The 56016-nt window shown below is 68.3% G+C and carries 49 protein-coding genes, 1 tRNA gene and 2 pseudogenes (1 of these 52 cut by a window edge); 19 read left to right on the forward strand and 33 right to left on the reverse strand.

The genetic code is table 11. From position 1 onward, the window contains the following. The 5 genes from ACK8CO_RS02505 to purC all read right to left on the reverse strand — a co-directional run. Positions 1–751, reverse strand: the 5' portion of a protein-coding gene (locus ACK8CO_RS02505; RefSeq protein WP_080615950.1) for a sensor histidine kinase. Its footprint begins 1013 nt before the window's first position; only the first 751 of its 1764 coding nucleotides appear in the window; its start codon is at positions 749–751; its stop codon lies beyond the left edge, outside the window. Between the two features lie 46 nt (positions 752–797). Continuing rightward, positions 798–1466, reverse strand: coding sequence for a phosphoribosylformylglycinamidine synthase subunit PurQ (purQ, locus tag ACK8CO_RS02510; RefSeq protein WP_414898058.1), 669 nt, complete (start codon positions 1464–1466; stop codon positions 798–800). A 25-nt stretch (positions 1467–1491) separates the two neighbouring features. Further along, positions 1492–2535: a zinc-dependent alcohol dehydrogenase family protein gene (locus ACK8CO_RS02515; RefSeq protein WP_080615948.1), complete on the reverse strand. Its 1044-nt coding sequence runs from the start codon at positions 2533–2535 to the stop codon at positions 1492–1494. 3 nt (positions 2536–2538) lie between these two features. After that, positions 2539–2778 (reverse strand): phosphoribosylformylglycinamidine synthase subunit PurS, encoded by a 240-nt coding sequence (gene purS / locus ACK8CO_RS02520; RefSeq protein WP_080615947.1) that lies wholly within the window; start codon positions 2776–2778, stop codon positions 2539–2541. Positions 2779–2967: 189 nt separating this feature from the next. After that, positions 2968–3729 carry a phosphoribosylaminoimidazolesuccinocarboxamide synthase gene (gene purC, locus ACK8CO_RS02525; protein WP_080615946.1) on the reverse strand — a complete coding sequence of 254 codons (762 nt, stop codon included), beginning with the start codon at positions 3727–3729 and terminating at the stop codon, positions 2968–2970. A 266-nt stretch (positions 3730–3995) separates the two neighbouring features. On the opposite strand from purC, the gene ACK8CO_RS02530 reads away from it, so the two are divergent. Then, a complete protein-coding gene (locus ACK8CO_RS02530; RefSeq protein ID WP_080615945.1) occupies positions 3996–4310 on the forward strand; it encodes a DUF1476 domain-containing protein in 315 nt (104 codons plus the stop codon). 120 nt (positions 4311–4430) lie between these two features. Further along, positions 4431–5444 carry a betaine--homocysteine S-methyltransferase gene (gene bmt, locus ACK8CO_RS02535; RefSeq protein ID WP_414898059.1) on the forward strand — a complete coding sequence of 338 codons (1014 nt, stop codon included), beginning with the start codon at positions 4431–4433 and terminating at the stop codon, positions 5442–5444. Positions 5445–5507: 63 nt separating this feature from the next. On the opposite strand, the gene ACK8CO_RS02540 is transcribed toward bmt, so the two are convergent. Continuing rightward, entirely contained in the window at positions 5508–6605 is a 1098-nt protein-coding gene (locus ACK8CO_RS02540; protein ID WP_414898060.1) for a PA0069 family radical SAM protein, read from the reverse strand. 209 nt (positions 6606–6814) lie between these two features. Between ACK8CO_RS02540 and ACK8CO_RS02545 the strand changes: the two genes are divergently transcribed. The 3 genes from ACK8CO_RS02545 (at position 6815) to ACK8CO_RS02555 (ending at position 9054) form a co-directional block, all read left to right on the forward strand. Continuing rightward, entirely contained in the window at positions 6815–7519 is a 705-nt protein-coding gene (locus ACK8CO_RS02545) for a corrinoid protein (RefSeq protein WP_414898061.1), read from the forward strand. A gap of 726 nt (positions 7520–8245) precedes the next feature. After that, positions 8246–8407, forward strand: coding sequence for a hypothetical protein (locus tag ACK8CO_RS02550; protein ID WP_414898062.1), 162 nt, complete (start codon positions 8246–8248; stop codon positions 8405–8407). Next, complete coding sequence (locus ACK8CO_RS02555; protein WP_414898063.1) at positions 8404–9054, forward strand: DUF1638 domain-containing protein; 651 nt, start codon at positions 8404–8406, stop codon at positions 9052–9054. Before ACK8CO_RS02550 ends, ACK8CO_RS02555 begins: the two co-directional genes overlap by 4 nt. A gap of 6 nt (positions 9055–9060) precedes the next feature. Here ACK8CO_RS02555 and ACK8CO_RS02560 read toward each other — a convergent pair whose 3' ends face one another. After that, positions 9061–9480, reverse strand: coding sequence for a PaaI family thioesterase (locus ACK8CO_RS02560; protein ID WP_080615940.1), 420 nt, complete (start codon positions 9478–9480; stop codon positions 9061–9063). Positions 9481–9548: 68 nt separating this feature from the next. Between ACK8CO_RS02560 and ACK8CO_RS02565 the strand changes: the two genes are divergently transcribed. Continuing rightward, positions 9549–10337, forward strand: a complete 789-nt coding sequence (locus ACK8CO_RS02565; RefSeq protein ID WP_414898064.1) for an enoyl-CoA hydratase — start codon at positions 9549–9551, stop codon at positions 10335–10337. 146 nt (positions 10338–10483) lie between these two features. Here the strand turns inward: ACK8CO_RS02565 and ACK8CO_RS02570 are convergent, their stop codons facing one another. From ACK8CO_RS02570 to ACK8CO_RS02590, 5 genes are all read right to left on the reverse strand, one after another. After that, positions 10484–10660, reverse strand: a complete 177-nt coding sequence (locus tag ACK8CO_RS02570; protein ID WP_196774368.1) for a hypothetical protein — start codon at positions 10658–10660, stop codon at positions 10484–10486. Positions 10661–10882: 222 nt separating this feature from the next. Continuing rightward, a complete protein-coding gene (locus ACK8CO_RS02575; RefSeq protein WP_414898065.1) occupies positions 10883–11140 on the reverse strand; it encodes a hypothetical protein in 258 nt (85 codons plus the stop codon). 75 nt (positions 11141–11215) lie between these two features. Beyond that, entirely contained in the window at positions 11216–12694 is a 1479-nt protein-coding gene (locus ACK8CO_RS02580) for a carboxypeptidase M32 (RefSeq protein ID WP_414898066.1), read from the reverse strand. Between the two features lie 6 nt (positions 12695–12700). Then, entirely contained in the window at positions 12701–13846 is a 1146-nt protein-coding gene (locus tag ACK8CO_RS02585) for a COX15/CtaA family protein (RefSeq protein WP_414898067.1), read from the reverse strand. Between the two features lie 55 nt (positions 13847–13901). Further along, positions 13902–14642 carry an RNA methyltransferase gene (locus tag ACK8CO_RS02590; protein ID WP_080615935.1) on the reverse strand — a complete coding sequence of 247 codons (741 nt, stop codon included), beginning with the start codon at positions 14640–14642 and terminating at the stop codon, positions 13902–13904. A gap of 429 nt (positions 14643–15071) precedes the next feature. Here ACK8CO_RS02590 and ACK8CO_RS02595 point away from each other — a divergent pair, with 429 nt between their 5' ends. Next, positions 15072–15692 (forward strand): thiamine phosphate synthase, encoded by a 621-nt coding sequence (locus tag ACK8CO_RS02595; protein WP_414898068.1) that lies wholly within the window; start codon positions 15072–15074, stop codon positions 15690–15692. 62 nt (positions 15693–15754) lie between these two features. Here ACK8CO_RS02595 and ACK8CO_RS02600 read toward each other — a convergent pair whose 3' ends face one another. From ACK8CO_RS02600 to ACK8CO_RS02610, 3 genes are all read right to left on the reverse strand, one after another. Further along, positions 15755–16573: a lysophospholipid acyltransferase family protein gene (locus ACK8CO_RS02600; RefSeq protein ID WP_414898069.1), complete on the reverse strand. Its 819-nt coding sequence runs from the start codon at positions 16571–16573 to the stop codon at positions 15755–15757. Further along, positions 16570–17346, reverse strand: coding sequence for a GNAT family N-acetyltransferase (locus ACK8CO_RS02605; RefSeq protein ID WP_414898070.1), 777 nt, complete (start codon positions 17344–17346; stop codon positions 16570–16572). Before ACK8CO_RS02605 ends, ACK8CO_RS02600 begins: the two co-directional genes overlap by 4 nt. A 172-nt stretch (positions 17347–17518) precedes the next feature. Continuing rightward, positions 17519–17701 (reverse strand): DUF3553 domain-containing protein, encoded by a 183-nt coding sequence (locus ACK8CO_RS02610; protein WP_042461154.1) that lies wholly within the window; start codon positions 17699–17701, stop codon positions 17519–17521. Positions 17702–17736: 35 nt separating this feature from the next. Here ACK8CO_RS02610 and ACK8CO_RS02615 point away from each other — a divergent pair, with 35 nt between their 5' ends. Next, positions 17737–18342, forward strand: a complete 606-nt coding sequence (locus ACK8CO_RS02615; RefSeq protein WP_080615931.1) for a histidine phosphotransferase family protein — start codon at positions 17737–17739, stop codon at positions 18340–18342. 116 nt (positions 18343–18458) lie between these two features. Here ACK8CO_RS02615 and ACK8CO_RS02620 read toward each other — a convergent pair whose 3' ends face one another. The 8 genes from ACK8CO_RS02620 to ACK8CO_RS02655 all read right to left on the reverse strand — a co-directional run bounded on the left by ACK8CO_RS02620 (position 18459) and on the right by ACK8CO_RS02655 (position 25268). After that, positions 18459–19724, reverse strand: a complete 1266-nt coding sequence (locus ACK8CO_RS02620; RefSeq protein WP_414898071.1) for a glutamate-5-semialdehyde dehydrogenase — start codon at positions 19722–19724, stop codon at positions 18459–18461. Further along, positions 19721–20827, reverse strand: coding sequence for a glutamate 5-kinase (proB, locus tag ACK8CO_RS02625; protein ID WP_414898072.1), 1107 nt, complete (start codon positions 20825–20827; stop codon positions 19721–19723). The genes ACK8CO_RS02620 and proB overlap by 4 nt, the downstream gene beginning before the upstream one ends. Next, entirely contained in the window at positions 20815–21855 is a 1041-nt protein-coding gene (gene obgE / locus ACK8CO_RS02630) for a GTPase ObgE (protein WP_080615928.1), read from the reverse strand. The genes proB and obgE overlap by 13 nt, the downstream gene beginning before the upstream one ends. Beyond that, positions 21842–22408, reverse strand: coding sequence for a GNAT family N-acetyltransferase (locus ACK8CO_RS02635; protein ID WP_414898073.1), 567 nt, complete (start codon positions 22406–22408; stop codon positions 21842–21844). The genes obgE and ACK8CO_RS02635 overlap by 14 nt, the downstream gene beginning before the upstream one ends. A 3-nt stretch (positions 22409–22411) precedes the next feature. Next, positions 22412–22951, reverse strand: a complete 540-nt coding sequence (locus tag ACK8CO_RS02640; protein WP_414898074.1) for a GNAT family N-acetyltransferase — start codon at positions 22949–22951, stop codon at positions 22412–22414. A 324-nt stretch (positions 22952–23275) separates the two neighbouring features. Further along, the gene (gene rpmA, locus ACK8CO_RS02645) at positions 23276–23545 is read right to left on the reverse strand and encodes a 50S ribosomal protein L27 (protein WP_080615925.1); all 270 of its coding nucleotides are present in this window, start codon (positions 23543–23545) and stop codon (positions 23276–23278) included. Between the two features lie 18 nt (positions 23546–23563). After that, a complete protein-coding gene (locus ACK8CO_RS02650) occupies positions 23564–24193 on the reverse strand; it encodes a 50S ribosomal protein L21 (protein WP_080615924.1) in 630 nt (209 codons plus the stop codon). A 238-nt stretch (positions 24194–24431) separates the two neighbouring features. Then, on the reverse strand, positions 24432–25268 hold the full coding sequence (locus ACK8CO_RS02655; RefSeq protein WP_414898075.1) for a DUF2059 domain-containing protein: 837 nt from the start codon (positions 25266–25268) through the stop codon (positions 24432–24434). 160 nt (positions 25269–25428) lie between these two features. Between ACK8CO_RS02655 and ACK8CO_RS02660 the strand changes: the two genes are divergently transcribed. Next, positions 25429–25518, forward strand: a tRNA-Ser gene (locus ACK8CO_RS02660). 255 nt (positions 25519–25773) lie between these two features. Here ACK8CO_RS02660 and ACK8CO_RS02665 read toward each other — a convergent pair. Then, a pseudogene (locus ACK8CO_RS02665) lies at positions 25774–25974 on the reverse strand (IS3 family transposase); the annotation flags it as partial. 330 nt (positions 25975–26304) lie between these two features. On the opposite strand from ACK8CO_RS02665, the pseudogene ACK8CO_RS02670 reads away from it, so the two are divergent. Then, positions 26305–26433: pseudogene (locus ACK8CO_RS02670) on the forward strand (LysR family transcriptional regulator); the annotation flags it as partial. 1302 nt (positions 26434–27735) lie between these two features. Here ACK8CO_RS02670 and ACK8CO_RS02675 read toward each other — a convergent pair. From ACK8CO_RS02675 to ACK8CO_RS02690, 4 genes are all read right to left on the reverse strand, one after another. Beyond that, on the reverse strand, positions 27736–28359 hold the full coding sequence (locus ACK8CO_RS02675) for a LuxR C-terminal-related transcriptional regulator (RefSeq protein ID WP_369822820.1): 624 nt from the start codon (positions 28357–28359) through the stop codon (positions 27736–27738). Further along, on the reverse strand, positions 28356–31598 hold the full coding sequence (locus ACK8CO_RS02680) for a PAS domain-containing protein (RefSeq protein ID WP_414898076.1): 3243 nt from the start codon (positions 31596–31598) through the stop codon (positions 28356–28358). Before ACK8CO_RS02680 ends, ACK8CO_RS02675 begins: the two co-directional genes overlap by 4 nt. A 1571-nt stretch (positions 31599–33169) precedes the next feature. Continuing rightward, positions 33170–33532 (reverse strand): hypothetical protein, encoded by a 363-nt coding sequence (locus tag ACK8CO_RS02685; protein ID WP_414898077.1) that lies wholly within the window; start codon positions 33530–33532, stop codon positions 33170–33172. 653 nt (positions 33533–34185) lie between these two features. After that, a complete protein-coding gene (locus tag ACK8CO_RS02690) occupies positions 34186–35421 on the reverse strand; it encodes an ATP-binding protein (protein WP_414898078.1) in 1236 nt (411 codons plus the stop codon). A gap of 1075 nt (positions 35422–36496) precedes the next feature. Between ACK8CO_RS02690 and ACK8CO_RS02695 the strand changes: the two genes are divergently transcribed. Further along, complete coding sequence (locus tag ACK8CO_RS02695) at positions 36497–40222, forward strand: PAS domain-containing protein (protein ID WP_414898079.1); 3726 nt, start codon at positions 36497–36499, stop codon at positions 40220–40222. Between the two features lie 757 nt (positions 40223–40979). Here the strand turns inward: ACK8CO_RS02695 and ACK8CO_RS02700 are convergent. The 3 genes from ACK8CO_RS02700 to uxuA all read right to left on the reverse strand — a co-directional run bounded on the left by ACK8CO_RS02700 (position 40980) and on the right by uxuA (position 43159). Next, positions 40980–41123: a hypothetical protein gene (locus ACK8CO_RS02700; protein ID WP_414898080.1), complete on the reverse strand. Its 144-nt coding sequence runs from the start codon at positions 41121–41123 to the stop codon at positions 40980–40982. Between the two features lie 265 nt (positions 41124–41388). Continuing rightward, complete coding sequence (locus ACK8CO_RS02705; protein ID WP_414898081.1) at positions 41389–41544, reverse strand: hypothetical protein; 156 nt, start codon at positions 41542–41544, stop codon at positions 41389–41391. 409 nt (positions 41545–41953) lie between these two features. After that, entirely contained in the window at positions 41954–43159 is a 1206-nt protein-coding gene (uxuA, locus tag ACK8CO_RS02710) for a mannonate dehydratase (protein WP_414898082.1), read from the reverse strand. A gap of 102 nt (positions 43160–43261) precedes the next feature. Here uxuA and ACK8CO_RS02715 point away from each other — a divergent pair, with 102 nt between their 5' ends. The 7 genes from ACK8CO_RS02715 (at position 43262) to ACK8CO_RS02745 (ending at position 50105) form a co-directional block, all read left to right on the forward strand. After that, positions 43262–44017, forward strand: coding sequence for a GntR family transcriptional regulator (locus tag ACK8CO_RS02715; protein WP_080615915.1), 756 nt, complete (start codon positions 43262–43264; stop codon positions 44015–44017). Further along, positions 44014–44991, forward strand: a complete 978-nt coding sequence (locus ACK8CO_RS02720; RefSeq protein WP_080615914.1) for a TRAP transporter substrate-binding protein — start codon at positions 44014–44016, stop codon at positions 44989–44991. Before ACK8CO_RS02715 ends, ACK8CO_RS02720 begins: the two co-directional genes overlap by 4 nt. A 131-nt stretch (positions 44992–45122) precedes the next feature. Further along, entirely contained in the window at positions 45123–45626 is a 504-nt protein-coding gene (locus tag ACK8CO_RS02725) for a TRAP transporter small permease (protein WP_080615913.1), read from the forward strand. Next, complete coding sequence (locus ACK8CO_RS02730; protein WP_080615912.1) at positions 45626–46903, forward strand: TRAP transporter large permease; 1278 nt, start codon at positions 45626–45628, stop codon at positions 46901–46903. The genes ACK8CO_RS02725 and ACK8CO_RS02730 overlap by 1 nt, the downstream gene beginning before the upstream one ends. 9 nt (positions 46904–46912) lie before the next feature. Next, positions 46913–47959 (forward strand): L-idonate 5-dehydrogenase, encoded by a 1047-nt coding sequence (locus ACK8CO_RS02735; protein WP_414898083.1) that lies wholly within the window; start codon positions 46913–46915, stop codon positions 47957–47959. 163 nt (positions 47960–48122) lie between these two features. Continuing rightward, complete coding sequence (locus tag ACK8CO_RS02740) at positions 48123–49187, forward strand: aldose epimerase family protein (protein ID WP_414898084.1); 1065 nt, start codon at positions 48123–48125, stop codon at positions 49185–49187. 6 nt (positions 49188–49193) lie between these two features. After that, positions 49194–50105: a 2-dehydro-3-deoxygalactonokinase gene (locus ACK8CO_RS02745; protein WP_414898085.1), complete on the forward strand. Its 912-nt coding sequence runs from the start codon at positions 49194–49196 to the stop codon at positions 50103–50105. Positions 50106–51176: 1071 nt separating this feature from the next. Here the strand turns inward: ACK8CO_RS02745 and ACK8CO_RS02750 are convergent. Beyond that, complete coding sequence (locus ACK8CO_RS02750) at positions 51177–52958, reverse strand: IlvD/Edd family dehydratase (protein WP_414898086.1); 1782 nt, start codon at positions 52956–52958, stop codon at positions 51177–51179. Positions 52959–54040: 1082 nt separating this feature from the next. Here ACK8CO_RS02750 and ACK8CO_RS02755 point away from each other — a divergent pair. Continuing rightward, positions 54041–54988 carry a 2-hydroxyacid dehydrogenase gene (locus ACK8CO_RS02755; RefSeq protein WP_414898087.1) on the forward strand — a complete coding sequence of 316 codons (948 nt, stop codon included), beginning with the start codon at positions 54041–54043 and terminating at the stop codon, positions 54986–54988. A gap of 41 nt (positions 54989–55029) precedes the next feature. Here the strand turns inward: ACK8CO_RS02755 and ACK8CO_RS02760 are convergent, their stop codons facing one another. Continuing rightward, positions 55030–55953, reverse strand: coding sequence for a sugar kinase (locus ACK8CO_RS02760; protein ID WP_414898088.1), 924 nt, complete (start codon positions 55951–55953; stop codon positions 55030–55032). Positions 55954–56016: the final 63 nt, after the last annotated feature.

Raw genomic sequence — 56016 nt, forward strand, 5'->3', positions numbered from 1 at the left:
GCGGCAGCGCACCCCAATCGGCGGTGGCCTGGATCGCACGCGCCACGGCCGAGGGCGCCGAGCGCGCCTCGAGCGCCTCGTCGACCAGCCGGCCACGCCAGCGCGGCTCGGTCGCGAGGATGATCTGGCCCTCGCTGTCGGTCACGATCACGGCATCGGAAATCCCGGCCCAGCTCTGCTCGAACTTGGCCAGATCGACCCCGACCACGATCACCCCCGCCTTGCGCCGGTCGACCATGATCGCGCGGGAATAGGTGAAGGTGAAATTGCCCGCCTCGGCGCGCGAGGTGATGAAGACGGTATCGTTCGAGCGCAACGCCTCGACGAAGAAGGGCGCGCTGCGCAGGTTGGTGCCGATCTTCGAGCGGTCGGTGGCCGCGACCACCCGCCCGCTATCGTCCAGAAGCTGCAGCGAGGCGGCGCCGATCTCGTCGACATAGGAAATCAGAAGCTGCGAGCTTTGCGAGAAATCGACATTCTCCAGCGCGCGAATCAGCGTCGGATCGCGCGACAGCAGCAGCGGCACCACCGAGGCACGCTGCAACTCGCTGACCACGTTGCCCGAATAAAGCGCCATCCGCACCTGGGCGCGGCTGCGGGTGCTTTCGGTGAACCGGTCGGTGAGCCAGGCATTGGTGGTCCAGACCGTCGCGACCGCGATCGCGATCAGGACGAAGAGCGCAAGACGCACGATCCAGGCCCCCCGCAGAGGGAATGCGGACCGATAAGGGCTGCGCCGGGCACTTGACATGGCCGCAACCTACGCGCGCGGGTCGGAACGCTCAAGCGGCGCGGGGTCACGCCGGCACGAGCGCCCCCAGCAGCGAGCGGAAAAGCGCCGCCCCGTCGGTCCCGCCATGGGCGGGTTCGGCGGCCCGTTCGGGATGCGGCATCAGGCCCAGAACCCGGCGGTTCTCGGACAGGATACCGGCGATGTCGGCAGTGGCGCCATTGACCGGCTCGGCATAGGTGAAGGCGATGCGGTCCTCGTCCCTCAGCCGCGCCACCAGATCGGCATCGGCGACATAGTTCCCGTCGTGATGCGCGACCGGTATCGTGATCTTCTGGCCCCGGGCATAGCCCGAGGTAAAGGCGCTGTCGGCGGTCCCGACCGTCAGCGGCACCGGACGGCAGACGAATTTCAGACCGGCATTGCGCATCAGCGCGCCGGGCAGCACGCCGGTTTCGGTCAGCACCTGAAAGCCGTTGCAGATCCCCAGCGCGTACCCGCCGCGCGCGGCATGCTCGATCACCGCGCGGGTGATCGGCGAGCGCGCCGCGATGGCGCCGCAGCGCAGATAGTCGCCGAAGGAGAAGCCGCCCGGAATGCCCACCACATCGACACCCTCGGGCAGGCTGCTTTCCTTGTGCCAGACCATGGTGACATCGGCACCCGCATTGCGGAAGGCCACGGCGAGGTCGCGGTCGCAGTTCGACCCGGGGAAGACGAGAACGGCGGCTTTCATGGGGCAGGTTCCTCTCTGGCGAGCCTCAGGCGAGAAAATTGGTGATGACCGCGACCCCGGGCGGCGCCGGCGCGTCGAAGGCGGCCAGCTCGGCGCTGGCCTCGGTCAGCTTGACATGGCGGCCGATCAGCGGCGTCAGGTCGACATGGCCGCCATCGATCAGCGACAGCAGCGAGGGATAGCGCCAGGTCGCCATGCCACGGGTGCCGAAAACGGCAAGCTGGCGCGAATAGACCGTATCCATCGGCAAAGCCATGGTGGTGTTCTTGCCGGTCGGCATGCCCACCTGCACCATCCGGCCGAGCTTGCGCAGCGAGGTCATCGCGCCGATGGTGGTTTCGGGAATGCCCAGCGCCTCGAGCGCGACATGGGCGCCGCCGCCGGTGATCTCGCGGATTTCCTCGGCCGCATTGCCCTCGCGCGCGTCGATGGTGGCATCGGCGCCAAGCGCGCGGGCAAAGTCGAGCTTGTCGGGCACGACATCGACTACCGCGACCCGCGCCCCGAGCGCGCGGCCGAGCAGCAGCGCCGAGACCCCGACCCCGCCGCCGCCGAAGACCGCAAGCCATTCCCCGGGCCGGAGCGCGGCGCGCCCGGTCAGGGCCTGCCAGGCCGAGGTCACCCGACAGCCGAGCGCGGCGGCAAGCGCGGGCTCCATGGTTCCGGGCAGCGATGTCAGGTTGGCATCGGCGAAGGGCACCGCGATCAGCTCGGCGAAGGCCCCGGCCAGGGTGAACCCCGGCAGAAGCTGATGGGCGCAGATGGTCTGATGGCCGGAGGCGCAGTCGGCGCAATGGCCGCAGGCCAGGATGAAGGGCGCGATCACCCGGTCCCCGACCTTCCAGCGCGTGACGGCGGGGCCGACTTCCTCGACCACGCCGCAATATTCATGACCCGGGATCAGCGGCAGCGACACATCCGGGTCGGCCCCGGTCCAGGAATGCCAGTCCGAGCGGCAGATGCCGCAGGCCAGCACCTTCAGCACCACCCCGTCCCGCGGGCAGTCGGGGTCGTCGACCTTGGACACTTCCAGCGGCTTGCGCCACCCGGTGAGGACCGCCGCCCGCATCGCTCAGGCGATCTCGATGTCGTAGCGCTCGATCACCGTATTCGCGAGCAGCTTCTCGCACATCTCGCGCACCTGCGCCTCGGCCTCGGCCCTGTCGGTCGCCTCGAGATCGAGGTCGATCACCTTGCCCTGCCGGACGCCGCCGACCCCCTCGAAACCGAGCGCTCCCAGCGCGTGGCGCACGGCCTCGCCCTGCGGGTCGAGCACGCCGTCTTTCAGCATGACATGAACGCGGGCCTTCATCGGGTCGTCCTTCCTTGGCTTTTACTGGTCCTGTCCGCCCCGCCCGACTCTGCCTCCGGACGCGGCGGTCTCTACTGCGCCGGCCGCAGCCCGCGCTCAGTCGCGCCGGGGACGTCCGCCCCGCACGCTTCGTCTGGGGTCGTGTTCGGTCGAACCCTGTGATGACACAAGCCGAACACGCTTACCCTTTCAATTGATCAGGGTCGGCTTGCTCGGATGCGTGACATTGGTCGGCAGCACGCCCAGACGCCTGGCTACCTCGGTATAGGCATCGGTCAGCGAGCCCAGATCGCGGCGGAACACGTCCTTGTCGAGATGCTGGCCGGTCTTGACGTCCCAGAGCCGGCAGCTGTCGGGACTGATCTCGTCGGCGACGACAAGGCGCATGAAGTCGCCTTCCCAGATCCGGCCGATCTCGATCTTGAAATCGACCAGCTTGATGCCGACCGCGACCATGATCCCCGACAGGAAGTCGTTGACCCGGAGCGCCAGCGCCACCATGTCGTCGAGGTCCTGCTGGCTGGCCCAGCCGAAGGCGATGATATGCTCTTCGGTGACCAGCGGATCGCCCAACCCGTCATCCTTGTAGTAGAACTCGATGATCGGGCGCGGCAGCTGAGTGCCCTCCTCGATCCCGAGCCGCTTGGACATCGAGCCTGCGGCGGTGTTGCGCACGACCACTTCCAGCGGGATGATCTCGACCTGACGGATCAGCTGCTCACGCATGTTGATGCGCTTGATGAAATGGGTCGGCACCCCGATCGCGTTCAGCCCCGTCATGAAGAACTCGGACAGGCGGTTGTTCAGCACGCCCTTGCCCTCGATCACGTCATGCTTCTCGGCATTGAATGCGGTGGCGTCATCCTTGAAATACTGCACCAGCGTCCCGGGCTCGGGGCCTTCGTAGAGAACCTTTGCCTTGCCCTCGTAGATCTTCTTCCGACGTGCCATGGAAACTCCGAATGCGCCAGGCGCGGGAGGCCTGTGCCTGCCCGCGCGGTTTGACGCGCTTGTAGTGCAAGGCGCGCGCTGCCGCAAGGCGGCTGCGCCCCGCCACCGCCTTATCTTCCGCACCATCTTTTGCATCCTTCACCGGAGTCCGCGCCAAGCGCGGCCTTGCCGTTCGTCGCGCCCCCTGCCAACCTGTCACTAGGCAGGCCGGGGAAGTTCACCTAAATGGCACGCAACACCGGAATTCCACGATGGGGGGTACTCCTATGACCACGTTCGACGACCGCGAACTCGCTTTCGAAAACAAGTTCGCCCATGATTCGGAGCTTCAGTTCAGGGCCGAGGCGCGGCGCAACAAGCTTCTCGGCCTCTGGGCCGCCGAGCTCATGGGTCTGAGCGAAGAGGCCTCTCTCGATTATGCCAAGCAGGTGGTGAAGGCCGATTTCGAGGAAGCCGGCGACGAGGACGTGTTCCGCAAGGTTTCGGCCGATCTGGGCGAGAGGACCGACGAGCTGACGCTGCGCGCCAAGATGGCCGAGCTGATGGCCCTCGCCAAGGAACAGATCATGAGCGAATCCTGATCCCAAATCCTGACCCCTGCGGTGCCCGCCCGGGCGGGCAGCGCAGGGGGTCGGACCTTCGGCCGGGCCCGGCGCGCGACGGCGCCACCGGCCCGGCCTCAGTGCGAGAGGACTGCCCAGATGACCGATGCCCTTTCCCGCCTGCTCGCCGAGCGCGACTGGCTGATGGCCGACGGCGCGACCGGGACCACCCTGTTCAACATGGGGCTCGGCTCCGGCGAGGCCCCCGAATTCTGGAATGCCGAGCACCCCGACAGGATCCGTGCGCTGTATCGCGGCGCGGTCGAGGCCGGGTCCGACATCTTTCTGACCAACAGCTTCGGCGGCAATGCCGCGCGGCTGCGCCTGCATCACGCCCAGGACCGGGTCGGCGAGCTGAACCGGCTGGCGGCGGAGCTCGGCCGCGAGATCGCCGATGCCGCCGGTCGCCCGGTTGTGGTGGCGGGCTCGGTCGGACCGACCGGCGACATCATGGAGCCGATGGGGCCGCTGTCCTATGCCCGCGCGGTCGAGATCTTCCACGAACAGGCCGAAGCCCTGAAGGCGGGCGGCGCCGACATCCTCTGGGTCGAGACGATCAGCGCGACCGAGGAATTCCGCGCCGCGGCCGAGGCCGCGCGTCTGGCCGGCATGCCCTGGTGCGGCACCATGAGCTTCGACACCGCCGGACGCACGATGATGGGCGTGACCTCGGCCGGGCTGGCCGATCTGGTCGAGAAGCTGCCCTGCCCGCCGCAGGCCTTCGGCGCCAATTGCGGGGTCGGCGCCTCGGACCTGTTGCGCACCGTTCTGGGCTTTGCCGCCTCGGGCAGCGAGCGGCCGATCATCGCCAAGGGCAATGCCGGCATTCCGCGCTATGTCGACGGCCATATCCATTACGATGGCACGCCCGAGCTGATGGCCGATTATGCGGTGCTCGCCCGCGATTGCGGCGCCACCATCATCGGCGGCTGCTGCGGCACCACGCCCGAGCACCTGAAGGCCATGCGCGCAGCCCTCGAGACCCGGTCCACAGGCCCCCGCCCCAGCCTCGACGAAATCACCGAGCGGCTTGGCGGCTTCTCTTCGGCCTCGGATGGCACCGGCGAGGGCGAGAGCCCGGTTCGCGCGACACGCCGGCGCCGCCGGAGCTAGAGCGCCCTCCCCCGCCAGGCCCCCGTCGCCGTCTCAAGGCGCTGGGGGCGTGCGCCCCGGGGCTCAGAACAGCGAAAGCTGGTCGCCCGCCCGGGGCGGCACGCGGAAAAGCTCGGCCGAGAGGTCGGGCTGCGCCACGGCCAGCCCAAGCCGGGCCGTGGCCAGCCGGAACCGCTGCGCGATCATGTCGGCATAGGGTCCCTCGCCGCGCATCCGGCGGTTCCAGCCCGAGCGATAGGCCGCGCCGCCATGCATCTCGCAGAGCCGGGCCATCACCCGCCCCGCGCGGTCGGGATAATGCTCGGCCAGCCAGTCGCGAAAGAGAGGCTCCACCTCAAGCGGCAGGCGCAGCATGATCCAGCTTGCCGCCTGGGCCCCGGCCTCGCGCGCCCGGGCCAGGATCGCCTCGAGCTCGGGATCGGTCAGCCCCGGGATCACCGGCGCCACCATCACCCGCACCGGGACCCCCGCCGCCGCCAGCCGCTCGATGGTCTGCAGCCGCCGCGCGGGCGCGGGCGCGCGCGGCTCCATCCGGCGCGAGAGGTCGCGGTCGAGCGTCGTCATCGAAATGCCGACCCGCACCAGCTCGAGCTCGGCCAGTTCCGCCAGCAGGTCGAGATCGCGCTCGATCAGCGCGCCCTTGGTCACCACCGCCACCGGATGACGGAAATCGCGCAGCACCTCCAGCAGCCCGCGCATCACCCGATGGGTCCGCTCGATCGGCTGATAGGGGTCGGTATTGGTGCCGATCGCCAGGGTCGCGGGCCGGTAGCCCCGGCGCGACAGCTCCTCGGCCAGCAGCCGCGGCGCCTCGGGCCGGGCGATCAGCCGCGATTCGAAATCGAGCCCCGGCGACAGGCCCAGCCAGGCGTGGCTCGGCCGCGCAAAGCAGTAGATGCAGCCATGCTCGCAGCCGCGATAGGGGTTCACCGAGCGGTCGAAGGGCAGATCGGGCGAGCTGTTGCGGGTGATGGCGGCGCGCGGCCGCTCGATCCGGGTTTCGGTCCGGAGCGGCGGCGCCTCGCCCGGGTCCCAGCCGTCCTCCTCGGGCGCGACGGTCAGCCGGTCGTAGCGGTTGGCGGGATTGCCGCCGGCCGCGCGCCCCGGCGTCGGGGCCGCAGAGGCGACAGCGGCACTCGGAGAGGCGGGAGGACGGATCATGTCGCACAAATGGAACATTTAGCGAACATTTGCAAGGCAGCCTATCTGCCGAAGGAATGCTGCCGCGCGGTCACGGCCGCGACGCAATTTCGCGGCGAGGTCGTTTCGGACGGGCCGCTGGTCGCAATTCGGTAAGCTTTCCCGGTGCAGAATTCCGATCAAGGAAGCAGAGGCTCCGGCAAAGCGCCGTGCCCCAATGGGAGCGTGAAATGGCCGACGAAGACGACGACATCGTTCTGGCAGAGCTGCCGGACGAAGAGCTGGTTCCGCAAATGCAGGACGATCTTTACGACGGGCTCAGGGAGGAGGTCGTCGAAGGGGTCGAGATCCTGTTGTCGCGCGGCTGGGCACCTTACCGGGTGCTGACCGAGGCGCTGGTCTCGGGCATGACCGTCGTCGGTCGCGACTTCCGCGACGGGATCCTCTTCGTGCCCGAGGTGCTGCTGGCGGCCAATGCCATGAAGGGCGGCATGGGCATCCTCAAGCCGCTGCTGGCCGAAACCGGCGCGCCGCGCATGGGCAAGATGGTGATCGGCACCGTCAAGGGCGACATCCACGACATCGGCAAGAACCTCGTCGCGATGATGATGGAGGGCGCCGGGTTCGAGGTCGTCGATATCGGCATCAACACCGATGTGGACGGCTATCTCGCCGCGCTGGAAACCGAACAGCCGGACATCCTGGGCATGTCGGCGCTGCTGACCACCACCATGCCCTACATGAAGACGGTGATCGACACGCTGGCCGCCAAGGGCATCCGCGAGGATTACATCGTGCTGGTGGGCGGGGCGCCCCTGAACGAGGAATTCGGCCGCGCCATCGGTGCCGACGCCTATTGTCGCGACGCCGCCGTCGCGGTCGAGACGGCCAAGACCTTCGTCGCGCGCAAGCACAACCGCGCCGTGGCGAGCTGACCCCGACAGCGCGCAAACGGCAAGACCAGCCGCTGCCCGACTGCCTGGCCGCTGCGGCCGGGCCCGTCCGGCCCTGTCCGATATGGAAAAGCTGTCGCGGCCCGGAACGACCGGCATCGGAGGCAGGAAAGCCCCTGGCTGCCCTGTCCGGCGCCCCGGCGGGACCGCCACGGGGCACGCTCGGGCCGCTATCTGGCGGGCGACTATCCGGCTGGCGAAGCGCGATGCTCCCCCCCGCCCCGGAGGGACCCGCCTCAGCGCCGGCCAAGCACAAATTGGCGACCGCTCCTTGCGGTTGCTCCCCGGTACGCACCGACGCATCATCTACCGGGCGATACGCGCGGCAAGGAGCGTTCCGCAACGCCGCCCTGTCCAAGGTACATCCCGGCCGTCGGGCGGCGCCATTTCTTACATGGTTGCAAGGCATCGACGAACGGAGCGGCGACACCGTCTGGATGCCAAGCTGTCATCCCCCCCGTCCGCTCGGCCGCGGCGCCTCTCGCGGGCAGAGGTTGCCCCGCTCTGGCAAGGACGGCGGAGGACAGGCCGGATCTCCGACTTGCCAAGCGTTCGAAGGATACCCCATCGGCGGCGGCGGCGTGGCGGCGCCCTCCCCCTCATCATGCCGCTTTCCCGAGCCGTTCCAGATCCTTGACGCATGGCCTCCACGCGCCCCTTGCCCGATGCCCGCCCCCGGCCCACATGTCCGATGAAAAGGAGTTCTCCATGCCCGGACGCGTCCTCGCCCTTCTTCTTGTCATCGTGCTGATCGCAGCCGGCCTGACCGTCTGGCTCGCCAGCCTGCTGCCAGCCAGCGGCGTTGCCATACTCGTGCCGCTGGCGCTGCTGGCCGCGCTGGGGCTGCGCCTGCTCCGGAAACGGCTGTGACGGCACCCGACGACCGCGGCCTGACCGAGACCGGGCTGGCGCCGGAAGGATCGGGCCGGATCCTGGTGATCGCCTGCGGCGCGCTGGCGCATGAGATCCTTGCGCTCAAGCGGCTGAACGGCTGGGACCATCTCGACCTGACCTGCCTGCCCGCGATCTGGCACAATCACCCCGAACGGATCGCGCCGGGGCTGCGGGCGCTGGTCGAGCGTCACCGCGCCGCCTATCCCACGATCCTCGTGGCCTATGCCGATTGCGGCACCGGCGGCCAGCTTGAACGAACCTGTGCCGAGCTCGGGGTCGAGATGATGGAAGGCCCGCATTGCTATGCCTTCTTCGAGGGCGCCGCGGCCATTGCCGCCCGCACCGAAGCCGGGGCCGACGCCGAGATCGACGCCTTCTACCTGACCGATTTCCTGACCCGGCAATTCGACGCCTTCGTCTGGCGCCCGCTCGGGCTCGACCGCCATCCCGAGCTTGTCACCGCCTATTTCGGCAATTACCGGCGCCTCGTCTATCTGGCCCAGACCGAGGATGCCGCGCTGGACCGGCAGGCCGAGGCCTGCGCCACCCGCCTGGGTCTTGCCTATGAGCGGCGCCCGACAGGCTATGGCGATCTGGCCGGCTTCCTGTCGGGACGCGGCTGAGCGCGGCTATTTCGGCGGGATCGAATAGGTCAGGCTGGCCCGGGCAACGACGCCCTCCATCCCCTCGGAGCGGATCATCGCATCGCCCACCGCCAGCACCCGGCCCAGCTTCAAAAGCCGCGCCTCGCAGATCAGGTCGCGCCCGGCGGCAGGCTTGCGCATGAAATCGATCGAACAGTTGGTCGTGACCGCCAGCGCCTGCGGCCCGATCATCGCCAGCACCGCCAGATAGATGCCGACATCGGCCAGCGCGAACATCGACGGGCCCGACACGGTGCCGCCCGGCCGCAGATGCCGCTCGGTCACCGCGAGCCGCACCCGCACCTGCATCGGCGCGACCTCTTCGACCACGAATTCTGTGCCGATCTGCGGAAAGCTGCTGCGCAGGAAGCCGTTCAGCGCCGGGACATCCATCATCGGCTTCATGGATTGCATGGACTTTTCCCCTCTCCCGTTCCGCCCTAGTCTTCGCCACCAGAGGGAGGAAACACAAGATGACCGAAATCCTGTTACGCAACGACACCCGGGGCGTGGCCATCCTGACAATGAACGCGCCCGAGCGGCTGAACGCGCTCTCCGACGCGATGCTGGCCGCGCTGCAGGCCCAGATCGACGCGCTGGCCGGGGATCGCGATACCCGCGCGGTGATCCTGAAGGGCAGCGGCAAGGCCTTCTGCGCCGGGCATGACCTGAAGGAGATGCAGGCCGGTCGGCAGGCGCTCGATGGCGGCCGGGCCTATTTCGCCGATCTCTTCGAGCGCTGCGCACGGGTGATGACGGGGCTGATGCGCCTGCCCCAGCCGGTGATCGCGGCCCCTCATGGCATCGCCACCGCGGCGGGCTGCCAGCTGGTGGCCTCCTGCGATCTGGCAATCGCGGCCGAGGGCACGCGGTTCGGGGTGAACGGGGTGAATATCGGACTGTTCTGCTCGACGCCCATGGTCGCACTCAGCCGGAACATCCCGCGCAAGCAAGCCTTCGAGATGCTGACCACGGGCCAGTTCATCGACGCCACAAGGGCCGAGGCCCTGGGGCTCATCAACCGAGCGGTGCCCGCCGAGATGCTGGAGGATGCCGCCTGGCGGCTGGCCGAGACGCTGGCGGGCAAGCTTTCGCCCGCGATCAGGGTCGGCAAGGGGTTGTTCTACGACCAGCTCGACTGCGGAATAGACGAAGCCTATGCCCGCGCGGGCACGGCGATGGTCGAGAACATGATGCTGGAGGAGACACAGGAAGGCATCGGGGCCTTCCTCGAGAAGCGCCCCCCCGCATGGCAGGTCTGAATGGCAGGTCTGAAGCGAGAGACAAAAGGCGGCGTTACGAAAAGGCGGCGTTACGAAAAGACTGGGCTACGAAAAGACGGGGGCGGCAGAAGACCTGACGACGGTCGGGGCCGGACGGCATCCGCCCGGCCCCGATCCGGAACCTGTCATTCGGCCGGAACGGCACGGCCGACGCGGGCAGCGTCACGTTTCTCGCGTTTCTCGCGACGCTCGCGCGAGGCCTTGAGCTGTTCCTCGGTCTGGCGCAGGTTGATATAGGCGAAGGCAAGCACGAAGCCGAGGGTGCCAAGACCCAGAACGGCGTTGATCGCATCGATATCCATTGGTCGCGTCCTCTCTGTGCAGGTTGCAATGTACAAGGAGATACGCGCGCGCTTCGGAACCGGATCACCGACAGAACGGAAAAAACTTCATTTTCAACGGCATGCCTGAGAAATCGAGACGCAAACCATTGAAAGAAGACAGGAAAAAGGCGTCATTTCGTCGCAATCAAACACCTGTGAACGTCGCATCCGAAGCGATCCGCGCCGAAATCCGGGGCCTGCTCAGCGGATCAGCAGGATCACCAGAAGCAGGAAGCTCAGAACGCCCGGAATGCCGGCATGGGCGAAAAGCAGGCTGGTCAGGAAAAGCCCTGCCAGCACCGCCGCCACGATCAGGGCCTGTTCGCTGAGGGGCCGCGCCGCAAGCCGCGCCGCGATCTCTTCGGGCGGGCGGCGCCACCAGAGACGGGCGACAATGGCGAAGGCCACCCGGCGCGCGGGGGTCCAGATCCTCTGCCAAAGCGGGTCATGCCAGCTCATGGCCGCCTTTCTGGCAGCGCTGCCGCCACCGGACCAGCCTCGGTTCCAGGCTCCGGACCGGGCCCGACGCCCGGCTCAAAGCCCGTAAATCGCGCCGAACTTGGCATCGAGATAGTCGAGAAGCGGCGCCTCGGACGGGGCAAAGCCGCAGGCCCGTCGGATCGTCTCGGCCGGTTCGTAAAGCCCGCCGTGACGCTGGACCTCGGCCTTCAGCCAGGCGGTCGCGGGCTCGGCATGGCCGCGCGCCAGATCGGCGTCAAGCGAGGGCACCGCCGCGCGCAGTGCCTGATAGAGACAACCGGCATAGACATTGCCCAGCGTATAGGTCGGGAAATAGCCGAACAGCCCGACCGACCAGTGCACATCCTGCAAGAGCCCCTGGCTCGGCCGCTCGACCGCGACCCCGAAATCGGCTTCGAAGCGGGTATTCCAGGCCTCTTCCAGATCCTCGACCTCGAGCCGCCCGGCGATCAGCTCGCGCTCCAGATCGAAGCGCAGCATGATGTGCAGATTGTAATGCACCTCGTCGGATTCGGTCCGGATATGACCCGAATGGACGCGGTTCACCGCCGCATAGAACGCCTCGGCATCGGCCGCCCCGGCAGAGCCGAACACCTCGGTCATCCGTCCGTGAAGCCAGCCGCAGAAGGCGCGGCTGCGCCCGAGCTGGTTCTCGAAGATCCGGCTCTGGCTTTCATGCACCCCCATCGAGACGCCCGCGCCCAGCGGCGTCAGCCCATAGGCCGGATCGATCCCCTGTTCATAGACCCCATGCCCGGTCTCGTGCAGCGTCGAGTAAAGCGCGCCCAGCGGCTCGGCCTCGTCGACCCGGGTGGTGATCCGGACATCGGTGCCAGAGCCCGAGGTGAAGGGATGGACCGAGAAATCGAGCCGCCCATGCCGCCAGTCATAGCCGAAATGCGTGGCAACCTCGCGCGAGAGCGCCATCTGCCCGGCCTCGGGGAAATGGCCCGCAAGCGGCGCGGGCGTCCGCCCCGAGCCCATGATCCGTTCGCGCAGGCCGACCAGACGCGGGCGCATCCGGTCGAACATCGCCGCCAGCCCGGCCGCGGTCGCGCCGGGCTCGTAATCGTCGAGAAGCGCGTCGTAAAGATCGCCCCCCATCGCCAGCGCCGCCGCCTCCTCGCGCTTGAGCCGCACCACCTCGCGCAGGGTGGGCAGGAAATGCGTCGCATCATCGGCGGCGCGGGCCTCGGCCCAGATCCCCTGGGCGCGGCTCGTGACCCGGGCGATCTCGGCCGACAGCGTCTCGGGCAGGCGCGTCGCACGGGCATGGCTGCGACGGATATGGCGCATCTGCGCCCGGCCGGTCTCGTCGAGCAGATCGTCGTCGATCGCCCCCAGCCAGTCGCCCAGACGCGGATCGCTGCGGCGGCGGTGCAGGACCGTCTCGAGCGCGCCCATTTCCTCGGCGCGCTGCTGCGCGGCGCCGCGCGGCATCACCGTCTCCTGGTCCCAGCCCAGCCGCATCGCGACCTGACCGAGCGCCTCGGTCTCGCGCTGGAAGCTCATCAGCTCGTCAAAGGCGGTCATCGCACATCACCCCCGGATGGATTGCTGAACCGGATATTGCGCCATGAACCGGGCGCGCAGCACCAGAATCCACAGAAGAACCGCGCCCACCAGATGGGTCAGTGCCATATGCCACTGGCCTGCGTAAAGCACGGACCCGACACCCAGCACCGCCTGGCCGAAGATCATCACCCCAAGCCAGTCGAAGGCGCGGCGGGTGCGGGCATGGGGGCTTTTGCGCCCCCGCAGCCAGGCCGCGAGCCCCAGCAGCACGACCAGATAGCCAAGCCCGCGATGGAGAAACTGCACGAGGCCGGGATTGTCCCAGATATTGCGCCAGACCGGTTCCAGCGCCAGCGGCTCGGGCGGCAGGATCGCGCCCGCCATCAGCGGCCAGTCGGGAAAGCTGCGACCCTGATCGAGCGCGCCCAGCATCGCCCCGAAGAGGATCTGCAGGAAGGCCAGATGCATGACCCCGGTCGCCATGCCGAAGGCGCGCCCGTCTCGGGCGCGGCGGGCCTGCATCAGCTGCGCCTCGGTGCGGCGCAGCTGCATCGCCCCCCAGGCGGCGAGCCCCATCCCGGCGAAACCGAAGCCCGTCATCGCCGCCAGCCGCAGCGAGGCGGCGTCGAAGGGCGCGGGCAAGAGCCCCGTCGGCCCCATCGCCCAATCGGCCGCGCCGATCCCGAGGATGGTGCCGCCAAGCGGCAGAAGCCGGACCGCCCAGCCCTTGGGCAGCTTGCCGAAGGCGAGAAACCCGAGACTGCCCAGCGCCCAGACCAGCGCCGCAAGCGTGCCCGCCTGCCGGATGCCCCAGTCCCACCAGTAAAGCGTCCGGAAGCCCGCGAGATCGGCCGTGCCTCCGGCCGCGGTGAAGCGCTCGAAGGCGGCAGACCAGCCCGAAGCGTCGAGCGGAGGCAACTTGCCGTAAAGCGGACCGAAGCCCGGCAGGCTCGCCGGATGGCCGGTCAGCCGCGCCACGCCGCCCGCGATCAGCATCGCGGCGATCAGCACGAAGACCGAGATCAGCCACCAGGCGACGGCCCCGCGCGCGCCGCGCCGGGCGGCGCGGTCGATGGCACCGGGCTGGACCACCGGCCGTTCGGGCGGCGCCTCGGTGCCGACCTCCTCGAAAATGCTGCGGGTCTTCGGCTTGCTGCGGGTCTTGCTCATCGGCCCCTCTCCGTCTTGCGCGGCGAGACTAGGCGGGCGGGCGCGGCACCGCAAGTCACTCGCCGCGGCCCCGCGCCCGTGTCAATTGCCGCAGCATTCCATGCAGGATCTGCACATCGGGCCGGGTCAGCGGCATCCGGCTCCACATGTTGCGCAGCGCGATCTTCATCCCCGGCGCCTTGGTCTCGGGAAAGAAGAACCCGGCCTCGGACAGCCGCTCCTCGTAATGCTCGGCCAGTTTCTCGACATCCTGCAGGCTGGCCGGATCGGCCCCCGCCAGTTCCAGACGTTCGGGCAGGATCCCGGCGGTCTGGCGCCGCCATTCATAGGCGCTGAGCAGGACGCATTGGCCCAGATTGAGCGAGGCGAAATCCGGATTCACCGGCACGTTCACGATGGCATTGGCGCGCGCGATGTCGTCGTTTTCAAGCCCGGCGCGCTCCGGCCCGAACAGCACCGCCACCCGGCGCCCGGCGGCCAGCAGGGCGCGGGTCTCGGTCATCGCCTGTTCGGGCGTGACGACGGGCTTGGTCAGGCCGCGCGGCCGTGCCGTGGTGGCAAAGACATAGTCGCAATCGGCAATCGCCTCGGCCGTTGTGGAATGGATCCCGGCATGGTCGAGAAGCCGCCCGGCACCGCTGGCCAGCGCCACCGCGCGCGGATTGGGCCAGCCGTCGCGCGGCGCGACCAGACGCATCCGGTCGAGCCCGAAATTCCACATCGCACGCGCCGCCGCCCCAATGTTTTCGCCCATCTGAGGGCGGACGAGGACAAAGACGGGCTGGTTGGCGGTCATGGGGCTTGCTTCCTTGAAAAACGGCGGGGTGATACGCGTTGCCCGCCGAAAGGGCAAGCCGGACGGGCCCATGGCCTCGACCGGGAGCCAACCGACAAGCCTCCGGCCGAACCCGAGGGGGCCGGCCCTTTCAGCGAAGCACGGATGGTCGGCGGCGACATCATGAGCCGCAGCTTTGGCAGGGCGCGGGCGCCGCGTCGATCCCGTTCGCGCGGGCGCTGCCCGGCGCGCGGTCCTGCGGGGCGGCGGATGCCAGGCTTTGTCCCGGTCGATACCGATCCGGGGAGCGGCGCCCCGCGACCAGGGACGGACGCAAGATACTCTCGCAGGCGCGCGCCCTCCTCCATCGCATTGCGCGCGGGCAGGCCAACCGTAGCCAACCGGAAAAAACCCCGCTATAGCGGCGCCACGGATAAGAGGAGCCCGAAAATGGCCGAACCCGAGCGCCCGCAGATCTACCTGATCACCCCGCCTGCCTTCGATCCCGACAGCTTCGCGCCGCGCCTTGCCGCGGTGCTCGACGCCCATGAGGTCGCCTGTCTGCGCCTGTCCATGGCCAGCCATGACGAGGATCTCGTGGCCCGCGCCGCCGATGCGCTGCGCGAGACCGCCCATGCCCGCGACATCCCGCTGGTGATCGACGCCCATGTCGGGCTGGTTGAGCGGCTGGGGCTGGACGGTGTGCATCTGACCGACGGCGCGCGCAGCGTCCGCAAGGTGCGCAAGCTGCTTGGCGCCGATGCGATCGTCGGCGCCTTCTGCGGCGCCTCGCGCCATGACGGGATCGGCGCGGGCGAGGCCGGGGCCGATTACATCGCCTTCGGACCGGCGGGCGAAAGCGGGCTGGGCGATGGCAGCCGGGCCGAGGCCGATCTGTTCGGCTGGTGGTCGGAAATGATCGAGATCCCGGTCGTGGCCGAGGGCGCACTTGATGCGGCCACCGTCGCGACCCTGAGCCCGGTCACCGATTTCTTCGCCCTGGGCGAGGAGATCTGGCGCGAGGACGATGCCGCGGCAGCCCTTGGTGCGCTGATCGCCCATATGGGCTGAGCCCGACGGCCCCCATCCACTGCCCCGGCCGAGGCCCGTTTCGGGATTGGCCGGGCTCTGCCTCAGGCCGTCGGCGCCGCGCGACGCACCGCCGCTTCGCAGGCCCGCGCCAGCGCCTTGCGGTCGGCGAATTCCGACACTTTCAGCGGCGGGTGGTAGACCAGCTCCACCCCCCCCGGCCGGGGCGAGGCCAGAAGCTTCAGCGCATGCGGCCCGAAGCCCATATCGCCCCACCAACCGTAAAAGGCGGGGTCCTCGCCTTCGGGCGCGGTATAGATCACCGTCACCGGCTGCACCGAGAGGATCCCGCGCAGCTCGGCCCCGAGGAAGGCCGCGAACAGCGTCGACTTGAAAGGCAGAACCCGCCGGCCATCGGTCGACGTGCCCTCGGGAAAGAAGACCAGCCGGTGACCGGCCCTCAGCCGCGCCTCGAAGAGATCGGCCTGCGCCTTCGCCTCGCGCCGGTCGCGCGCGATGAAGACCGTCCCCGTCGCGCGGGCCAGCCAGCCGATGCCGGGCCAGTCCGCGACCTCGGCCTTCGACACGAAATAGACCCGCCCGCCCGCGTTCAGCGAAAAGATGTCAAGCCAGGAGGCATGGTTCGCGACCAGCGCACCGCGCGCCTGCATCGGCCTTCCGCGCCTCCGGTAGCGCAATCCGAGGATCGCCAGCGCGGCGCGGCTGACAGCTTGCGTGATCCAGGGCGTGACCGGGCGCCTCAGCCCGAAAAGCGGCCGCTCGATCAGCCGCAGGGGCAGCGTCAGGGCCATGCCAAGGACCAGCAGCCCGATCAGCCCGGCGCCGCGCAGCCCGACCCGCAACCAGCCCGCCGCCCCGATCCGCGGCATGTCGGGCGGCGGCGCCCCCCGCCAGGTCGTCACTCCTGCCCCCGCATGTAGCGCGAGCGGCTCTTGGCGTTCATCCTCGCCGTATCCATCAGGAGGCAGACATCGGTGGTGTTGAAGGCGCGGTCGATGAACGCCCCCTCGCCGACGAATCCGCCCAGCCGCAGATAGGCCTTGATGAGCGCGGGCATCGCCAGCATCGCGCCTTTGCGGTCGAGCGCGGTCTCGGGCATCAGATCCATGCGCTGGAAATGATCGGGCAGCACCCGCGCCCGAAGCTCGGGCGGCGCGAGATGGCGGTGGTGCAGATAGGACAGCGGTTGCGCCAGCGCCCCGGCATCGGTGCCGTGAAAGCTCGCCACCCCGAACAGGACCTCGATCTCCTGGTCGAGCACGTAATCGGCCAGCCCGTTCCACAGGTGATAGAGCGCGGTTCCGCCGCGATAATCGGGATGCACGCAGGAGCGTCCCAGCTCCAGCAGCCGCCGCCCCGAGGCCTTCAGCGCCGACAGATCGTATTCGTCCTCGCTGTAGAACCGCCCGATCTCCGCCGCCCTTTCGGATGTCAGAAGCCGGTAGACCCCCACCACATGATCGAGCGTCGCCGCGTCGCGTCGGCTGTCGATCAGCAGCAGATGGTCGAAATGCGGGTCGAGATCGTCGCGTTCAAGCCGCGCCTCATGGTCGACCAGCGGGCCGTCCGCCCCCAGCTCGGCCACGAACACCTCGTAGCGCAGACGCTGGGCGGCCATCAGATCGGCCTCGGACCGGGCGAGGCGCAGCTCAAAGAAATCGTCGGGCGGCTGCATGCCTCACCCCCTGCAGAGACTGTCGCCCGCTTCTAGGGCGCCGCCGGAACAAGTGCAACCGCGCCACCCGACCTGGCCACAGCCTCAGCCGCATACTGCCACGACACCAGCGACAGCGATCACGTTAATATACCATTAACGATGATGGGGCAGCTTGAGCCCATCGAAATGTTCAGGACGAAAAGACAGGCATGAGCTCGATCCGCGTTCCGTCGATGACGACCTTTCCCGCATCGGTGAAATTCACCGTGATACGTGCGCCGATCACGGATTGCACCTGGCCCAGCCCCCAATCCGGCTCTCCGGGATGGCGCACCAGCATTCCGGGTTCGAGAATCGCATTCATCGGTCTCATCGTCACTCTCCTGTGGGCCATCCCGGCGGTGTCGCATGTCTGATCTCACCGCGCTCGTGGGCTCGCGCATCTGCCACGATCTTATCAGCCCGATCGGCGCCATCGGCAACGGGATGGAGCTTCTGGCCATGGCCGCGGCCGACGCCCCCGGCGAGGCGCCGGGCGAGGAACTGGCGCTGATTTCCGACAGCGTCGCCCGCGCCAATGCCCGGATCCGGATGTTCCGCCTCGCCTTCGGTGCCGCCAGCGAGGATGCCGAGGTGGCCGGGCGCGAAGTCTGCGAAATCCTTGCGGATTATTACGGCGGCACCCGGCTGAGCGTCACCGCCGACCCGCCCGCCGCGCTGAGCCGAAGCGCGGCCAAAAGCGCGCTTCTGTCGGTCCTCTGCGCCGAGACCGCCCTGCCCCGCGGCGGCCGGATCGCGCTGAACTGGCGTGACGGTGGCGTCACCCTGGCGGCCGAGGCCGAGAGGATGACGCTCGACCCCCGGCTCTGGGCGCCGCTGAGCGATGGTCGCCCCTCCCATGAAGACCTCCGCCCCGCCGAAGTGCAATTCGCGCTTCTGCCGATGGCGCTGTCCGCCCTGGGGCGACGGCTGTCGCTCGATCACGACGACACCTGGCTGACACTGGCCTTCTGAGCCGACGCCCGTCCGAAGACGAAGCCCCGGGAACCGATGGCCGCTTTGCCCCGCGCCCCCGGGCTTTTCCTCCGGCCCTTTCCCCGGGCCTTTCCTCCAGGCCTCGCCTCCGGACCTCAGGCCCGGAGCGTGCCGTCGCCCTCGACGAGGTATTTGAAGCTCGTCAGCTGTTCGGCGCCGACCGGCCCGCGGGCATGAAGCTTGCCGGTCGCGATCCCGATCTCGGCCCCCATCCCGAATTCGCCGCCATCGGCGAACTGGGTCGAGGCATTGCGCATCAGGATCGCGCTGTCGAGCCGCTCGAAGAACCGCGCCGCCGCCGCATCGTCCTCGGTCAGGATGGCATCGGTATGGCCCGAGCCATAGGCGCGGATATGTTCGATCGCGCTGTCGATATCGCCCACCACCCTGGCGGCGATGTCCATGTCGAGATATTCCCGCCCCCAATCCTCGGCGGTGGCGGGCACCGTGCCCGGCAGACGGGCCAGCGCCTTGTCGGCATGGACCCGCACCCCAGCCTTGACCAGCGCCGCGACCAGATCGGCGCCAAGCGTCGCGGCCACGTCCTTGTGGATCAGCAGGCATTCGGCCGCGCCGCAGATGCCGGTGCGCCGGGTCTTGGCGTTCAGTACCACCGACAGCGCCTTGGCCGGATCGGCGGCCTTGTCGACATAGATATGCACGATGCCCTCGAGATGGGCGAAGACCGGCACCCGCGCCTCGCGCTGGACGAGGCCGACAAGCCCCTTGCCGCCACGCGGCACGATCACGTCGATATATTGCGTGAGCGTCAGCATCTCGCTGACCGCCGCGCGGTCGCGGGTCGGCACGCGCAGAATCGCATCCTCGGGCAGCCGCGCCTTTGCAAGCCCCGCCACCAGGCATTCATGCAGCGCGCCCGAGGAATGGAAGCTTTCCGAGCCGCCGCGCAGGATAACCGCATTTCCGGCCTTGAGGCACAGCGCGCCCGCGTCGGCGGTGACATTGGGACGGCTTTCATAGATCACGCCGATCACGCCCAGGGGCGTGCGCACCCGGCGGATATGCAGGCCCGAGGGCATGTCCCATTCCGCCATAACCTGCCCCACCGGGTCGGGCTGGGCGGCAACCGCACGCAGGCCCGCGGCGATGGCGTCGATCCGGGCCTCGTTCAGCATCAGCCGGTCCAGCATCGCCGGGCTCAGCTCCTTGTCGCGGCCGTATTCCATGTCGGTCGCGTTCTCGGCAAGGATCTGCGGCTTGTGGCGCAGCACGGCATCGGCCGCCGCCTCCAGCGCCCGGCGCTTGGCCTCGGGCGCCGCGAAGGCCAGTTCGGCCGAGGCCGCCCGGGCACGGGCGCCGAGATCGGCCATGAGGGAATGGATTTCGGTGATGTCCTTCATATCGCCATGTCGTCCCTGTGAATGAGCGCCGCGCGTCCCGGATAGCCGAGGATCGCCTCGATGTCACCCGAGCGGCATCCCAGGATCAGCCGCGCCTCGGCAGAAGTATAGCGCGAAAGTCCGGCGCCAAGCCCCTCGCCCTGCGGCCCGAGGATCGCGACCGGCTCGCCGCGGCCGAAATCGCCGGTCACCTCGGTCACGCCCGCGGGCAGAAGCGACTTGCCGCGTTTCAGCGCCCCGGCCGCGCCCTCGTCGACCCGGACGAAGCCACGCGGCTTCATCGCCGCGATCCAGCCCTTGCGCGCGGCACGCGGATCGCCCTTGGGGCGGAACCAAGTACAGGCCGCGCCCTCTTCCAGCGCCTTCAGGGGCCGCATCCGCGAGCCCTCGGTGATCGCCAGCGCACAGCCCGCACCGGTCGCGGTCCGGGCCGCCATCAGCTTGGTCTTCATGCCCCCCTTCGAGAGCCCCGATCCGGCATCGCCCGCCATCGCCTCGATCTCTGGTGTGATCTCCTCGATCAGATCGAAGCGATGCGCCTCGGGATCCTGCATCGGGTTCGCGGTATAGAACCCGTCGACATCCGACAGCAGCACCGCCACATCGGCCCCCACCGTCACCGCAACCTGCGCCGCGAGCCGGTCATTGTCGCCGAAGCGGATCTCGTCGGTGGCGATGGTGTCGTTCTCGTTGACGATGGGCACCGCGCCGAACCCCAGCAGCGTCTCCATCGTCGAGCGGGAGTTCAGATAGCGCCGCCGGTCCTCGGTATCCTCGAGCGTCACCAGCACCTGCGCGGTGGTGATCCCGTGGGGCTCCAGGCAATCCTCATAGGCGCGGGCCAGCCGGATCTGGCCGACCGCGGCGGCGGCCTGGCTCTGTTCGAGCGGCAAGGCGCCGAGCCCCAGCCCGAGAACGCCGCGCCCCAGCGCGATCGAGCCCGACGAGACCAGCACCACATCGGTGCCGCGCGCCTTCAGCATCGCCACATCCTCGGCCAGCCCCTTCAGCCAGTCCGCGCGCAGGCGGCCCGTGCTCCGGTCGACCAGAAGCGCCGAGCCGATCTTGACGACCAGCCGACGGGTCGCGATCAGGGACGCCACGCCTCGCCCTCCCCGCTGTCTTCGCGCTTCAGGCGCAGCCGGTCGTCGTCGATCCGGGCGCGCAGCGCGCGCAGTACCTCGGTCACGCCCTCGCGCGCAACGCCCGACATCAGCATCACCGGCCCGCCCGAGGCCTCTTCCAGCGCGGCGCGCTTCTCGGCGCGCTCGTCGTCATCGAGACTGTCGATCTTGTTCAGCACCGTCACCCGCGGCTTGTCGGCCAGATCGCCGCCGTAAAGCTCGAGCTCGGTCAGAACCGTCCTGCAATCGGCCGCGACATCCTCGGAGGTGCCGTCGATCAGATGCAGAAGCACCGCGCAGCGTTCGACATGGCCGAGGAAGCGGTCGCCGATACCGCGCCCCTCATGGGCGCCCTCGATCAGGCCGGGAATGTCGGCAATGACGAATTCGGCCCCGTCGACGCCGACCACGCCCAAATTGGGATGCAGCGTCGTGAACGGGTAATCGGCGATCTTCGGCCGGGCATTCGAGGTCGCGGCCAGGAAGGTCGACTTGCCGGCATTGGGCAGCCCCAGAAGCCCCGCATCGGCGATCAGCTTGAGCCGCAGCCAGAGCGTGCGCTCGACCCCTTCCTGCCCGGAATTGGCCCGGCGCGGCGCCTGGTTGGTCGAGGTCTTGAAATGCAGGTTGCCCCAGCCGCCATTGCCGCCCTGGGCCAGCAGAACGCGCTGGCCGAGCTCGGTCAGGTCGGCGACCACCGTCTCTTCGTCCTCCTCGAGGATCTCGGTGCCGACCGGCACCTTCAGCACCATGTCGCGGCCCGAGGCGCCCGATTTCTGGCGGCCCATGCCGCCCTGACCGTTCTGGGCGAAGAAATGCTGCTGGTAACGAAAGTCGATCAGGGTGTTCAGCCCCTCGACCGCCTCGACCCAGACATCGCCGCCGCGGCCGCCATCGCCGCCATCGGGGCCGCCGAACTCGACATATTTCTCGCGGCGGAAGCTGATACAGCCGTTCCCGCCGCTGCCCGAGCGGATATAGACCTTTGCGAGGTCAAGGAATTTCATGAAGAGCCTCGAATTTTGCGCGTATCAGGCGATAGTGGATATTGGGCGCGGGCTCAAGCCGCGCCAGCGACCGACCGGTGCCGCATCCGAGCCGCTCGAAGCCGAGCTTCCCGAGCACGCGGCCCGATCCGGGATTGTCAGCGAAATGATCGGCCGCCAGCACGTCGAGCCCGGGAAAGCGCGCGAAGACCGTCGCCAGAAAACCGCGCATCGCCTCGGTGGCATAACCCCGGCCCCAGACCGCGGGATCGAGAAAGTAGGCCAGCGAGACCGGCGCGCCGGCAATCCCCGCCACGCCCACCAGCCCCTCACTGCACTCGTCATTGCGCCCTTCGATGGCCAGCCGGAAGGCGGGCTCGCCCCGAAAGCACGAGCGCGCAACCCAGGTCGCGGCCTGCCGCCGGGTCCAGCGCACCGGAAGGCTGCACATCATCCGGGCCACGCGCGGATCCCGGCCGATCCGCATCAGCGCATCGAGATCCGCAGGTCGGAACGCCCGAAGGACAAGGCGCGGCGTCTCGACCCGAAATCCGTCCGCCGCCGCGCCCCACATCGCTCAGTCGAGCTTCTTGAGGTAGGTCCAGGTGGCCACCTTGGCCTCCCGCGCCACCGAATAGGCCTCGGCATCGCCGATATATTCGAAACCGGCATTGGTCAGCACCCTCGCCGATCCGGGATTGTCCTGGAACACCTCGGCAAAGACCGTCTTGGCCTTTTGCGGATTGGCCGCCAGCAGCGCGCCCACCGCCTCGGAGGCGATGCCGGTATTCCAGAAGGCGGGCGCGACCCAGTAGCCGATCTCGGACTGATCGCGCTCCATCCGGTCGAGCGCGATCACGCCCAGAACTTCGGAAAGCCCCTGCTCGGCCCCGTCCATCACCCAGACATCCTCGCTGCGCTCGGGATCCTGCGCACGGTGGATGAAGGCCTCGGTGGCGCCCGGCGGCAGCGGATGCGGGATAGACCGGGTGAACCGGGCCACCCGGAGGTCGCTGGTGTAAAGCGACAGCAACCCGGCATCCGACCGGCGCACCGGACGCAGCACGAAGCGTTCGGCCGCGACCGCAGGCTGGGGAGGGATAAGGTCGAGTTTCATGGCTTTCCTCCTCCGAAAAGCACGAGAGGACCGCCGGGCCGCCAGCTGGCGCCCCGGTCTTCACTGCAGCGCCCGGACGGCGACGGGCGCGTGCCGCCCGCAGGCGGGTTCCGGGACCAAGATGGCGACCGCCCCGGCGCGGTACAAGGCGCCCGTCCTTCCCCGAAGACCGTCGCAGGACCGTCCCGTCGGATGACGTTCCGGCTGCGGACCCTTCGGGGCGCCGAGAGGCGCCTGCCGTCATCTGTCCCTCCGGTTTTTCAAACGAAAACAGGGGAACGGCTTACGCCGATCCCCCAATTTTCGTCGCCCTGAGGTTTCGGCTTACTCGGCGGCCTCCGCCACCGGGAGAACCGAAATGAAGGTGCGCCCCTTGAGGCCCTTCTTGAAGGCCACGGCGCCTTCGCAGGTCGCGAAGATGGTATGGTCCTTGCCCATGCCCACGCCTTCGCCCGGCCAGAACTTGGTGCCGCGCTGACGGACGATGATATTGCCCGAAGCGACCGCCTGGCCGCCATAGATCTTCACGCCGAGACGGCGACCGGCGGAGTCGCGCCCGTTGCGCGAGGAGCCGCCTGCTTTCTTGTGTGCCATGTCGTCCTCTCCTCTCGCTTAGGCCTTGCCGGCCAGGTCCTTGGCAAGCGCCACCCAGCCATCGTTCACGATCTTGCCCTTCAGGCCGAGACGGCTATCCATCGCGGCCACCTGCTCATCGGTCCAGGCGGCAATCTGCGCAAAGCGGGTCACCCCGGCCTCGTGCAGTTTCTTTTCCATCGCCGGGCCGACACCGGGCAGCTTCTTCAGGTCGTCGCCGGCGGCAGGCGCGGCGGCTTCGGCAGCTTTCGGCGCCTTCGCCTTGGCAGCCTTGGGTTCGGCCGAGGCAGCACCCGCAACAGACCCGGCCCCGATCGCGGCCTTGACGCCGGTCTCGGCACCGCCCGAGGCGAGGATCTCGGTCACGCGCAGAAGCGTCAGCTGCTGGCGGTGGCCCTTGGTGCGCTGCGAACCGTGCTTACGGCGGCGCTTGACGAAATGGATGACCTTGTCACCCTTGATCTGGTCGATCACGGTGGCCTGCACTGCGGCGCCATCGAGGGTCGGCGCGCCAACCTGGCCGTCCAGCATCAGGATCTCGTTGAACTGAACCGTCTCACCGGCTTCGGCTGCAAGCTTCTCGACGCGCAGAACGTCACCGGACTGCACCTTGTACTGCTTGCCACCGGTCTTGAGGACCGCAAACATCGGCCATTTCCTTCTTACCGCCGCGTCCTTCGGCCCCGCCCCTGGCGGCGTTCGCGCGCTGCTGCGCACCCCGGACAGCGTGCTCCCTTCGGAGCGTTGTCAATATGTCGTCTATCGCGAAAGGTCCAGATCACCGCGCGCGAGCGCAGTCCGGACCAGAGCCGTGCGTATCGGCGATTTCGCCCCTCAAGTCAAGCCCGCCCAGCGCCGGCGCCGCGAACCGCCCCGCCGCAGGCTGTCAGAGATCCTGCCCGGCGATGAACCGCGCTGCGGCCAGTCCCAGCTCATGCGAGATGCTCTGGAACACGGTTTCGACCGCCTCGAAAAGCGCATCGTTCAGATCTTGGCCGGGCCGGGTCTCGGACAGCCCGATATAGGCCTCCATCGTTGCGGCGTCGAGCGGTGCATAGGCCATCGTCAGATAGGAAAAGAGCCAGGTCCGGGTGTCCTCGCGAATCTCGGGTGCCTGGCGCCTGATATCGTCGAGGATCTGCGCCTCGATCACCGGGTAGTCGAAGGCACGGCCATCGACGAGCCCCGTATAGAAGGCGTAATTGGCGTTCAGCGCGCCTGCGACATTGGCCTCGATCAGGCCATTGGCGGCAATGAAACGACCGACAAGCTCGAGCTTCGGATCGCCATCGGCCTGCATCTCCTCCAGCCGCTCGCGACTGGCCTTGTCGATCTCGGGATCGAGCATCGCCCGCCGGGCCGAGAGTTCCAGCGCAACGATCCGGGCGCCCCGGGGCGAGGTGAAGAAGGCAACCAGGGGCGCGATCTCGGCCTCGCCCAGGCGCCGGTCGAGCGCCTCGCGCATCTCGGCCTCGATTCGGCCGCCGTCATAGATGCGGTTTACCGTCGTCTCCCAGCGGGCCCCGCCGCGGCCGGGAAAGAGCTCGTCCTCGAGCCCCTCGCCATAGGCCAGCCCCTCCTCGCGCATGACCTCGACAAGCTCGGGCAAGGCCAGCGCCTCGACAAGCGCCTGCAGCGAGGCAGCCCCTGCCCCGTCGTCAGCCCGCGCCGCTCCCACGGCAAGGACAACGATCAGAGCGATTGCAGCAACGAGGCGTGACATCGGCGGCTCCGTTTCATGGCGCTTTCAGAGCTATCGCGAAGCGGCCGGAAATCCAACAGCGCCGCAGATCCGGAATTAAGTTTCCTCCTCTGCATGAAAAACCGGTTGCACGTGGTCGCCGTTGCCACTACATGACCGCTCCACAAGGCCACGGGCGTGCGGAGAGGTGCCGGAGTGGTCGAACGGGGCGGTCTCGAAAACCGTTGACCCTTCACGGGGTCCCAGGGTTCGAATCCCTGTCTCTCCGCCATTACCGCTGATTTCCGCCAAAAATAGCCTATATGCCGCCGACCACCGCATGCTGCCTAGGTGCTGGGGTTGGCTTGCCGTACATGTCCATGACGGAAAAGGCGGTTTGCTGCACAATCGTTTAATCGGCTGGCACGTGATGAAGCGCGTGACCGGCCGCGCACAGGAAGCCATCCTCGAGTCGGCCGGGGCGCATTCTCCGGTCTTGGCGGACAGCCTGGGGTGAGCTTGCCCCCGGATCCCGGACTGATGTTCACTATGCGGCCATCAAGGCGGCCATGTCGATCCTTGCCTGTTCGGGCGTGCGGGAACCGATGCTCGAATGGCGGCGCCGGCGATTGTAGAAAATCGCGATGTACTCGAACAGCGCGGCCTTCGCCTTTTGGCGCGACCGGAACCTGGTGCGGTGGACCGGTTCGTTCTTGAGCAAGCCGAAGACGCTCTCCATCGGTGCGTTCTGCGCCTTCGAACGGTCCCCCGGACCGTTCGAAGGCGCTGGCGCGGACCTGCTTGAACTCCAAGCAATCGCCCTTACGGCTCATAGAGGCGTTGGCCTTCTTCTGATCTTTTCCTTGCCAGTTCCATGGCCAGCTTCGTCACCGGATCAGCTCTGTTCGCCGATGGTGGCAACGCTGCCGTGAAGTAAACAAGCGATTGGCCTCGAATGCAGAGACGAGACCTCAATAACACGCATTACAGGCAATACTCTGCGCGTGCTGGTGGGCGCATTCCCATGGCTTCGCTGATCCAGACGCTCGCCGTCGCCGAATAGCTCAACTTCCGCCACGCCGACAATGCGTTCGGCGTGGCGCAATCCAGCCTCAGCGCCCGCGTGAAGGCGCTGGAAGAAGACCTTGGCATCCTTCTGTTTGAGCTTGCCCGCGAATCCCCGACTGGGAGTTATCGCACTCGCTGAGAGAGGGATCCCACATGAGCAGACACCCCCGCCGTCACTTCACCGCCGAGTTCAAGGAACAGGCCGTCGCCCGCCCGTCGGAGCCCGGCCCACCCAGACCAGTGTCGCGCGCGAGCTCGGCATGACGTCGTCACAGCTGAAAGGGTGGCGGCTCGAAATGGCCGCCGCTGGCTCGGCCGAGGCGATCCGTCGGCAACAGGCGCAGGCCGCGGAACTGGCCGAACGTCGCAGGTAGAACCGCCGCCTGAAGGAAGAGGTGGAGGTTATCCGTTGCCCGACCAGATTTGCACTCTGCGCTTGGATCCCTAAAAGCCGCGGCCGTTCCGTACTCGGGTGGCATCGTGCTGTTCGATATATCGTGCTGTTCGATATGATGTGGCCTGCCCCCATTGGGTGGTCCGGTTTCAGTCTTCGTGCATGACGGGTCTCAGAGCTACCCATCGTGGCGGCCGACGAAGCGTTTCCGGAAGGCCCTGCGTGACCTCTGGACCTGGCGGCCTATAGCCGGGCGACGCGTCGTGAGGCTTCACCTGGCCGGTCTTCAATCAGCCGAATGCCTTACGTCAGCGGTAGCAGATGACCCGCGTCACCGCACGGCCTCCGCCACCGGGCAAGCCCGCGATACCGGTACATAAACCTGCCGAAGCTTCGCGACGCTCTCCTCCAGATTGTGTCTCTCTTGTCTCATTCCTCCTCCTCCATCCGGCTCGCAAGGCCACTTCAGAGAGGACCAGTTTTCCGGGGGCAGGCCACCTGCTCCCGACCGAACCGGGCGGGAACAGCGGCATTTGCCGGACATGGGCGATCGGCATGCGCATCGGTGAAAGGCTCCGGCTGAAAAGCCCGGCGGCCTCGTCCAGTCCCGCTTTTGCAGGAACAGACAATCCTGAGCATGATCTGATGCCGAGCGGCAGGTTCCTGCCGAAGACAACAGCCCCCTTTTCTGATGCGAAGTGCAGGCCCGCTCCCATCCCCTGTTTCGGGTTGCAGCCGGTTCCCGAGACCTGTCACAATGGACAGGAAACATTCCGGCGCCAAGGGCATCCGGGGAGAAATATCGGGAGCAGGGCTGCGGCGGCGCTTGCCGTTCCGGTCCGAAGCGCCGCCGCTTTGCCTCTCCTCCCGCCACGCGACACCGGATCCGCAGCTCGCGCCGGGCAGCGCGCGGCCCCGGGCGCATCGACAGGGCCGAAGCGGCGGGGATAGACGCGTCGGGAGCCGAACCGGCACGGCCAGCGCCCGGACAGACCTGCCGCAGAGGGGCGCACGGTCAGTCGCCTCGGCACCGGCGGCCCGCCGGCGCTAGAACAGGCCGTTTTCCTGCGCGAACAGCGCGGCCTGGGTGCGATTATTGACGTTGATCTTGCGGAAAAGCGATTTCAGGTAAAGCTTGACCGTGGGCTCGGTGACACCCAACTCGCGGGCGATTTCCTTGTTCGACATCCCCGCCCGAAGCCGCCGCAACACCTGAACCTCCCGGCTCAGAAGCTTTTCGGCCAGCGGGTTTGCCAGGCTCGCCTGGTCCTCACCCATCAGGAAGTCGATCGGCGCATAGCGCTCGCCCTCGGCCATGAAACGCACGGCACTCAGCAGCGACTTCGCCGAGAGCGTCTTCGGCAGAAACCCCGCCGCCCCGAGATTGAGCGCCTCGGCCGCCACATCGCGGGGTGCGATGCCCGACATCAGCGCCACACGGTTCGACCCGGCGACCCCGAGCGCGGCCTTCAACCCTTCGAGACCGTTCATGCCGCGCATGCTGTAATCCAGCAGAACGAGATCGTATTCCGTCTCTCCCTGCATCTTTTCCAGCGCGGAGGGGTAGTCGCCGACGAAGTCTGCATCGACCCCGTCGGACTGTTGAAAATAAAGCTCCAGCGTATCCCGCAGAAGTTCGTGATCGTCGGCAACCAATACCTTTATCGTCATCGTTCCGTCTGTCTTCCTCCAATCGCAGCCACGGCCCCAGCGATAAGATCGGCCGAGGCAACCGGCTTGCCGAGGACACCGGAAAACAGATCGCGGCAGGCCGCTCCAGATCGCAGATGCCAGTCGGCCACGGCCGTGACCAGCAAGGTCGGCAGGCCCGGCGCATATCTGCGCACCGCGGCAGCCAGGTCAGCTCCGGTCAGCCTCGGCATATCGAAATCCGTCACCAGAAGATCCCAGTTCTCCGGATCGCTGCGGACGGCCTCCAGAATATCCTCTGGGTTGTTGCTTGCCGCCACCTCAGCGCCGGCAGTTTCAAGATAAGCCGACAGGATGCGCAAGGCATCTTGATCGCCATCGGCCAGCAATATCCTGTTGCCGGCCAGTCGACCGCAGGGCGGCCCTGCCGCACGCGCATCGTCCTGCGGCGCGGCGGAGGCCACAGGCCAATACACGCTGAACCGGGTGCCGCAATCGCAGCGGCTCTGCAACCCGATGGCCCCGCCATTCTCGGTCACCGCGCCTTCGACGATCGACAGCCCCAGGCCGGTGCCCTGGTTGCCCTTGGTCGAGAAATAGGGCTCGAACAGGCGCCGGCGGACCGCCCAGTTGATGCCCGAGCCGTTATCGGTAACGCTTAGAAGGTAGTAGCGCCGGTCCGGCAAGAGCTGGCCGATCCGGAGCTTGCGGCGCAGGGCGCGCCCATGGGCCAGTTCGGCCGTCACGGAGATCTCGCCGCGGCAGGTCCCGAGGGTCCGGCGGCAGATCGCGTCGCGCGCGTTCAGAAGCAGGTTCAGGAACACCTGGATCACATCGGTCGGATCGGCAACCGCGGGCATCGGCTCGCGCGGCAAGCTGAGCGTGAGCCCGAGCCTGTCATGGGCCCCGGCCCGGACCAGGCTGACCGCCTCCTCGAGCGGACGGCGCAGGTCGATCAGGCCGGGACGGGGCGCGCGCTGCTCGAGCGAGGCGAGCCGGTTGACCAGCGCCCCGGCCTGCTCGCTGGCGGCAAGGATGCGCGCGATATTGCGCTCGGCATCGTCCCCGCCGCGCAACAGCAAAGCCGAGCCGGACACCGTCGCCAGAAGGTTGTTGAAGTCATGCATCAGCCCGGCCGTAACCTGGGCGATGACCTGACGGCGCTGCACCAGCTGCAGCTCTTCGCGCAGGCCCGCCTCATCCCGCACGCGCCGACCGCACTCGGACCTGTCGCGGCAGATGCAGAGCTTGCAGCCATCGGCCTGCCGGACCACCGAAACTTCCTGGTCGACGGGTTCGCCATCGGCTCTGCGGGCGACCACCCGACCGCTCCAGATACCACGGCTCCGCAACGGCCCCGTCGATACCGCCCGGATGCGCGCGGCCTCCTCCTCGGAATGAAACTCCTGCCAGAGACGGGCCCTGACATCGACCCCGGCGCCGATCCCGAGCATCTCGCGAAAGCTCCGGTTCATGTAGAGATATGCACCCGAGCTGTCGGTGATGGCAACGCCGTCGGCCGAGGCCTCCATCGCCGCGATCAGCTTCTCGCGGGTTCTCCGGGCCTCGCGCCGGAGCGCGGTGATATCGGTGCACAACACGACGCAGCCGCCATCCGGGCTCAGCAATGCGCTCAGCCGCAGCCAGCTTCCATCGCGGAGCGCGCCCTCCAGAACCCGCCCCTCACTCCGACCCGCGATCCAGCGGGCCCGCTGCGCCGGATCGCTCCGGGGCATGAGCCGGGCCAGCGCGCCCTCGAAGATCTCGCGAAAGCCCAGGCCCGGCACAACCGCGGTCCCGGCCATCGACAGAGCCTCGCGAAACCGGGCATTGCAGATCGCCAGACGACCCTCGGCGTCGAAACAGGCAAAGCCGTCAGGCAAGGCCTCGGCGGCATTCGCCAGCCTCTCCCAGGCGGTATGGGCCACCACCCCCTCGCTAAGGGCAAGCCCGGCCTCGCCCGCCGGGTGCACGGCGATATCGGTCGCCGTCGAGACCGTGCCAAGACAGGTGCCTGCCGCATCGAAGAGCGGCATGATCGAGACCTCGAGGATGAGGACCTCGCCCGATCTGGTCCGGCACCTCATTTCGGCACGGGCCGGACGGCGCGCCAGACGCGCAGCGGTCAGCCGGGCGCAGTCGCCGGCCACCGGCATCTCGATCTGCAGAAGCTCTGCCGGAACAGAGCCCAGCGCGTCAAAAAAATCGAAGCCGGTGCAGCGCTCGAAGGCCGCATTCACCCAGGAGATGCGACCGGAGCCGTCGGCCATCACGACCGGAACGCTCATCGTCTCCATCGCCCGGGCGCAGATCTCGCCATGCCACCGGCCGGGCTCGGCCCCCGGGTCTTCCTGCAGGATCAGGCCGAGACCGGCCGGGGCCCCGTCCGGCGCCGTATCGGCCCCTGCCCGCCCGAACGCCCTTGCCCGCATCTCGCGTATTCCGGCCCGGGTCGGCAAACGCAGCGGAAACGGGGCCGTCAGGCCCTCGATGCGGCAGCGTTCGAGGGCCGAGCGCAGCCGGGTTGCCTCTTCGGGCGGCAGGAAATCCTCGGGCATCTTGCCGGCGAGCCCCTTCAGCCCGTCGGCCAGGGCGCGGTCGCGCCGGCTGCAACAAGAGGCCACGCGCCCGTCATCGTCGAAGGTCATCACCGTATCGACCGCAGATGCCGCGCGGCTCTCGGCCTCCGACAGCGGCGGCACCGCCGCCCCGGGCACGACCAGACCGTCACCGCCTAGACGGCTGCCGATCGCCTGGGCCAGGGCCGCCAGCGCCTCGGTCGGAACCGCCTCGGGCAGAAGGCGGCCCGCCGGGCCGGACAGCAGGAGCGCCCCGCCAAAGCGGGCATCGAAGCTGAACGGAACCGCCAGCACCGCACCGATCCCGGCCAGGGCGGCGGCATTGGCCGGAAAAAAAGCCGGGTCGCAATTCGCAAGATCATCGCAGACCAGAGGCGCCTCGGCGTGGAACGCGGCCCACCAGGCAACCGGAAGCGCCGCAGCCTCGATCCGGGCCGCGCCGGTGACGGGCCCCGGCTCCCGCTGCCAGATCATCTCGAGAAACAGCCAGCGCCCGTCGGAGCTCGGCCGCAACACTTCTGCCCGCGTCGCCCCGAGAACGGCGGTCAACTCGTTCAGCACCTCGGCCAGAACCGCACCGAAGCCGTCCTCCGGCACGCGCAGCATGGCACAGATGCGTTCCAGCGCCCATTGCATGGCCGTGCCGTCCGCAAGCCGGAACCGGTCGCGGGCCGTCTTCACTGCTCCAGATTGCGCCGCGATCTCCTCCGCGACCTCCGGGGGGGGGTACCGGGTGTCGGGATCGGAAGACGGCGCAGTATCCGAGGGACACATCGTTTGTCTCCCAGCGGTACGCTGCAAAATGTAAATCGCCGGACCTGAAGTGGTGGAAGACCGGCGGCGAGCCCTACCACTACATTGCCCGCCGTGGCGGCTCAATGATCCACGGAACTCACCACGCAAAGATAGACCGCTTTCGCGCCGGATTTCCGCCCGAAGCGGCGCAAGCGCCTCGCCAGAAAACGCCGCCGCGTCCAAATGCCTTCTTCCCCAAGGCGTTTCACCGTGAGGCCCGCGCCGAATCGTGAGCGCGTCCGGAGATCCCGGAAACCGGCGCCGAGCAGCGCTGGCCACCGGGCCTTTCCGTCCGGCAGAGAAAAGCGGTTGGGAGGGCATTTCTGTCGATACCTTGGCGGTCGCGAAAATCGGAAAGCGGATCGGCACTATCATGGGCACGAACCGACCGGCGGCCCCCCTTCCGCGCGCCCGGGAACTGCCCGATGGCCGACGGGATCAGAGCCGATTCGCTCTGCGGCGCCCGGGCAGGAAACCAACCGTCCCCCGGGATGGACAGTCCGGTATTCCATACCTCACCCGCGCAACGGAAGGCCCAGCCCCGGGCGCAACACGCCCCGCCCGCTTGCGGAGGGCGTCGCCCGCACAGCCTGCAAGGCGCGGGCCTGCCATCGCGGGACCGCTGGCCTCGTTCATCTTGTCATCCTCACTCTTTGCGCATCCGCAGCTTCGATTGCAGCGCCGCCGACAATCACATCCAGCAGAAGAGCCGGACGCAACGGAACATCGGGATAGCCGAGAAGCCCATCCGCTCGTTTGCGGCACCGGTCGGACCGGAGGGCGCCCGCGGAACCGAATTCGGGCCATCCCGCCGCCCTTCCGGGCTGCATGTGCCGTCGCGCGTCCCGTTCAGGACCCCGCATGCGCCAAGCGCATGCCCCCATCAAGCGCCGTCATCGCAGCCGCCATCCCGTGCCACCGGGTAATGCCTCCCGGTGCAGCAATGGCGGGCCACCGGTTGCCCGGCCCGACCGCGTGAACGACGAAGGCGCCGCATGCCCGGCACCGGATCAGACCTGCCATTGAACGCCCGCTCCTGCGTACCGGGACGACGCTGCAGCCCGCACCTGACGTCGTGGCCGCGACGCGCCAATTCAAGATCGACCGCGTCCCGCACGCCCCGGAACCGGCGAGACCAGCCCGCCGGATCGAGGCAATTGAGAGAGAGGTTCCCGGAAGTGGGATCTTCGGCGAAGGGCGTTCGGGCGCATGCCGGCACAGGGCCTCAGCCCCTCCGACCCAAGCGCCGCAGACTGACGAAATCCGGCGACTACGGCCCACAGAGGATCGCCCCGGCAACGGGACGCGCGCTGTCCCCGATCTGCGAAGGCGCACGACCCGGTGCGGACGCCGTCACCGGCCGGGCCCGGCGCAGCAGGGAGCCGGTCAATCGGCCTGCCCCCGCACCTTCGGGAAAGCGCCGAAGCCGGACGAACCTTGCCCCAAGGCCCTGCAGATCAGCGAAGGCGATCCCCCTGAACGGGCAGTCCAGGGCAGGACGGGCCTGTCACTCGCTCTGCCAGGCTCTCGTCCTCCCGTCCATGACGGCGACGCTCTCTCAGCGCGTCGACGACCAGAAAGCCCGTCAGGCCGAGAACGAAGATCCCCCACATTGCCGTCAGCATCGCAAGCACCGCCATCAGCAGCGAGGACCCCAGCAGAAGCGCTGCGATCAGCGTCAACCATCCGGCGGGAACGCAGATGACCATCATCGCGAAGGCCGGGCCGGGCCGCTTGCCCTGATCCGTCACCCCCGCCTGCCCGGCAACCTCGATCCGGCCTGCCCCGCATTCCGTCCGCCCCAAGGCATACTGTTTCACCTTAAATACTCCCGCAACGAAACTACCGGACAAGCACCTTGGCCCGTCTCCCTCCGGGCATGGAATGCCAGGGCAAAAATGGGCGGGGCAGTAATGCCCCCTCAAAAGCTTCCTTAAATGGTCGGCCATAAGAATAACGAAATCAATTTGAAACAAGGGACCTAGCCTCACGCACCCCCGACTACCCGCAAGGACAGTTCCCTATCCGGACGCCCGTCCGTTCGTGACAGGTATTGTGTCTCTGAGGGTTTGCGATCCGACGCATGACGGGGTATCCGGGTTGTGTTGAGACCATCTTCGCCACCCACGAAGACTGCCGGGATTAGCTGTTACCCCCAACGCACCCTGGCATCGGACTTGACATTCGTCTCGGGGGGGTCAATTTCCGGCCCCCTCGGGACACCCATGACAGGCTTTCCCCGACATATCGCTCCGCCTCTCCGTCATTTCGGAACTCTCACCGCCCGGAAGCGCTATCCTTTCGGATAGGCCCGTGCGCATCCGGATGATCGCCCTGAAAGTGCGGGTGGATCCGTCGCCCCCTTGAAGCCGTCAGGAATTCCGCCCCGAAAGACATAGGATTGCAAATCCGAACTCAGGAATTTGTCTGGAAAGTCAAAATCCACATGGACCGAGAATTGCGCCACGGTTTTTCACTGGACTATTTCCGGCCATAAAATACGGATAACGGTGCCCTGGCCGGGCGCGGTCTCGACCGTAATCCGGCCGCCAAGCTCGCGGATCAGGCAATCGAGAAACGCGATCCCGAGCCCGCTGCCGGCCGCACCCTTGCGGGTGAAATGCGGAAGAAACATCTTGCGCCGGGTCTCGGCATCCATGCCGATCCCGTCATCGGCGACGCAAAGCTCGTACCAGACCCGCTCCTCGGCGCTCGGCCCCTCGTCTTGGCGCCGCAGGCTCAGGCGAACCAGCCCCTCCGGCGCCCGCCCGGACGTCTTCCGTGCCACCCCGTCGCAGGCATTGCGCAGAAGGTTCAGCACGATCCGCGAGACCTGCACCGGGTCGGCCAGAACCAGCGCCTCCTCCTGCGGCAGGTCGAGCTCGAGGCGTATCCCCTCGGGCCAGTCCACCCGCACCAGATCGGCCGCCGCGCGCAGCAGATGGCCCAGATCGACCCAGCGATTCCGGATCTCGTCGCGGCCGGCCGCGCGGAGCGCCTCCATCATCTCCAGGATCTGGCGGTCGGCTTCGAGAATGCGATGAAGATGCGCCGAGCGGCCGACTTCCCTGCCCAGCATCCGGGCGGATCCCTCGATCACGGCAACGAGATTGCCCATGTCATGAACGAAACTCTCGATCATCTGCGCCTGACGCTCGCCCCCCGGCCGAGAGCATCCCCCAGGCCCCTGATGGCTTGCGCCCTCGCCCCCCGTCTTGCCTGCCGGGGCGCCGTCTTCGGGAGGCACCGCCCCGACCGCAAGCCACCGCGCGTCATGGCCCGCGGCCCCATCCCCGACGCCGACGGCAAGGCGCAGGCCCCTCGCCTTCAGGATCTCGCCCAGGCGCCGCGCGAGGCGGTGCAGATATCGCAACTCATCTGAATAGAGCATCCAGCCCGGCAGCCGGGTCTCGAGCATCAGGAACCCCAGATCGGCACCGCCGGCGGGCTCCGGGATCGGCAGCGACAAAAGCCGCACCGTCTCGCATTGCGCCGCCACCCGGACCGCACCGGGATCGATCCGGTCCGGTCGCCCCGGACGGCCCCGAGCCGCGGCGACGGCATCGGGGGCAAGGTCCAAAAGCACGTAGACCCGCAGCGCATCCACCAGTTCCCGCGCCTCGTCGAGCATCTCCCGCACCGCGCAATCGGAGGCGTCATCGGGAACCCGACGCAGACGCGCGAGATATTTCCGCAGATGGGGACGCATCCCGGCCTAACCGAGCCCGCTCGGGCATTCAGGCGCCGCGGCGCCGGCATTTTCCCTTTCGAAACGAATTCTGGACATCGGAGAGATCACATGGACGCTTTCGAAAGATCGGAATGCAGTTTCTGGCTCCAAACGGAAAATCGTGACAGTGCCATGGGCAATCGGCCTGTCCGGATCAGTATGCCCTCACCTTAAGGGCAGCCTCCTGTCCGGTCACGCCCCCGACCGGCGGGCCGGAGGGCGCCTAGGTATCCTGCATTACCCTTTCGATTAATCCAGCGATCAGAATATATCCTTTTGCTCCGCGCAAATGGATAGGCGCACGACCGAACGTCCCGACTGTACCTTGCGGGCAGCACTTTCGCCCCCGTCCGGGTTTTCAGTTGGGGCATCTGAGCGATTTCAATTTAGAACCTTTCTGAAAAGGCGCGAAGGACGGAATTTTCCCACCCCTCGTCGCATTCCGCCGAGACCGGCATGCCCCGGCGAAAAGAAGGCGTGTCTGAATTGGCCCCTGACGGACAGGCCGCCATTCCGGTTATTTTCGGTCAGCCTGTTCAGACCCGGCTCTCAATGCAACTGCATGAACGAAGCTTGCGGTCGGTCGGTATCGCGGCCCGGATGGCCGTGCCTTATGTTGGCGCGCCCCGTGACGAATGCATGCACTCGCGCCTCTATCCGGTCCGGGCACCGCGCCGGGCCATGATGGGGCGGCAGAGGCCGGGCATCATGTCAGCCTGCTCACGAGGCATGCGCCGCAAATCCTCTGCCCCGGGCGAGCCGGCCGCCCTCTGTCGCATCCCTTGGTGAGGCTCGAAACACAGGCACTGACGGGCCTGCCGTGGTCCCAGACGGGCAGGCGGGGTTCCGCCCCCTCTCCTATGTCCGGCCACCTTACCCGACAGGTATCTTGCGCGGCCCGCTGGGGCGGGTCTAAGTTTTCCCGATGAGCAGATTCGCACCGTTCGCGTCTACCTCACCCGGTGCATCCGCACAGTCATGCCCATATGGACCCCGCCCCGCAACAAAGGCCGTCGCGCCGTGGGAAAGGGTCGACCGTTTGCCACGGCACGCAATGGAACCGACATCCGAAGATCAGCCCCGGACCTGCCCGGACACCGCGCCCGAGCGCGCGTTCCTTGAAGGCATCGCGGCGGTTCTCGGCTGCGATCGGGTGGCGTTGCTTTGCCCCGATCCGGCCACCGGTGGCCGATTACGGGTGACGGCCTCCACCCCGACCGGCCTTGAAGGCCGAAGCTTTCCCGCCGAATGGGGCCTGCTCGGCCCATGGCGACAGGACGACCTGCAACAGAGCAGCGGATCGACCGGGAGCGCCCCCCTCCTGCCCGACATCTCCAGCCTGGTGCTGGTCCGGCCCTGCCCGTCGGGATCCCGCGACATCGCGCTGCTTGGCATCGACCCTCGACCGGGCCTCTTCACCGACGCGCAGATCCCGTTTCTCGAGCACACCGCCCGGGCCCTGGCCCACACCCTGCCCGCCCCCCCCGATGCACGCGGGGCCCTGCCCCGAGCCAGACCCGGCGTACGCCCGGACATGCCTACCGACACGGCGCCCGCCCCGGCCAGAGAGGGCCGCGCGGCCGGTCAGAAGACCGGCCGCCCGCCCGACGGCGCGGAGCGGGCCGCAACCGAAAGCGGCGAAAGCGCCACGGCCGGCATCGTCGCAGCGATCGGCCGCCAGTTCGACGCCGCGCGCTGCGTGCTCTGGCAGCACTGCGACGACACATTCCGCCCGGTCCTGGTCTGGTCTTCGCCCGACAGGCCGCCCGGCACAGCGCAGATCCCGACAGACACCGACGTGGAGACCGCGTCCATTCTCGCCCGGCGGATCGCGGACTTCGCCGCGATGCAACCCATCGCACTCGGGAAGCAGGCGGCCCTGGGGCGGCTTGGGATCGGGGCCAGGCTGATGCTGCCCTTCCGCCACGGCACAGAGCTTGGAGGGGTGCTCTGCATCGACCGCGCAACCGGGCAGCGGCCCTTCGACCGCCGCGACATCGCCGCGCTTTCCTGCCTGACCGGCGCGGCCGGGCTGCTGCACCAGCAGGAAACCCGCCGCCTGGCCGAGGCGGAACGCAGCCTGCTTGAAGCCGAGCGCAACCGGATGCGGGCGGTATTCGAGCTTCTGCCCGACACCGTGATCGAGCTCGATGCAGACCGGCGCTACACTCATATCCATTCGCATAGCCGCGGTTCGGCCCGTGACCGCATCGACGGCCTGATCGGCTTCCGGCCCGAGGAATGCCTGGCCCCGGCCACCGGCGAGGCGATCCACGCGCTGCTCGACCGGGCCGAGGCCGCGGGCTTCGCGGTCCTGCCGGAAATGGTTCACCGCCCGGCCCCGGCCGCCGAACCGGAAATCTACAGCCTCTCGGCCATGGTCCATGCGCCTTCCCCCGAGCCTGCCCGCTACGGCTATGTACTGGTCATCAGGGACGTGACCGCCGAAAGCACACAGCGCCGCGAACGCAACCGGCTCGGCCGGATCGTCGAGCACATGAGCAGGGAGGTGTTCCTGACCGACAGGTCGCACCGACTGACCTGGGCCAACCGCGCGACCGAAGACCGCGTCGGGCAGCCTGCGACCGGGCTGCTCGGGCTTTCGCCGGAGCAGGCCTTCGAGGCCATCTGGGCCGATGCCGCGGGCCTCGGGCGGATCTGCGAGCAGCTTTCGGCAGAAAGCGGGTTCGCGGGCGAAACCGGGTTTCTCGACCAGGGCGGCAACAGGGTCTGGTTCGATATCGCGGTGATGCCGCTCTGCGACGCCACCGGCGGTCTCGAGGGCTGGATGTGGCTCCTGTCCGACATCACCGAACGCCGCCGCGACAAGGACCGCCTGGCGCTGATCGCGCAAAAGGCACGCGAGGCCGAAGAGCGCGTGGTGCAGGCCATCGAGACCTTGCCCGATGCCTTCGCCTTCTTCGACAGCGAGGATCGGCTGATCCTGTTCAACGAGCGTTACCGGCAGGATTACCCGCGCAGCGCGCCCGCGATCGAGGTCGGCCAGACCTTCGAGGCCATCCTGCGTTACGGGCTCGCGCATGGCGAATTCCCGATCGCCCCACAGAGCGGCGAGGCAATGCTGGCCGAACGGTTGTCCCGCCACCGCCGCCCCTATGACGAAAGCGAACAGCAGCTGGCCGACGGGCGCTGGCTGCGGGTGATCGAGCGCCGCACCCCCGATGGTGGCCATATCGAGCTGTGCAGCGACATCACCGAACTCAAGCAGCTCGCACAACGCGCCCAGGCCGACTGGCTGGCGGCAATGGACGGCTCGCGCGACGGCATCGCCATCGCCGGGCCGGACGGAGGCTTCCTCTACATGAACCCCGCCCATCGCGACATGTTCTGGCTCGACGCCACCGATGGACGCGACGAGCGGAGCTGGATCGAGCTTTACAGCGGCGAGGCGCCCGAGCGGATGAACGCGACGGTGCTGCCCGCGCTCGAGGCTCAGGGCCACTGGAGCGGCGAGGTCTGGCACCGGTGCCCCGATGGCAGCCGTGCGCTGCACGAGCTTTCGCTGACCCGGCGCCATGCGGGCGGCATCCTCTGCATCGCGCGCGATCTCTCCGAACGAGTCCGCGCCAACCGCGAGCTTGCGCGGCTTCGCGACGATCTGCAGGTGGCGCGCCAGCGCGAGTTGATCGGACATCTCTCGATCGGGCTCGCCCATGACTTCAACAACCTTCTGGCCGCGATCTCGGGCTCGGCCAGCCTGATCGCCGACAGCGGCATCGTCGAAGCCAACGTCCGGCGCATCCAGCTCGCGGTCGGGCAGGCCAGCGGATTGCTCAGGCGGCTTGCCGATTTCGGCATGCGCCCGCCGCTGCGTGAACGGCTCGACATACGCGTGCCGGTGCGCGCGGCGGCCGATCTGCTGCTGGCCGATGGCAGCGGCGCGGTCGAGCTTCAACTCGACCTGCCGGTCCAGCCGGTGATGGTCGACGCGGTCCAGACCGACATCATGCAAGTCGCGCTGAACCTGCTGATCGGCGCCCGCGACTCGATCCTGTCCGAACAGCATCCGGACGGGCGCGGCCGGATCCGGATCGGGCTTTGCATCGCCACCGCCGCAGAGCTGAAACGCCCGCTCGCCTTCGGCAGCCTCGATCCGGTCCGCGCCTATTGCCTGCTCGAGGTCGAGAATGACGGCCCCGGCCTTGACGCCACCGCCCGCAATAGCGTCTTCGCCAAATGCATCTTCAGCCGGGGCACGGTCGATTGCGGGCTCGGACTGGCCATCGTTCCCAGCATTGTCGGCAAGAATGGCGGTGCCATCTCCCTGGCCGGCGGCCGCGGCCCGGGCGCGTGTTTTTCGGTGTTCTGGCCGCTCGAATCGCGCCGGGACGCCCCCCTGACAACGCCGCGCGCGCCCCGGCCCCGACAACTGAGCGGACGGCTCGACGGCCATATGGTCCTGGTGATCGACGACAATCCCGACGTCTTGCGGGTGATCTCGGGCATTCTCGAGACTGCGGGGGCCGAGGTCGCGACCTGTACCATGGCCCAGGACGCGCTGGAGGCGGTCTGCGAAGATCCCCGGCACTGGGACCTGCTGGTCACGGATTACGCGATGCCCGCGATGAGTGGCGCGCAGCTGGCACAGGAAGTGCATGCGCATGTTCCGGATCTTCCGGTTCTGCTGATGACCGCCCATACCGACTGGCGCGGGCATGGCGAGGGCCATAGCAGAGACGAATTCGCCGCCATCCTCGGCAAGCCGATCTCGAGCGCCGATCTTCTGGCCGCGGCCGAGGCCGCCATTCTCGACCGCTGAACCACGGCCCGGCGGCGACCTGGCTGTATCCAACGATCCGAAACGGCGCGAGCGGTCGGCATTTTCGCGGGCCCGCCTGATACGGGACAGCCTGTCATGCCCGGAAGAAACGAGATCTATCCGATTTGTATCATGAAAAACCCATCTTCATCCGCATGGAAGCCCCCGGGCGAGACCGCTCGTCCTTCCTGCAGGCGGACATATCCGACCGTGGCCAGAACGGCTCTCCCTGTCCGACACCACCGCCCGGGCACCGGATGGCAGACGCCCTGCTGCGCCGGTCCGGGCATCGCGCCACGCGCCCCCCGGTCGCCGCCCGAAGTGCCAAACGAGACGACACCCTGTCGCTTGGCCTGCGCCACGTTGCCGCCGGTGCCGCAGGCCAGGACGGCCCCGGACGCGAAAGCCTATCGCGCCGCCATTTCGGGCCGCCATTTCGGGCCGCAGCGTCACCCTCGGGGCCAAGCCCTCGACCGGCGCAGGCATCTGACCGCGCCGCATATGCCCGGCCTTCCCGCAGCGCCTCCGGTCCGTCGCGGCAGCGGGTAACGACCCGGGAAGTCCCCGCGCCATGGCGGCCTCCACTATCGCGCGGTCGGATAGAAGGAGGGAAAGCCCGCTGACAACAAGAGCCTCGCAATATCGGCGAAAGCTTCGCCCTCATGTCTGAGCCCCCCTCAAGCCTGGGCGCGGCAAAGCCCGGCAAGACGATATCGCGCGAAATCTCGTGCAGCCCCGGCATGGCTTCGGGTGTCATTCAGAAGAATGCAGGCCAGAGAATAGGGGGCCGGATCGGGACAAGCCGGGGATCGAGCAACATCGCGCCACGCATCTGGTCCGAAACGGCCATGCCCCGGACCTTTACCAGCGCCTTCGGGACGCGGTCGGCCAGATCGGCCATGGCGCCCGCAGGCCCCGCGATCCGATCAGCCGGGTCCTGCCCGGACAAGCCCGGATGCGGCGGCGCGACCGCGCGAGGCCGCCCGGCCGCTTGCGCCTCTCGTCATCGAGCAGAAGCCCAGAGCTCCCCGTCCTTCCCCAATCCGAGGCGGAAACCATGCCCGGCTTCGCTGAGCGGCCGCGACCGACAGCCGGAGCGTAACCTGGCCTTGCTCTTACGCACGGGTTCCAGCCCGTCCTGGAGGAACCGCGCCGAGAACGCCCGCTCAGGGCGCGCATTGGTCGGGATCGCAGGCGCCAAGCCTGGCCAGCATGGTGTCGGAATGCCAGTGCCTCCGCATCGCCTCGCGGTGAAGCTGACCGGGCGCGCCCGCCTCGTGAAAGGCCGGGACCTCGGCGCGAGCCACCCCGGGCGGTGCCACAGCATCACGCCCTGGCCCGGGCTTGCCCGCACGCGCTCTAACAGGCTGCTGAAAAAGCAATTTGAAGCCGGGATCCTCGTCGACTGAGTTGATCCCCGACGCGATCAAGATCCTTCAGCGCGATGCGAGAGCCAGAAAGCGCGGTATTCAGTTCCCGGGCCGCTCAGCCTGAGACTTTTCGGCCGGCTGCTAAGGGACGGAGGACAGGCCCTGCCCGAGAACCGGGGCAGCGGCCCGTCTTCTATTCCCGTCTTCGCCTCGCCTGCCGGAGCAGTCCCTTTTCCCGCTGCGGCGCAGCTCCCGGGCCGGGGCGTTCGGGCCATCGCGTTTGCAGGCCCGCGCCAGGGCCGACCCCAGCGTCAAGACCGCCCGAGCCGGACCCGGTTTGGCAAGCCGGGCGCGCGCCCTGTCAGCCGATCCGCGGACCGAGCGCGGCGATGATGCCGCGCAGCTCGGCCAGCCCCTTCAGCCGCCCGATGGCCGGATAGCCGGGCTGGCCATCGCGCCCCAGATCGTCGAGGATGTCCTGGCCGTGATCCGGCCGGAACGGGATCGACCAGTCGGCCCGGCCCGCAGCCCGGCGCCGGGCCTCCTCGCGGAGCGCGGCCTCGACCAGCGCCACCATGTCGGTATCGCCGCCCAGATGCTCGGCCTCGTGGAACGAACCGAAGACGGCATCGGTCTCGCGTTTGACATTGCGCAGATGCAGGAAATGCACCTTGTCGCCGAGCCGTTCCATCATCCCGGGCAGGTCATTGTCGGACCGCGCGCCGAGCGAGCCCGAGCAGAGCGTCACACCATTGGCCGGGCTGTCGACCGCCGACAGCACCTCGGTGTAATGGGCCTCGGTCGACATGATCCGCGGCAGTCCCAGCAGCGGCACCGGCGGATCGTCGGGATGACAGCAGAAGCGCAGGCCCAGCTCCTCGGCCAAGGGCACGATCTCGGACAGGAAATCGATCAGGTGGCCGCGCAGGGTGGCCTCGGACATATCCGCATATTCAGCCAGATGCGCGCGCACATCCTCAAGCGTGAAATTCTCGGCCGCGCCCGGCAGACCGAACACGACATTGCGCGCCAGCGCGTCCTGCGTCGCCTCGGACATCCCGGCGAACCGCGCCCGGGCGGCCTCGCGCAGATCGTCGTCATAGGCATCGGCGGCACCGGGACGAGCGAGGATGAAGAGATCGAAGGCGACGAAATCCGTCAGATCGAAGCGCATGCAGGTCGCACCCGAGGGCAGCTTCCAGGCCAGATCGGTGCGGGTCCAGTCGAGCACGGGCATGAAATTGTAGCAGATCACCTCGATGCCGGCGGCAGCCAGGTTGCGCATGCTCTCGCGATAGGCGTCGAGATGGGCGCGCCAGTCGCCCTGCTGCTTCTTGATGTCCTCCGAGACGGGCAGGCTTTCCACCACGTCCCAGCTCAGGCCCGAGGCGCTGCCATCCGCCATGCTGCCGATCTGGGCCTTGCGGCGGGCGATCTCTTCGGGGGTCCAGACCGCACCTGTCGGCACGTGATGCAGCGCCGAGACGATGCCCTCGGCCCCCGCCTGCCGGACGTCGTCGATCGAAACCAGGTCGCTGGGACCGAACCACCGCCATGTCTGCCGCATTGCATTGCCTTTCCGAGTCGCGTTTCCACTCCGGTGTAACAGCCAGAACGATTGCTGACTAGTATGGCAGTATGGTAGTTCTAAACATGAGGGAGGCGAATCATGGATCAGCACATCGACAGGGACATGGGCTGCGTGCTCGATCCGAGCCGTCCGATCACCCCTCAGCTGCACAGTTTCCTGCGCGACCGGATCATCCGGAATGTGCTCAAGCCGGGCGACCGGCTGTCCGAAGCCGAGATCGCGCGCAGCTGCCAGGTCAGCCGCCAGCCGGTCCGCGAGGCCTTCATCAAGCTCTCGGAACAGGGGCTTCTGTCGATCCGCCCGCAGCGCGGGACCATCGTCACCACCATCGCCTTTTCCACGGTTCTCGACGCCCGCTTCGTGCGTGAGGCCATCGAGGCCGATATCGTCCGGCTGCTAGCACGCCGCCCCGCCGATCCCGCGCTGATCGCCCGGCTGCGGGCACAGATCGAGCGGCAGCGCGCCGTGGCGGGGACCGCGCCGCGCGATTTCATCCAGCTTGACGAGACCTTCCACCGGACGCTGGCCGAGGCCGCGGGCAAATCCGGGGCCTGGACGCTCATGGAAGGCCTGAAATCGCAGATGGACCGGGTCCGCTTCCTGGCGCTGGGACGGTTTCCGGTCGACAAGCTGATCGCCCAGCACGCGGCCATCGTCGAGGGCATTGCCCAGGGTGACCCCGTCGCCGCCGATGCCGCCGCGCGGGCGCATCTGCGCGAGATCCTGAACGACCTGCCCACGATCATGGCCGACAATCCCGGCTTCTTCGATGGCATGTGGGCCGATACCAATACCGAGACCAATAACGAGACCACTGGAGGAGACCCGATATGACATCCGCATGGAAACTGCCCGGGCTGGCCGCGGCCGCGCTGATCGCGGGGCTGGCCGCCACGCCGACGCTGGCGCAGGAGATCACGCTCAAGCTCGGCCACCTCGCCAACGAGGACAATCCCTGGCACAAGGCCTCGCTCAAATTCGGCGAAGAGCTGTCGGCGCTGACCGACGGGCGGATCGCGGTCGAGGTCTATCCGAATGAAAGCCTCGGCAAGGAGATCGACCTGATCAACGGCATGCAGCTCGGCACGGTCGACATGACGATCACCGGCGAGAGCCTGCAGAACTGGGCGCCGATGGCGGCCCTTCTGGCCCTGCCCTATGCCTACAAGTCGATCGAGCACATGGATGCGGTCGCCTCGGGCGAGATCGGCCAGCAGATCGAGGCGCAGATCGTCGAACGCGCGCAGATCCGCCCCGTCACCTATTTCGCCCGCGGCGCGCGCGAGCTGACCTCGAACCGTCCGATCGAGACCCCCGACGATCTGAAGGGGCTGAAGATGCGGGTTCCGAACGTGCCGCTCTTCGTCGATGTCTGGAAATCGCTCGGCGCCCAGCCGACGCCGATGGCCTTCTCGGAGGTCTTCACCTCGCTGCAGAACGGCACCATCGACGCGCAGGAAAACCCGTTGGCGCTGATCCGCTCGGCCAATTTCAACGAGGTGCAGGACTACCTCAACCTCACCGACCATGTGCGCTCCTGGATCTACCTGACCATCTCCGAACTGACCTGGGCCAAGCTCTCGCCCGAGGATCAGGCCGCGGTGATGGAAGCCGCCAGCCGCGCCCAGGCCTATGAGCGCGAGCTGTTCGAGCAGAGCCTCGCCGACGACCGCGCCTGGCTCGAAGAGCATGGCATGACCTTCGTCGAGGTCGACAATGCCGCCTTCGCGGCGAAGGCCAAGGACGCCGTCCTGGCCAATGTCGGCGCCGAGATCCGGCCCGTGGTCGAGCAGATCTTCGCCGAATGATCCGGACGGAAATGCTTAACGAGTGACGTTTCTTAACGAGTAGGACCGGCCGGCCCTTCCGCGATGGGGCCGGCCGGCACCCGACGACCAAGACCCCAAGAGTTCAAGAGCCCCAGCGCCCCAGAGGTCCCATGCCCAAGACCGAACGCTTCATAACGATCGTCACCGCCCTTGCCCGCATCGGCGCGGGTGTCTCCTTCGCGGTCCTGATCGGCGCCGTGCTGGTTCAGGTGGTCGGCCGCAGCTTCGGGAATTCGCCGGTCTGGACCGAAGAGCTGACCCGCTTCGCCCTGCTGTTCCTGATCGCCTTCGGCGCCGGGCTGTCGCTGCGCAGCGGCGACATGGTCAATGTCGACATCGTCTGCGAGGCCCTGCCCGGACGATGGCCATGGCGGCTGCGGCTGGTCTCGGCGCTCGCGACCGGCGGGATGGCGCTTTACCTGCTGCCCCATGCCTGGCGCTTCGTCAGCATCGGCCGGATGCAGAGCTCGCCCGCGCTGGGTCTGAAGATGAGCTATGTCCATGTCACCGTCTTCGCGATGCTGGCACTGATCGCCCTCTTCGCCGCGCTGCGCGTGCTGGGCATGCTGACCGGCACCGAGGATGGCACCCCCGAGAAGGCCGAGGAAATCTGATGGAAGTCTGGGTTCTGTTCGGCCTCTTCGCAGGCGGCCTCGTGATCGGCATTCCGGTCGCTGTCACGCTCGGCCTCTCGTCGCTGGGCTATCTGCTGCTGACGGGGATCCCCCCCGTGGTCATGCCGCAGAAGATGTATGCCGGCATGGATGTGTTCGTGCTGCTCTCGATCCCGGGCTTCATCCTCGCGGGCAACCTGATGAACCAGGGAGGCATCACCAACCGGATCGTGCGCTTTGCCAATGCGCTGGTCGGCTGGATCCGCGGCGGGCTCGGCCTGACCAATATCGCGGCCTCGATGCTCTTTGGCGGCATCACCGGCACCGCCGTGGCCGATGCCGCCTCGATCGGGGGCGTGATGATCCCCGGCATGAAGAAGGCGGGCTATCCGGCCGATTATTCGGCCGCCGTCACCGCCGCCTCCTCGACCGTCGGGCCGATCATCCCGCCCTCGGTGCCGATGATCATCGTCGGCGCGCTGTCGGGGATCTCGGTCGGCAAGATGTTCCTCGCGGGCGCCGTTCCGGGCATCCTGATGGGGCTTGCGATGATGGTGACGGCCTATGTCATCGCCCGGCGCAAGAACTTTCCGCGCCAGCCCTGGCAGGGCTTCGGCGAGGTCGCCCGCAGCTTCGGCGGCGCGATCTGGGCCATCGCCATGACCTTCCTGATCATCTACGGGCTGTTGTCGGGCCTTGCCACGCCGACCGAGACCGCCGTGGTGGCCAGCGTCTATGCCGTGATCGTCGGCTGCTTCATCTACCGCGACCTGCCGCTTCGGCGGGTGCCGAAGGTGATCGTCGACAGCGCCGTCTCTGCGGCCGGCATCCTGGCGCTTGTCGGCTTTGCCAATGTGTTCGGCTGGATCCTGGTGGCGGAACGCATCCCGCAGGCCATCGCCCAGGGCGTGCTGTCGATCACCGACAACAAGTTCCTGGTGATCCTGATCATCAACCTGCTGCTGCTGTTCGTCGGCATGTTCATGGAAACCATCGCCGCGCTCATCATCCTCTTCGTGCCGCTGCTGGCGCTGGCCCAGGCGGTCGGCATCGACCCGCTGCATTTCGCCACCTTCGCGGTCCTGAACCTGATGATCGGGCTGACCACGCCACCGGTCGGCGTCTGCCTCTTCGTCTGCGCGGGCATCGCCCGGCTGCCGCTGACCCCGGTCGTCATCGCCATCCTTCCCTTCCTTGCAACCAATATCGCGGTGCTGCTGCTCGTCTCCTACGTGCCCGCCATCGCGACCTGGCTGCCTTCCGTCCTGATCCCATAGGAGCCTCCAATGGACACCCGCGTCTGCCGCCTCTACGGCCCCCACGACATCCGCATCGAGACCATGCCCCTGGAGGGTCCCGCCCCCGGCGAGGTGCTGGTCGCGGTGGGCGCGGGCGGCATCTGCGGGTCGGATCTGCACTACTATCACGATGGCGGCTTCGGCCCGGTCCGGGTGCGCGAACCGATCGTGCTGGGCCACGAGGCGGCGGGCACGGTGATCGCGCTCGGCGACGGGGTCACCGGGCTGGCCCTCGGGCAGACGGTAGCGCTGAACCCGTCGCAGCCCTGCGGCACCTGCCAGTACTGCCAACAGGGCATGTTCAATCACTGCCTCGAGATGCGTTTCCGCGGCTCGGCGATGCGCCTGCCGCATGAACAGGGCCTGTTCCGCGACCGCATCGCCATCGGCGCCGCGCAATGCGTGCCGGTGGCGCCGGGCATCTCGCTTGGCCAGGCCGCCTGCTCCGAGCCGCTGGCGGTCTGCCTGCATGCCCGCCGGATCGCGGGCGACCTGACCGGCAAATCGGTGCTGGTGACCGGCGCGGGCCCGATCGGTGCGCTTTGCGCGGCGGTCGCGGCCGAGGGCGGCGCCGCCGAGGTTGTGGTGACCGACCTGCAGGACGTGCCGCTCGAGGTCGCGCTGCAGATGGGCGCCACGCGGATCGTCAACATCGCCCGCGACACGGCCGCGCTCGAGGCCTATGGCGCCGACAAGGGCCGCTTCGACGTGGTCTTCGAATGCTCGGCCGCCGCCCCCGCCATCGGCCAGGCCATCGCCACGCTGCGCCCGCGCGGCATCCTCGTTCAGGTCGGCGTCGCGGGCGAGATCCCGGTGCCGCTGAACCTGATCGTCGGCAAGGAGATCCAGGTGCGCGGCACCCACCGCTTCCACCCCGAATTCGCCGAGGCGGTCGCGGCGATTTCCTCGGGCCGCATCGACGTGCGCCCGATGATCAGCGCCAGCTTCCCGCTCGAAGACGCCGAAGCGGCCTTCGAGGCCGCGGGCGACCGGACCCGCGCGGTCAAGGTGCATCTGAGCTTCGAGCCGGCCTGATCCCGTCGCGGCGGCCCGCAACCGTTGCCGAGCTGCCGAAAACCCGGGGAGGGGCGCCGTGGCGCGCCCGGTCCCTTGCCCTGTCGTCAAGAAGAGGCTTGCACACGGCGAGGTTGTGACAGAGGCTCGGGCTATGGCAGAAGCCGAGCCTGGAGTGCCGCACATGATATCCGCCACGCATACCGCGCTCGAGACCGCAAGCAGCAACGGCGCCGGGACCATACCGCTTGGTCGCGCGCCCGATGGCAGCCCGGTCGAGGCGCTCTGGATCGCACAGGCCGGAACCCGCGCCCGGATCATGACCTGGGGCGCCACGCTGATGGACCTGCGGCTGGACGGCATCGGCCACTCTCTGGTGCTGGGCAGCCCCGGGCTTGCCCCCTATGCGGGACCGATGCGCGATTTCGGCGCCGTGGTCGGCCCGGTCGCCAACCGCATCGCCGGGGCCTCGGCGCCGCTTGGCGGACGGCGGCTGCGGCTCGAGGCCAACGAGGCCGGCCGCACCATGCTGCATGGCGGCTCCGCAGGCAGCTCGGTCCGCAACTGGCGGATCGAGAGCGCAGGCGCCACCGCCTGCTGCCTCGGCCTGTCGCTGCCCGAAGGCACCGGCGGCCTCCCCGGTCCGCTGACGCTCCGGGCCCGCTATTCCATCGATGGCGAGGGCGCGCTCGAGATCCTGCTCGAGGCCGAAAGCGGCGCCCCCACCTTCTGCAATCTCGCCCCGCACAGCTACTGGTGCCTCGACGGCAGCGGCACGCTCGACGCCCATATGCTCGAGATCGCGGCCGAGGCCTATCTGCCGGTCGATGCGGCGCTGATCCCGGTCGGGGCGCCCGCGCCGGTGGCCGGAACCCGCTTCGATTTCCGCCGCCCGCGCCCGGTCCTCACTCCCGGCGCAGCACCGCTCGATCACAATTTCTGCCTCGGCGATGCGCCCGGCCGCCTGCGTCCCGCCTGCCGGCTGTCGGTCCCCGGCATCTCCCTCGATCTGTCCACGACCGAACCCGGCCTGCAGGTCTATGATGGCGGCGGGATCGATACCGGGCCCTTTCCCGGCCATCAGGGCCACCCCTACCGCGCCCATGCAGGCCTTGCGCTCGAACCCCAGCACTGGCCGAATGCCCCGAACCGGCCCGATTACCCCTCGGTCCTGCTGCGCCCCGGCGAGACCCGCCGACAGCTCTCGCGCTTTCACCCGCGCCGCAGCGGCGCGCCCCGGCCGGAGTGACGGCAGATGACCGGGGCACGCTGGCTCGCCACCGATTGGGGCGCCACGTCGCTCCGGGTCTGGGCCATGGCCGGGCGCGAGGTGCAGGCCGAAGGCGCCTCCGAACTCGACCTCGAGCGCCTTGCCCCCGCCGATTTCGAGCCCGCCCTGCTGGCGCTGGCCGACAGCATGCTGCCCCCGGACGAGGTCACGCCGGTTCTGGCCTGCGGCCTGGCCGGGGCACGACACGGCTGGGTCGAGGTCCCCTATGCGCCCCTGCCCTGCTGCCCGAGCGCCAGACAACCGGTGCGCGCGCCCAGCACGGATCCGCGCCTCTCGGTCGGCATCCTGCCCGGTCTCTGCCAGACCGAACCGCCCGACGTGATGCGCGGCGAGGAAACCCGGGTCGCCGGTTTCCTCGCTGCGCGTCCGGAGTTCGACGGAACCCTCTGCCTGCCCGGAACGCATTCCAAATGGATACGGCTTTGCGGTGGCATGATACTGGCCTTCCGGACCGCGATGACGGGCGAACTCTACCGGCTGCTGGTGCGGGCCTCGACCCTGCGCCGCGCCTTCGACGACATCTGGAATGACGGCCTCTTCCATGCCGCCGTCGACGAGGTCTTCCACCACCCCGAGCGGATGCCCGGGGCTCTGTTTTCCCTGCGCGCCGGCGCGCTGCTCGATCCGCGGGCAACGGGACAGATCCGGGGGCGGCTGTCGGGGCTTCTGATCGGCAGCGATCTCGCGGCGATGCGCGACCTGTGGCAGGGGCACCCGGTCGCGGTTCTGGGCAGCGAGCGCCTGTCGCAGCTTTATGTCTCGGCGCTCTCCGAGCATGGCGCCGAGGTCGAAACCGTCGCGCCCGACCGGCTGACCCTGGAGGGCCTGATCGCGACTTTCGAGCAGACCGGAGCGGCGACCCTGACCGCACCATGAGCGCTTCCGGCGCGGCGCAGAGCGGGCCCCGCCTCAAGCATCTGGCGCTGGCTGTGCAAGGCCCCAGCGACAGAGCGTTCCATCGCCTGCCCCGCCCGAAGGAACCCGGCGAAGTCCTCCACCACCCGAGAGCGGACCTATCCCGATAGAATCGCCCCGCTGCAACGCCCTGAAACGGCGCATATGGACCATGATCCCGGCCAGCCGGGACGATCACTGCGCCCGCTGCGACCGTCATGCCCCGTCCTGCCCCGTCCTGCCGAGCCCCCCGGGCGCAGGCCCGGCATCTGCGGCTCGGCAATCTGATCGGCGTTGAGCCGCCATGAACCCTCCCGGAACGATCCGGGGACCGGCCGGAGCGAAGCCCGCACCGCACCGGTCTGCCCTCGATCCGTTCCCCACCGCGCGCGCTCCGCAAGCGGCATCCGGGTCTCTCGTCGATCGGCCTGCGACATGCGCAAGCCCCCCGGAAACGCAGGCCCCGCGCGCCCGATCGCCCCGTCCGCTGCGCAACCGGCGACGGGACGGCGCCCATCTCCCCCCTCGTCGAGCCGAGAGCTTCCATCTCCGCGCGGCCTTGGGCAGAGATCGAAGTCATCGCTGCGATGGCGGATCCGGATATCGACGCTCTGGCGTCTCGACGATCGATCCGCGCCCCTAAGATCTTCTGTCGCGTCACCGAAGCCCCACGAGACCGGACGGCAGCCTGCCGCGCATGGCTTTCGACGCACCCCCGTCGCGATCAGCATCGATCTCACCGCATGCGCGGACCACCCCGCTCATCCCAGCTCCACGAGACCGCCCGGCGCGGGGCCGCCACGGGCTTCGGCATCCGCAAGCCTAGGCGCCCCAACCCTGTCCTTCTTCTTGGTCAAAATACCCCGGGGGACGTCCGAAGGACGGGGGGCGGAGCCCCCTCACCGGCGGGGCAGCCGGTCACGCGCGACCGCGCTGTCCGCCTCATCAAGGGCCACAGCATCCTTTCCGCCGCCGGGCAGAACCAACGCCGGACCAAGACCGTGACCGGACGCGCCGCCCCGGCAGAGGCCGAAGCGACCGGCCATTGCCGCCTCAGTGATTGTCGCGCGGCAGATCTCGGGCGATCCGCCGATAGGCCGTGGCCAGCTCCAGACAGCCGCCATCGGCCAGCTGGCCGACATTGGCGCGGTAGATCTCTTCCCAGGGGGTCTGGCTCACGATCTCGGGCGGCTCCCAGGCCTCGTGCCTCAGCTCCCATTCCGCCTCATCGACCAGCGCATCGAGCCGCGAGGCGTTCAGATCGAGCCGCACCCGGTCGCCGGTTTTCAGAAGCGCCAGCCCGCCCCCCACCACCGCCTCGGGCGAGGCGTTCAGGATCGAGGGGCTTTCCGAGGTCCCCGACTGCCGCCCGTCGCCGACCGTCGGCAGATGCCTGACTCCCTTCTTCACCAGCGCATCCGGCGGCTGCATGTTCACCACCTCGGCCGAGCCCGGATACCCGACGCAGCCGACATTGCGGATGAAGAGCATCGCGCTTTCGTCGATCTCAAGCTCGGGATCGTTGATCCGGGCATGGTAATCCTCGGGGCCCTCGAACACCACGGCGCGGGCCTCGTGCACGCCCTCGCGCCCCGGCTCGGACAGGAAGCGCGCGCGGAACTCGTCCGAGATCACCGAGGTCTTCATCAGCGCCGACGAGAACAGGTTGCCCGAGAGCACCTTGAACCCGGCCTGCGCCCGCAAGGGCGCGTCATGTGGCGCGATCACGTCGGGGTCGGTGGAACAGACCCCCTCGAGGTTCTCGGCCATGGTGCGGCCGGTCGCAGTCATCGCGCCGACATGCAGCCGCCCGGCCCGGGCCAGCTCGGCCATCACCGCAGGCACCCCACCCGCGCGGAAGAAGCTTTCGCCCAGGTAATCGCCCGCGGGCTGCATGTTCACGAGAAGCGGCACGTCATGGCCGATCTTTTCCCAGTCGGTCACGTCCAGCTCGACGCCCGCATGCCGCGCGATGGCCTGCAGATGCGGCGGCGCATTGGTCGAGCCGCCGATGGCGCTGTTGACGACGATGGCATTCTCGAAGGCTGCGCGGGTCAGGATGTCGGACGGCTTCAGATCGTCCAGCACCATCTGAACGATCCGCCGGCCGGTCTCGTAGGCCATCGCCATCCGCTCGCGGAAGGGCGCGGGGATCGCGGCATTGCCGGTCAGGCTCATCCCCAGCGCCTCGGCCATGGCGTTCATCGTCGAGGCCGTGCCCATGGTGTTGCAATGCCCGAGCGACGGCGCCGAGGAACAGACCCGGTCCATGAACTCGTCATATTCGATCCTGCCCTCGGCCAGGAGGCGCCGGCTTTCCCAGACGATGGTGCCCGAGCCCGCGCGCTTGCCCTTCCACCAGCCATCGAGCATCGGCCCGCCATTGAGCGCAATCGCCGGGATGTCGACCGTCGCCGCCCCCATCAGCATGGCGGGCGTTGTCTTGTCGCAACCGGTGGTCAGCACCACCCCGTCCAGCGGATAACCATGCAGGATCTCGACCAGCCCCAGATAGGCCAGGTTGCGGTCGAGCGCGGCGGTCGGCCGCTTGCCGGTCTCCTGCAGCGGATGGACCGGAAATTCCATCGGCACGCCGCCCGCATCGCGGATACCCGCCTTGATCCTGTCCATCAGGAAGACGTGGATCTTGTTGCAGGGCACCAGATCCGAGCCGCTATTGGCGATGCCGATCACCGGGCGGCCAGATTGCAGCTCGCCCCGGGTGAAGGTCTGGTTCTGGTAGCGCTCGACATACAGCGCGGTCATGCCCGGGTTGTTCGGGTTGTCGAACCATTCCTGAGACCGGAACCGTCCATTCGCGCGCGTGTCGGCCATGCCTTTCCTCCGCTTGTCGGCCTTTGCCTCTCCCCTCGCCCCATCAAAGGCAGCCAGCTTCGCCGGTCAGGGGACCGGTCGCGGCCCTCGGGGCGAGCATTCCGATCCGGTATACCGAATGCAAGGCCAATCGGGCCCGAAAGCCGGAAAGCCCCCGATCACGACCGCCCCCGGCGACAGCCACCATTCCCGGGGGACGTCGCCGACGATCGGCCTCGGCAGGCCAGGCGTTCCCACCCGACTGTCCCCGCCCGCCCACTTCCGACCGACCCTGTCCGCGCAAAGCCCCGCACAAGACCGCGTGCAGAACCAGGCGGAGAACTCCGACCGAAGGGAGGCCTTCATCCCGGCATTTCTCCTCGGCTGGCAGATCCGAAGCGGCCGGCAGGCCCGGCCCCGGGGGGAATGCCCATGACGCCTCTTCACTTTGCTGATGGCCTGTCGTGGCCTGTTGCGCTTTCGGTCCTGACGATGCCGGGCCGGCCCAAGGCATTGGCCGCAGAGGGGCGCGACAACAACCGTCACGCTATCGGCCCGCCCCGGGTCCGCAGGCCCGGACCGGTCGTCGAGCCCCCATCCCGACCCGCGACCTGCCCGCACCAGAGCGCCGCCACTAGGGCAGGTCCGCTCCCGAGACCGGGAACGCTCCGGCCCTGCCGCAGTAGCCTCGTCTTCGCGACACCGCTCCACGGTCGGCCCCGGCAGCAGGCAACCTCTTCCGATCCGGGCCTTCCGGTCGATGAACGCGCAAGCCCTCTTTCCGGTACGGTCCCCGATACAGCCCGGCGGCAGAAAGGCCCGGTTTTGGGCCGTCGCGCCTGTGCGGAGCCGGCATGCCTCACCGTTCCGCATGGCGGAGGTCCCGCCAAACGCCCGCAGCGCCATGGGCATGCCGGAAACCTTAATATCATTTATCATCAGATGGATTAAGGACATTTCTCAGGTTGCGATACGATCCGGAAACACCCGTTCCCGCTTCCGGCAGGAGGCCCGCGAAGAGGCTTGTTCCGCGCCGCCCGGAACGACATCCTCGCTGAAACCTTCGCGCGGTTGCGCGCGCCTGTCTGACGAAAGGCTCCTTCATGACCGATACCGCCCTGCTGATCTGCGGCACCGCCTTCACCATGGATGAGCGCGCCCGCCTGTCGACAGCCATCTCCTCCGTCTTTGTCGAGAGCCCCGCCGCGCTTGACGGGCTCGACCCCGGCCTGCGCGCGCGCATTCGCGCCGTCGCCTACAAGGGCCAGACCCGCTTCGGCGCGGCCGAGATGGCCGCGCTGCCCGGGCTGGGGCTGATCGCCAATTTCGGCGTCGGATATGATGCCATCGACGTGGCCGCCGCCACCGCAGGCGGCATCCGCGTCACCAACACGCCGGACGTTCTGAACGACGATGTCGCCGATATGGCGGTGGGGCTGATCCTCGCGCAGGCGCGCGGCCTCCTGCGCGGCGATGGCTGGGTCCGAAGCGGCCGCTGGGGCAAATTCGGGGCGATGCCGCTTGCCCGGAAGGTCTCCGGGGCGCGGGCGGGGATTGTCGGGCTGGGCCGGATCGGGCGCGAGATCGCCGACCGGCTCGCCGCCTTCAAGATGGAGATCCACTACCATTCGCGGCAGTGGAAAGAGACCCCCGGCTGGCGCTATCATGCCGATCCGGTCAGCCTTGCCGGCGCGGTCGATTTCCTTGTCGTGGCGCTGGTCGGCGGGGAGGAGACCCGGAATTACGTCTCGGCCGAGGCGATTGCCGCGCTCGGGCCGACGGGCGTGCTGATCAACATCTCGCGCGGCACGACGGTCGACGAGAAGGCCCTTCTGGCCGCGCTCGAACAGCGCCGGATCGCGGGGGCCGGGCTTGACGTCTATCTCGACGAGCCCGCCATCGATCCGCGCTTTCAGGGGCTCGACAATGTGGTGCTGCAACCGCATGCGGGCTCGGCCACCGTCGAGACCCGGCGCGCCATGGCCGAGCTGCAACTGGCCAATATCCAGGCCTTTCTCGATGGTGAGCCGCTGCCGAGCCCCGTCAACTGAGACCCGGCAACTGAGGCCCGGCAACTGTGGCCGAGGCCGGCTCAGGCCCCGGCGCTCGCCGCAAAGAGGCCGGGCGCCAGCGCACCGCGCTGTCCGATCACCCGGGCGGCAAGCGCCGCCGCCTGCGCGACCGCCTCGGCCGGTGAGGCCCCGGTCGCCCGAGCGGCCAGAAAGCCCGCCGCGAAACTGTCACCCGCGGCGGTGCTGTCGACCACCCGGGCAACCGGCACCGGCGCGATCTCGGCCTCGGCGCCCTCGGCGAAAAGACGGATCGGGGCGGCGCCGTTCTTGACCACCACCGTCGTCGCCCCGGCCTCGCGGTAGCGCGCCACGGTGGCCTCGGGCGCGGCATCGCCGAAGGCCGCCTGTTCCTCGTCGAAAGAGGGCAGCACCGTGTCGGCGACCGAGGCGCCCAGCATCAGCCCGGCCCGCATCTCCTCCGGGTCGGCCCAGAGCCGCGGCCGGACATTGGTGTCGAAGCTCACCCGCGCGCCCGCCGCCCGCGCCCGCCCGAGTGCCGCGCAAAGCCGTTCGCGCGCCTCGGGCGCGAGGATCGCCAGCGTGATCCCCGAGACATGCAGCAGGTCGCGGCCCGCAAAGGCGCGGTCGAGCCAGTCCGAATCGTCGGCCATCGCCTTCGCCGCCGCCTGCCCGCGCCAATAGGAAAAGCTGCGTTCCCCGTCTTTCAGCGCGATCATGTAAAGCCCCACCGTGCGCCCCTCGATCCGGCGGATCGCCTCGGTCGCCAGCCCCTCGGCCGCCATGAAGGCCAGCATGTCGTCCGACACCGCATCCGTCCCGACCGCGGTCGCATAGCCCACCGACCAGGTTTCGGGCAGCAGCCGCCGGGCATACCAGGCGCAGTTGAAGGTATCCCCGGCGAACCCCATGCGAAAGAGCCCGTCCCGGTCCGGGGCAAGCTCCACCATGCATTCGCCGATGGCGAGAAAGGAATGATCCGGCATCTGTCTCCCTGCGACCCTGGCCAAAGCGGCGTTTGTGCAACGATCCCGGTTCTATCCCCTTTT

The organism is Rhodovulum sp. HP10, from assembly GCF_047553435.1.
Lineage (GTDB): Bacteria > Pseudomonadota > Alphaproteobacteria > Rhodobacterales > Rhodobacteraceae > Rhodovulum.

Bases quoted from the DNA above. Each gene is read 5' to 3' on its own strand.
- ACK8CO_RS02730 (WP_080615912.1), top strand. From the start codon at position 45,626: ATGGAAGTCTGGGTTCTGTTCGGCCTCTTCGCAGGCGGCCTCGTGATC.
- ACK8CO_RS02755 (WP_414898087.1), top strand. From the start codon at position 54,041: ATGACCGATACCGCCCTGCTGATCTGCGGCACCGCCTTCACCATGGAT.
- ACK8CO_RS02590 (WP_080615935.1), bottom strand. From the start codon at position 14,642: ATGACCGCCAACCAGCCCGTCTTTGTCCTCGTCCGCCCTCAGATGGGC.
- ACK8CO_RS02650 (WP_080615924.1), bottom strand. From the start codon at position 24,193: ATGTTTGCGGTCCTCAAGACCGGTGGCAAGCAGTACAAGGTGCAGTCC.
- obgE (WP_080615928.1), bottom strand. From the start codon at position 21,855: ATGAAATTCCTTGACCTCGCAAAGGTCTATATCCGCTCGGGCAGCGGC.
- ACK8CO_RS02745 (WP_414898085.1), top strand. From the start codon at position 49,194: ATGACCGGGGCACGCTGGCTCGCCACCGATTGGGGCGCCACGTCGCTC.
- ACK8CO_RS02620 (WP_414898071.1), bottom strand. From the start codon at position 19,724: ATGAAGGACATCACCGAAATCCATTCCCTCATGGCCGATCTCGGCGCC.
- purC (WP_080615946.1), bottom strand. From the start codon at position 3,729: ATGGCACGTCGGAAGAAGATCTACGAGGGCAAGGCAAAGGTTCTCTAC.
- ACK8CO_RS02580 (WP_414898066.1), bottom strand. From the start codon at position 12,694: ATGACCGCCTTTGACGAGCTGATGAGCTTCCAGCGCGAGACCGAGGCG.
- ACK8CO_RS02515 (WP_080615948.1), bottom strand. From the start codon at position 2,535: ATGCGGGCGGCGGTCCTCACCGGGTGGCGCAAGCCGCTGGAAGTGTCC.
- ACK8CO_RS02735 (WP_414898083.1), top strand. From the start codon at position 46,913: ATGGACACCCGCGTCTGCCGCCTCTACGGCCCCCACGACATCCGCATC.
- ACK8CO_RS02690 (WP_414898078.1), bottom strand. From the start codon at position 35,421: ATGCGTCCCCATCTGCGGAAATATCTCGCGCGTCTGCGTCGGGTTCCC.
- ACK8CO_RS02695 (WP_414898079.1), top strand. From the start codon at position 36,497: ATGGAACCGACATCCGAAGATCAGCCCCGGACCTGCCCGGACACCGCG.
- ACK8CO_RS02595 (WP_414898068.1), top strand. From the start codon at position 15,072: ATGGCCGAACCCGAGCGCCCGCAGATCTACCTGATCACCCCGCCTGCC.
- ACK8CO_RS02615 (WP_080615931.1), top strand. From the start codon at position 17,737: ATGTCTGATCTCACCGCGCTCGTGGGCTCGCGCATCTGCCACGATCTT.
- ACK8CO_RS02550 (WP_414898062.1), top strand. From the start codon at position 8,246: ATGCCCGGACGCGTCCTCGCCCTTCTTCTTGTCATCGTGCTGATCGCA.
- ACK8CO_RS02640 (WP_414898074.1), bottom strand. From the start codon at position 22,951: ATGAAACTCGACCTTATCCCTCCCCAGCCTGCGGTCGCGGCCGAACGC.
- ACK8CO_RS02610 (WP_042461154.1), bottom strand. From the start codon at position 17,701: ATGAGACCGATGAATGCGATTCTCGAACCCGGAATGCTGGTGCGCCAT.
- ACK8CO_RS02560 (WP_080615940.1), bottom strand. From the start codon at position 9,480: ATGAAGCCGATGATGGATGTCCCGGCGCTGAACGGCTTCCTGCGCAGC.
- ACK8CO_RS02700 (WP_414898080.1), bottom strand. From the start codon at position 41,123: ATGGCCGATCTGGCCGACCGCGTCCCGAAGGCGCTGGTAAAGGTCCGG.
- ACK8CO_RS02655 (WP_414898075.1), bottom strand. From the start codon at position 25,268: ATGTCACGCCTCGTTGCTGCAATCGCTCTGATCGTTGTCCTTGCCGTG.
- purQ (WP_414898058.1), bottom strand. From the start codon at position 1,466: ATGAAAGCCGCCGTTCTCGTCTTCCCCGGGTCGAACTGCGACCGCGAC.
- ACK8CO_RS02715 (WP_080615915.1), top strand. From the start codon at position 43,262: ATGGATCAGCACATCGACAGGGACATGGGCTGCGTGCTCGATCCGAGC.
- uxuA (WP_414898082.1), bottom strand. From the start codon at position 43,159: ATGCGGCAGACATGGCGGTGGTTCGGTCCCAGCGACCTGGTTTCGATC.
- ACK8CO_RS02575 (WP_414898065.1), bottom strand. From the start codon at position 11,140: ATGAGCTGGCATGACCCGCTTTGGCAGAGGATCTGGACCCCCGCGCGC.
- ACK8CO_RS02720 (WP_080615914.1), top strand. From the start codon at position 44,014: ATGACATCCGCATGGAAACTGCCCGGGCTGGCCGCGGCCGCGCTGATC.
- rpmA (WP_080615925.1), bottom strand. From the start codon at position 23,545: ATGGCACACAAGAAAGCAGGCGGCTCCTCGCGCAACGGGCGCGACTCC.
- ACK8CO_RS02740 (WP_414898084.1), top strand. From the start codon at position 48,123: ATGATATCCGCCACGCATACCGCGCTCGAGACCGCAAGCAGCAACGGC.
- ACK8CO_RS02635 (WP_414898073.1), bottom strand. From the start codon at position 22,408: ATGTGGGGCGCGGCGGCGGACGGATTTCGGGTCGAGACGCCGCGCCTT.
- ACK8CO_RS02585 (WP_414898067.1), bottom strand. From the start codon at position 13,846: ATGAGCAAGACCCGCAGCAAGCCGAAGACCCGCAGCATTTTCGAGGAG.
- ACK8CO_RS02530 (WP_080615945.1), top strand. From the start codon at position 3,996: ATGACCACGTTCGACGACCGCGAACTCGCTTTCGAAAACAAGTTCGCC.
- ACK8CO_RS02565 (WP_414898064.1), top strand. From the start codon at position 9,549: ATGACCGAAATCCTGTTACGCAACGACACCCGGGGCGTGGCCATCCTG.
- ACK8CO_RS02570 (WP_196774368.1), bottom strand. From the start codon at position 10,660: ATGGATATCGATGCGATCAACGCCGTTCTGGGTCTTGGCACCCTCGGC.
- ACK8CO_RS02540 (WP_414898060.1), bottom strand. From the start codon at position 6,605: ATGATCCGTCCTCCCGCCTCTCCGAGTGCCGCTGTCGCCTCTGCGGCC.
- ACK8CO_RS02545 (WP_414898061.1), top strand. From the start codon at position 6,815: ATGGCCGACGAAGACGACGACATCGTTCTGGCAGAGCTGCCGGACGAA.
- ACK8CO_RS02760 (WP_414898088.1), bottom strand. From the start codon at position 55,953: ATGCCGGATCATTCCTTTCTCGCCATCGGCGAATGCATGGTGGAGCTT.
- ACK8CO_RS02675 (WP_369822820.1), bottom strand. From the start codon at position 28,359: ATGACGATAAAGGTATTGGTTGCCGACGATCACGAACTTCTGCGGGAT.
- ACK8CO_RS02750 (WP_414898086.1), bottom strand. From the start codon at position 52,958: ATGGCCGACACGCGCGCGAATGGACGGTTCCGGTCTCAGGAATGGTTC.
- ACK8CO_RS02725 (WP_080615913.1), top strand. From the start codon at position 45,123: ATGCCCAAGACCGAACGCTTCATAACGATCGTCACCGCCCTTGCCCGC.
- purS (WP_080615947.1), bottom strand. From the start codon at position 2,778: ATGAAGGCCCGCGTTCATGTCATGCTGAAAGACGGCGTGCTCGACCCG.
- bmt (WP_414898059.1), top strand. From the start codon at position 4,431: ATGACCGATGCCCTTTCCCGCCTGCTCGCCGAGCGCGACTGGCTGATG.
- ACK8CO_RS02605 (WP_414898070.1), bottom strand. From the start codon at position 17,346: ATGCAGCCGCCCGACGATTTCTTTGAGCTGCGCCTCGCCCGGTCCGAG.